This is a genomic window from Clostridia bacterium, assembly GCA_017394805.1.
Classification (GTDB): domain Bacteria; phylum Bacillota; class Clostridia; order Christensenellales; family CAG-1252; genus RUG14300.
The window spans coordinates 1-57,671 of record JAFPXC010000023.1; the positions used below are offsets into that span (position 1 = coordinate 1).

Sequence of the window (57,671 nt, forward strand, 5' to 3'; positions counted from 1 at the left end):
AATTGCCCACTGGGCGCGAAGCTGTCCAATTTGCACGGGATAACAATTTTGTTGTTCGAAACGGCTAATTCCAATTCGTTCTTTACGTGTTCGGATTCATTCGAGTTTTCCGAATACAGCAACAAAATGCAATCGACGTCTTTTATGGCCATTTCGATTCCTTCCGCATAATTCATTCCACCGATTAAATCACGATAGGCTATCCAACACGGGATTTTTAATTCGTTTTCGATATAATTCAGCATTAAATCCGCAAAAGCGCGGTCTTTGGTTGAATACGAAATAAATACTCTTGCTTTCATGGGGTAATTTCTCCTTGCTTTTGTTTATAAAAAAATAGTATCATATTGCAAATACATTTGTCAATATCGAAAAAAAGAATCTATGGACAATGATTCACATGCATGGTTTATCTTTGCGGTATATTTGTGTTGAAAATATTGTTGCTTATCTTGACAATACTTGCTTCGCTTTTTGCATCTCAGCGTCGTCCGTCAATGCGCCCAAGATTTCGTTGGGTTTTACCGCCAAGTCGGGGGAGAGGGGCTTCTCGTGAATGTTGTAGCGGCCGCCCTCCGCCGAGGGATCGACGATGTAGTAGTAGCCGTTGACCATCACCACGTAGTACTGGTCGAGTATGCCCGTTCGCTTGCCCGACACGTTTTCGTCGTAGATGGGTTCGGTCTTTTGGAAGACGCCCTTGCCGAAGGTGGATTGACCGATTACGGTGGTGTTGGCCTTGTTGTAGGCGCGGCAGGCGCCGATGAGGGCTTCGGCCGCAGAGGCCGTGTCGCCGTCGCACAGAATGACGAGGGGCAGGTTGGGGATATAGTTGTCCTCTTTGACGGTGACGCTCACCACCTTTTTGCTCTTTTTGTACTGCAATTCGAGTATTTCGGTGGTGCCGTCGTTGCCGAGGGGCACGAAGTAGGAGGCGATGATGGCGAGGTCGTCCGTGCTGCCGCCGCCGTTGCCCCTCAGGTCGAGGATGAGTTTGGTTTGGGCGGTCTCTTGGAATGCGGTCATGCACGCCTTGAAGTCGTCCGCGGCCGATTTGACCGTGCCGTCCGGCAACTGCGCCTTGGTAAAGTTTTTGAGGGAGATATAGCCCACGTTCGTGCCGTCGCCGAAGACGTCCGCCGTGAATTGTGCCTTGGGCACGTAGCCTTTTTGCTTGGTGTAGGCGTAGTCGCCTACCTGTACGCCCGCGCGCACGATGCGCAGAGTGAGCACGGTGCCTTCTTCGCCCGTGGTGTACTTGGACATCGCGCTTTTCGATAGGCCGCGCACGCGATTGAAGACGGGGTTGCCGTCCTCGTCCGTAATGGTGCTGTTGGCGATGGCGTATATCTCGTCACCGCGCTGCAAGTGGAAGCCGTCCGAGAAGGTGGCGTCCGCGGGGAAGCCCTTTACGACGTCTTTGATGAGGTGTTCGTTGTATTGGGTGGTCGTCATGACGATGCCGATACTGCTGTCCGAGGTCTGCGCGTACAAAGTGTCCGTCAGATAGGTGTAGTTGTCGAGGCTGTCCAAAACGGCCTCGGCGGCCACGAAGTCGAGGTCGTCTACGTCCAATTCGCCGATGTAGTTGGCTTCGATAAGCCCCAAAGCCGTCTGCAACATATCCATTTTGTCGATGGTGCGTTCTTCTTGACGGCAACCGACGGCGCCTGCCGCTACGATTAAGACCAATATAATGCACAGTATTCCCAACGAGACTTTTTTCATACTTCTTCTCCTTCGTCGCCGTCGACGCGCCACTCGCTCGAGGCGTCATATACGGGCGCTCGGCCTTCCAATACGGCCGAGGTTTTTTGCCCTACGTCGAGCCGTCCTTCGACGACCACGTTGCGGTCCGCGCTTTCCAAAACGCTGTACCATTTGCCCTCCGTCCACAGCACGTTGCGCACCGCGTATTCGTCGCCGTCCGTGAGGCGATACATGGAGGGCGATATGCCCGCGAGGACGCGTTTGCCCTCGTAGGTGGGGGGGTAATTCGCTACCACGACGCCTCCTTCCGTGTGCACGGCACCGTCTTTGGCCACGCCTTCGACCGCACGCCAAAAAGGGTTGGTTTGGGTGGCGACGTACACCGAGGGTTTGGTGCGCTTGAGCGTGGCGGGCAGGTCGTGAGCCAACAGGTAGCCGTTGGACAATACGGCGACTTTTTCGCCCAGACTCATCACCTCGTCTATGCTGTCCGTCGCGTAGAGCACTACGCCGCGATAGTCGCGCAAGAAGCGGGATAGCGTCCAAAAGATCGCCCGTCTGTCGTCTTGCCTGAGACGCGCCAAGGGATTGTCGATAAGCAACACTTTGCGCGGGAACAAGGCGGCGCGGGCCAACGCCAAGCGAACTTTGACGGCCTCGTCGGCGCGGTAGGTCGGGTTGTCGAGAAAGGTCTTCTCTAATCCCCATTGCTTGAGAAGGGGCGCTAGAATGCCCGCCCACTCGGGTTTGGGCACCTTGCGAATGCGCAAGGGGTAGGTCAGGTTGTACCATAGACTGCGCCGATTGAACAGCGCGAGATCGTCGAAGACCATGCCCACGTCGCCGCCTTTGCCTGCGTCGAGGGGGTGGCCGTCCAATAGGATCTCGCCGTCGTATCGATTGATGCCCGCGATACATTTGAGAAGAGCCGTCTTGCCGCCGCCCGCTTCGCCGTACAAAACGCCGACGCCTTCGCCAAAGGTGAGGGAGACGTCGTGCAGGCACTCCGCGTGCCCGAAAAAGGATAGATGCAGGTGGTTGACGGTCAATTCCATATAGATATCATATAACTATCCTTTGGAAAAGTCAAGCATACCCCGAGGCTGGGGGCGTATATTATAGTATGAAACCGTTTTGGGAGGATATTTGTCGCGCCGCTCGCGCTACGGGCGTGCTGGTGGCTACCTTGGTGGGTGCAGGCTACGCCACGGGGCGGGAGATGAGCCAATATTTCGGCGAGGCGTCGTGGGCGACGTTGATTTTGGCCGCCGTGTTGATCGCGCTGTTCTCGATGGCGTTTCTCTACGTGGGTGCCAAAGGCGGGGAGAGGCGGGGCAAGTTGTTCAAAGTCTACGAAGTGGGGCTTTCGGTGCTGGCCGTGGTGAGTTGCGGCGTGATGGTGGCGGCGGGCAAGGCCCTGCTGTCGAGCGCTTGGACGGCGCTCGTCATTGCCTTGGTGGGCGTGTTGATTTGCTTGACGGACAAGGTTTTCCACGCGGCCAACGTGGCGGCGGTGCCCATTTTGCTGTTGTTGGTGGCCGTCGTGGCCTTTCGCGCGCCCTCGGTGGCCGTGGGTACGGCGTTTTTGCCCCTGTCCGCCGCCAACTATGCGGGAATGAATCTGCTCTTTGAGGGGGAACTCTTGCGCAGGGAAGGGGAGGGTATGCGCCCCCGCGCCATTCTCATGGCGGGCGTGGGCATCGCCGTGTGTATGGGGCTGTTGCTTTGCGCGATGCACGGGGTGGTGGGCGCGTCGCCCTCCGAATTGCCTTTCGCGGACGCGGCGGACGCGATGGGACTGTCGGCTTTGGCCACGGGCGTGATCTTGCTGTCCGTGCTGACGTCCATCGCGGGCGGTATGCGGGTGGCGCTGACCGTGTGGTGCGAGCGGATGCCGCAGTCGGTGGCGGCGCTGTTGGCCTTACTGGTTGCCCTGTTGGTGGCGGTGATCCCTTTCGCCACCTTGGTGCGCTACGTCTATCCCGTCCTGGGGTGGCTGGGCGTGGCGGTGGTGGTCGTCTATACCGCGATCGCCGTGTACGCGTTGACGAAAGGTCGCGTGCGCGGGGGTAAAAGGCCCGTTTGGCGACGAAGCGCGGGGTGCTTTGGGCAAAAACTCGGAAAAAAGGGGGAATATTAGCGAAAAAACCCTATTGACATAGGCGGCATAATAAGATATAATATAGGAAGCAAAACGCAAGTTTTTGGAGGTAAATTATGAAATTAAGAAAGATTTTCAAAAATAAATTGGCGTTCTCGTTGGTCGAATTGGTCGTCGTTATCGCCATTATGGCCATTTTGGCCGGTGCCGTCGCGGGTGCCGTCGTCGGCGTGCGTGACAACGCCAACAAGAACCAAGTGCAGACCGCGGCATCCGAGGTGTCCAAGCAGTTGCAGTTGGCTATCGCCGGTGAAGGCGACGCGGGATGGTTGTCCAACACGATGGACGCCGCCAACGTCGTGAAAAATCTCAAGAAAGTGTTGTCCGGTTTCGGCGTGGATAACGCCAACATCTATACCGGTACGTTGAAAACGCCCGAGGGCGACGCGCCTTATCTGCAAGTCCCCGCCAAACCCTCCGCGGGTTGGTTGAAGACCACTTCCTCGTTCCTCATCTACACCGGCAAGAAAAAGGTCACCGTTACCTTGAACGGTGAGACCGGCTTGTGCACTGTCGGTTCCATCACCGCTTACTCCTGATAACCGAGATATAGAGCACTAAATCGTTTGAAAGACAAAAGGGCAGTTTGGTACTGCCCTTTTTCGTGCGCATTTTTGCGGCGTTCCGTGTGGTGAAAGTATCTCGAATGGGGAAAGTATAGCACCACTTATCGTTGCTCGTAGGGGGCATTGGGGAAGTGTCTGCGTGGCGAATGCGTAGGCGGGGGAATCAAAAAGTGCCTTGCAAAATGCGTAGGCGGGGCATTGGGGAAGTGCTTTGCAAAGTGCGTAGGTGGGACGTTGAAAAAGTGCCTGCGTGGCGAAGCGCGTAGGCTGTGTGGGCGTTGGAAAAGCACCCGTGGCGCGATGGCGGAGGGTGCGGCGTTCGTCGGGCGCGGGTAGATGGGTCAGGGGGCGATCATAGAAAGAAGCGCTTTCATTTTGTCGCGTTGCTCGGGGGTGAGCATGGGCGCCATTTGGTCGTAAAAAGCCCGTAACGTATCCGCGTTCAGGGTGCCGTCGGCCTTGGCGCGGGCGGCTTCTTGCATCAAAAGAGACGTGAGGTCTCCCTCGTTCATTTTGGCTAAGTCCTCGACGGATTTGGCCGCGTCGGCGGGTGCGCCTTGGGGCGCGGCGTTGTTTCGTTTGTCCTCGCGTTGTTCTCGAAAAGATTTCATATCAAAAATGGTTGTATTGCACTGAATCGTCGGGCTTTGCGCCTTGCGTAGGCTCGGCGTTGGCCGTGCCCAAAGCGCGCATAAGGGCGGCCATGGCGGCGTACCGCGGGTCGTATTGCGCCAAAAGCGCCAATAGGGCGGTGGGCGTCGGCCCATCCCTACGGATACTCTCCACCGTTTTGATGACGCGCAAGGTCTTGTCCAAGTCCTGCGTGTTTTGCCCCGCCATTTTGAGGGCCGCCGCTAAGGCTTCCGAATTGACTTCCATACTTGTATATATGCGGAAAGGTTGCTGGGTGTGCGGGGACGGCAAAGGCGTAGGTGAAGTTTTCGCTACGCGAAAGTGAAGTTCGCTTTGCGAGTGAAGTTCAAGGCATAGCCTTGAGTGAAGTTTGCGCGGGGCGCAAGTTGTGGTAGGGAATAGATAGGGGCAATGAAGAAGACGTTAGTGCCTCTAACAGGGGGATCCCTTGCGCCATCGCTGCGCTCCGGGCAATAGACCGCCTGCCTCGGGATGACGTGTGTGAACGTGAATTGCAACTTCGTTGCGTTGCGGAAAGGTTGCTGGGTGTGCGGGGACGGCAAAGGCGTAGGTGAAGTTTTCGCTACGCGAAAGTGAAGTTCGCTTTGCGAGTGAAGTTCGAGGCACAGCCTTGAGTGAAGTTTGCGCGGGGCGCAAGTTGTGGCAGATAGAGCCTGTCGGCGAGAGGGCAAATTGTTTTGGGCGTGCAAATCGCTTGACTTGGCTTGGACATTAGCGGTATAATGTAAGGGCATTAGGGGTGACGGTAGTCTGAGATAATACCCTTTGAACTTGTGGAGTTAATACTCGCGTAAGGAATATGCAAAGGCTGCCGTATTTGTATGCGGCGGTTTTTTGTTGCCCTTGCCAAAAGGAGACAAATATGGATTTCAGTTTGAATTGGAGCAACCTTAAAACAATTTGTATGTGGTTCGGCATCATCTTCGGCGCGTTGAGCCTCGCTTTGGGCATCGCCGTGTTCGTCAAGCGGCGGGAGAAGTTTCGCGCGTTCCTTAGGACATGGTTCGGCTTCGTCGTCGTGTTCGCCGTCGTGACGGGCGTGTATGCGTTGGTGCTGACCTGCCGCGAGATGGTCGCCGAGGGCAACTTTATCCCGCAACTCTTCTATCCCATCGCGGCCACCTTGTTGTGGACAATCGCGGGGCTATTGGCGCTGCTAATCGTTTGGTTGGTCAAGCGCAGCGCCGCCCGCGTGGTCGGGTTCGTGTGGGCCGCGGGTATATTGGCGGGCCTCGTGGCCGCCATCGTCGTGTTGAGCCGCTACTACGTAGAGGTCATCGACCCGTCGGGGTATTACGCCAACGTCAGCACGGTGGCCTTGGCCATCGGCGCGGTCGTTTTGGTGGTCGCCCTCGTCACGTTCGCCGTCTTCTGCGGGCGCAAGACGGACAAGGAAGAGGAGACGCACTCCATCGTCTTCGCGGGCGTGTCGGTGGCGCTGTCGTTCGCGTTGAGTTACGTCACCTTTTTCAAAATGCCGCAGGGCGGTTCTATCACCCTGACGAGTATTTTGCCGTTGCTCGTGTACAGTTATCGCTTCGGTACGCGCAAGGGTATCGTGGCGGGCTTGGTGTACGGCTTGTTGCAGGCCGTGCAAGACCCGTGGATCATTCACCCCGCGCAGTTTTTGCTGGATTACCCCTTGGCCTTTGCCATGCTCGGCCTGTGCGGATGGCTGAAAGACTTGCGTAACGTCAAGGTCAACGACTTCGCGTCCTTCCTCGTGGGCGGCGTTACGTGCGTGCTACTACGCTACGTTTCCCACGTCATTAGCGGTATCTTCGCCTTTTCGTCCTACGCGATGGAAGGGTACGGCGCGGTGGCCTGGGGCTTCTTGTACAACACGTTCTGCCTGGTGGACGGCGCTATCGCCATAGCGGCGGGCGCGCTGTTGTTCGCCAACAAGGGCGTGCGCAGATTGGTGTTCGAGGGTACGCCGCGCAAAGTCCCCGCGCCCAAGGCGGAGGAAAAGGCGGAAGGAGCCACCGCCGCTTACGTTCCCAAGGAGGAAACCGTCGCCCAAGAAGAGGTAGCCCAAGAGACCGCCAAAGAAGAGGAGAGCGCCGAGAAAGAAGAGGGCGCACCCATTGCGGACGGCGAATGATAGCGCAATCGGTTGACTATGGTCGGCGGTTGTGATACAATGGGACTACCAACCAAAAGGAGAACATTATGAGCGCTGTTTTTTTCGATACGGATTGTGAACTGTGGTACACCCAAGCGGACGAATTGGGCGTCCACGTCATCGGTATGCCCTATACCATCGACGACGAGGAGACCTTTTACGACTTCGGTCGCAATACCGATTTTAAGGCGTTTTACGATAAGATGCGCGCGGGCAGTATGCCCGTCACGTCGGCTTTGAATCCCCAACAATACGTGGAGATATTCGAGCCTTTCTTCGCCAAAGGCGAAGAGATTTTCTATATCAGTTTTTCCCATCGGCTTTCGGGCACTTTTGAGCACTTGGAGGCCGCCCTCAAGGAGTTGAACGCCAAATATCCCGGCGTGAAGTTTACGCGCTTCGATACGTTGAGCATCTCGGTGGGCGCGGGCTATCAGGTGTATTTCGGCGTGAAGTACCTCAAAGCGGGGCACACGGTGGAGGAGACCGTCGAGTTCCTCTCGGAATTCACCAAACACGTCTGCACCGAATTTATGGTGGACGACCTGCATCATCTGCACCGCGGCGGTCGTTTGTCCGCCGCTTCGGCCGTGCTCGGTACCATTATGGGTATCAAACCCATTCTGCACGTCACGGACGAGGGTACCTTGGAAGTGTTCGCCAAGGCCAAAGGAGAGAAGAAAGCGTTGGCAACACTCATGGACACCTTGCGCGAAGCGGGCGATCGCTTGGACGAATATCCCATCTGCATAGTGGACGCCGATAACCCCGCGTTTGCCGCTAAGTTGGAAGAAAGCGTCCGCGCGGAGTATCCCAAGACCGAGATTTGGCACTATCCCGTCGGCCCCGTCATCGGCACCCATTGCGGGCCGGGCACCGTGGGCATTATCTTCTACGCCAAGCATCGCTGAAACGAATATACCGTGCAATGCGCCCCCTCTTTGAGGGAGTGTTTTGTTGAGAAATGACTAAAAAATGGATAAGTTTCAATTAAGAAATTTGACAAAAACTTGTCTATGCGCGCGCGTTGTGCTAAAATACATCATAAGCTGAGGATATAGGCCTATAAACGGGGCTTATATTCTTTATGCAACTTGCCCATCGCGGCTTCATCAAGAGGAGATAGACATGAGTGAAAAAGTAGAAAAAATCGCAATCATCGATTTGGGTTCCAATACGGCGAGACTGGTGCTGGTAAACGTGTACGAAGGCGGTTTTTTTGTGGTATTCGACGAGTTGAAAGAGACTGTCCGCTTGGGACAGGATATGGATATTGACGGTTTCTTGCGCCCCAGCCGTATCGAGCAGACCAAGAAAACCCTGTTGATGTTTCGTCGCTTCTGCGACAGTAACGGTATCGAGAAAATATTGGCGTACGCTACGGCGGCCGTCCGTCGCGCCAAGAATCAAAAGAGTTTTTTGGAAGAAGTCAGCGTAACTTGCGGTATCAAACTGAAGGTGCTGACCAGCGAAGAAGAAGGACTGTACACCTATACGGGCGTCATCAACAGTATGGATATACCCAAGGGTATCATCATGGATATGGGCGGCGGCAGCACGCAATTCGTCTACTACAACCGCCGCAATATTTTGGCGCAGACCACCTTGCCTTTCGGTACGGTGACCTTGACCGACCTCTTTAAGGGCAGCGGATTGAAACCCGAAGAAAAGGCCGAGAAGATAGAGGAGTTCGTCCGCGAGAGTCTGGAAGACGTGGAATGGCTGAACAACGTGGACCCCGAAGTGCGGTTTATCGGCGTGGGCGGCAGTTTCCGCAACCTCGGCAAGATCAGCCGCAAACTCAAACGCTACCCTCTCGAAAAGGCGCATAACTACGTTTTGGACGGCGAGGAGTTCGAGCGGGTGTACGACACCATAAAGGTGCTGCCCATCGACCGCACGATGAAGATAAAGGGCTTGTCCTCGGGGCGCGCCGATATCTTCCCGTCGGCCCTGAGCGTAATGAAAGCGGTGATGGATTGCGCCGGCTTCAAGTCCATTACGGTGTCGGGCTGCGGTCTGCGCGAAGGCGCTATGTTCCGCTACGCCGTGCCCTCGGTCAACGAGAAGCCCATCAACGACATTTTGGGCTATAGCCTGCAAACCCTCGTGGTCTATTTCAACGAAAATCAGGAGCACGCCAAACATGTGGCCGACCTGAGTATGCAGTTGTTCAAACAACTGAAGGTGCTACATAAATTGCCCCGCGCCTACTTCAAGGTGCTGCGCGTAGCCGCCATTCTGCACGATTCGGGCGCTACCATCAAGTATTACGACCACCCAAAACACAGCGCCTACGTCATACTGAACAGCAGTATCTACGGCATTTCGCAAAAGGAGATCGTGATGGCGGCCTTCGTCGCTTCGGCGCACAAGAAGGGCGAGCCCGACGAGGAGTTCAACCGCTATAAGTGTATGCTGACCGAGGAGGATATCGCCGCCGTGTACAAGATGGGCGTCATCCTCAAAATCGCCGAGAGTTTCGACCGCAGTATGAGCGGACTGGTGACGGGTATCAACTGCGACGTGCTGGGCGACAGCGTGATCATGCAGACCGAATCCACGGGCGATTGCTCGTTGGAGATCCAAGACGCTTTGTCCTGCCGTAACGAGTTCAAACGCGCCTACGGCAAAAACGTGGAGATACTATGAAGCGCAAGATCCGTTCGAGCCTCGTCATAGCCATCGCGTGCCTAATAGTGGGTGTGACCATCATCATCGTCAACTATGCGTTGGACAATACGGGCGGCAGGGGCTACAGCAGCAGTATGAGCACGCTGGGCGACTATCGCCGCTCCCTCGTGATGGTCATCTCGGCCATCTCGTTGTCCGCGGCGGCCGTCGTGATGATGGTGATGAGCCTCATTACCTTTATGAAGCGCAGACAGGCCGAGGACGAGGAATTGCTGCGCCGACTCGACGAAGAGGAACGAGCGGCCGCAAAAGAGGAATCGGACGACGCGTAACGAATGAAAGAGTAGAGCCTTCGCCGCCAAGCGAAGGCTTTTTTGTATACCGCGGGGCGCAAGCGCATACTGTATGGTATGGCTTGGCAAGAGGATTTACACGACTTTATCAAAGATTTATCCACGGGCGTACACGTGTGGGGTACGGACGCGGTGGTGGAAGGGCATAAGGGCCTGTTGACTTATACGCCTACCCTCGTCAAGGTGCGCCGCAAAAAAGGCTCGGTGACCATCGAGGGCGAGGGGCTGTCCGTGCGGGCGGTCAGCCGCGACGAAGTGTGGATAACGGGCGACGTAAAGGCGGTGCGGATAGATGCGTAAGCGCTTCGAGGTGTGTACGGTATGCCACGGCCGCGTGCTGAATTGTCTGTGTCGCAAAGGGGTGCGCGTTACCGGCGTCCGCGCCGAGGGCCGCAAACTGTCTTTTGTGGCGGCGGGGGAGAACGTGCGCCTTTGCGAAGACGCTTTGGGCGGCGCGTGTTTTGGGTACACCGCCCGCGAGGTGGGTGTGGGGGCGTGGGTGCGCTCGCTTTGGCGCCGTCCCGCCTTGTGGATAGCCGCCCTCGTGGTATGCGCCGCTTTGGGCGTGGCGCTAAACGTGGTGTGGAAAACCGAGGTCGACTGTACGCCCGAATTGGCGCCCAAGGTGTACGCGGCGCTCGCGGAGGCGGGCTATGCCTCGCCGCGCTTCCGCAACGAAGTGGATACGACGGACGTCAAAAACCGCCTGACCGCCATAGACGGCGTGGCCCTCGCGTCCGTGCGCGTCAAAGGGGTTTGGCTGGAAGTCGAAGTCAAAGAAGAATTGCCCAATGGGGAGACCGCCGTCCATACGGGCGCCATCGTGGCCGCGTGCGATTGCGTAGTGACGCGTATAGTCGTCGAGCGAGGTCGCGCTATGGTGGCGGCGGGGGATAGCGTGCGAAAAGGGGACGTGCTGATAGCGCCCGAATATCTGGTGGACGCCGACCGAGACGTCACCTTGCCCACCCAAGCCGTGGGCGAGGTCTACGGCTATACGTACCCCGCTTATACGTACCAATACGCCGAACGCACCTTTGAGAAAACGCGCACGGGCGAGGCGGTGCGCCATACCCGCATAACCGCCTTTGGGCATACCTTCGGCGAACGGGAAGCCGCGCCCTATCCGCAATACGAAGAGGAAGTCGAAAAATTCGTCCTCGGCGCTTGGTTTCCCATAGAGATCGAGCGCGTGACCTATTACGAAACGACCGAGCAGGCCGAATTTCGCCCGTTTGCCCTCGAAAAAGAGCGTATTATCGAAGAATGTTTTGCACAAATCCGCGCACATCTTAAAAAATCCGTGCAAATCTTGCGCGAATGGTGTATAATAGATAATATGGGCAGTATATATCGTGTACGCGCGTATGCGGAAGTCGAGCAACGCGTGGATATATACGGAGATGAAGGATGAAAGTTGTCAATTTACCGATGGATATAGCCACGGCCATGGCCGTCGTGGGCGCATACGACACCAACGCGCGTCTTTTTGCCAAGCAGCTCTCGGTGGACGTCGTCTCGAAGGGGGACGTGCTCTCGATAAGCGGCGAGGAGGCGGACGTGGACGTGGCCGTGCGCGCGTTGAACGCGCTGGCGCCTATGGCGCGCGAGGGGGAGGAAATCAAACCCCGCGACGTGATGGGCGTGATCGCGTTGGCCCGCGAAGGCGCGGAAGGGGACTGGTACGTCGCCCGCCGCACCATCGCCGTCACTTCGCGCGGCAAGACGGTCAAGTGCCGCACGGTGGGTCAGCACCGCTATATGCGCTTGGTGGACGGCAACGAATTGGTGATCTGCGTTGGCCCCGCCGGTACGGGCAAGACCTATCTCGCCGTGGCGCGCGCGGTGTCCGCCTACCGCAACAAAGAGGTGGAGCGCATCGTCCTGACGCGCCCCGCGGTGGAAGCGGGCGAGCGATTGGGCTTTTTGCCCGGCGATATGCAACAAAAGGTGGACCCCTATCTGCGCCCCCTCTACGACGCGTTGGCCGACCTGTTGGGGCAGGACAACTTTTTGCAATACGCCCAAAGGGGGATTATCGAGGTGGCGCCCTTGGCCTATATGCGAGGGCGCACGCTCAACAACTCGTATATCATCTTGGACGAGGCGCAGAATACCACCGTGGAGCAGATGAAAATGTTTCTCACCCGTATGGGTGAGGGTAGCCGCGTCATCGTGACGGGCGACGCGACGCAGATAGACCTGCCGCGCGGGCAAAAGAGCGGCCTTTTGGACGCGTTGGACGTCCTTAAAGACGTGGAGGGCGTGGGGATATGCCGCCTCAACTCGGGGGACGTGGTGCGCCACGACCTCGTGCAACGTATCGTGGACGCTTACGACAATTACCATAGGGAAGAAACTTCTACCAAAAAGGACGAAGAGGACTGAGTATGAGCAAACTGAACGAAAAAACCAAAACCGCATTGATATCCTACGCGTTGTCGGTAGGGTTCGCCATCGTGCTGGCGGTATGCGCTATGTGTATGACCTTTACGGACGGCAAGTTCCAGATCCCCGCCTTGGGCGTGGTGGTCATCGGTCTGGTGTACGTCGCCATTTTCGCGGTCGCCAACAGCATAGGCGCGTTGTACCGCCTGAATATGTACAAGAATATGGCGGTGATGTACATTTCCACGTTGCTTTCGGTGTTGTGCGTGCTGGTGTGTATGCGCTACCTGCAGGTGGTGTTCGTGCCCCTATTGGTGTGCAGTCTTTTGACCGTGCTGTTGGTCAACAAGCGCAGCGCGTTCGTCATCAACTTCTCCTGCTTCGCGGTCATTTTGACGATGTACGTCATCCGCTGGCTCTACGTGGACCATGCGTTCAATGTGGCGGGCGTGGTGTATCTTCTTCTTAAACTCATTTCTTCTTCGGCGGTCATCGCCTTTTATCGTCCCAACTATAACCGCATTTCCCTTATCGGCGAGGTGGTCGTGGCGGGCATTTTGACGTCCCTTTTGTGCGTGGCCGTGTCCGTCGTCTTCGACGATACCACCGATATCATTTCCAGCGTGATGTGCGGTTTGTGGTATTTGGTGTCGGACGTGGCGTCGCTACTATTGTGCCTCGTACTGTCCCCCGTGCTGGAGTGGGTGTTGAGGCTCGAAACCAACCTCAAATTGCTCGAATATATCAGTTTTGACCAGCCTCTTCTCAAAGAGTTGAGCGAGAAAGCGCCCGGTACCTTCCACCACAGCCTTGCCGTAGGCAATTTGGCCGAGCGGTGCGCCAACGCCATCGGCGAGAACGTCAACCTGGCCAAAGCGGCGGCCTATTTCCACGATATCGGCAAACTGCAAAGCCCCGAGTTTTTCAGCGAGAACCAAACGGACGGCTACAACCCCCACAACGATTTGACCTTTGAAAACAGCGTCAAGATCATCACGCGCCATACCGAAGTGGGCTACAAAATGCTCACCGAAAAGCACTTCCCCAAATTGCTGGCGGACGTCGCAAGAGAACACCACGGCGACAGCACGGTGGGTTACTTCTACGTGCAGGCGCTCAATATCACCGAAGGTACGGTGGACAGCAGTACCTATCGCTATCCCGGCCCTCGTCCGTCCAACCGCATTTCGGCCATCGTGATGATAGCGGATACGGTGGAGGCCGCCACCCGCGCCAAGAAACTGACCACGAGAGAGGAGTTGTATCCCCTGATCGACAAATTGATTAAGGACAAGCGTGAGTCGGGACAATTCGACAACTGCGACATTACCATGCGCGAATTGGCCCTCATCCGCGACACGTTGGTGGAGGCCTTGGTCGGCACCAACCACCAGCGCGTCAATTACCCCGACAAGAAAAAAGAACGCTAAGGGCAGCGGGACAAGCCGCTACTTGCGAAAAAATACACGTTGAAAAGAGGTTTTTATGATTAGTACCTATATGATTTCCGCCGCCGAAAAGGAGCAACTTACCCGCGCGTATTACGCGGTTTTGCGCAACTTGGAACTCGAGGATTGGTTCGAGATTGACTTCACCGTGGTAGGGCAAAGTACCATACGTTCCCTCAATCTCGAGCACCGCAACGTGGATAAGGTGACGGACGTGCTGAGTTTTCCCGCCGTGGATTTTACCTTTCCTATCTGTATGTGCGATTACCAAGCGGACATTAATCCCGAGACGGGCAAACTGTTCTTGGGCGATATCATGATTTGCCGCGCCAAGGTGCGCCGCCAAGCCAAGGAGTACGGGCACAGCGAATTGCGCGAGTTCGTCTATTTGGCCGTGCACGGTATGCTGCACCTCTTTGGGTTTGACCACGTTACGCCCGAGGGAGAGGAGGATATGAACGCGCACCAAAAGGCCATTATGAAGGAATTGGGGATAGAGCGATGAAGGTCGGTTTTTTTGCGATATTGGGCAAGCCCAACGCAGGCAAGTCCACCTTGACCAACGCGTTGGTGGGCGAAAAAGTCAGCATCGTATCCTGGCGGCCGCAGACTACGCGCAATAAGATCAACGGCATCGTCAACGGCACGTTGGGGGGAGAGGAGTATCAACTCGTGCTCACCGATACCCCCGGTATACAGCACGGAAAAGACCGCTTGAGCGTGTATATGCAGGCCAGCGTGTCCGCGGCGCAAAAAGGCTCGGACGGCGTGGTCTACGTCATTGACGGCGGGCGCAGGCTGGACGAGGAGGAGTTGGCCGAAGTCAAGCGGCTGGCCGCGACCACGCCCAAAATGGTGGTGGCCGTCAACAAAATGGACGAGGCACCAAGGGAGCAATTCGTGTCCGTGTTATCCTTGCTGAACGGGGTGGAGGGCGTGGAAATCGTGCCCATAAGCGCCGAGAAAGGGGAGAATCTGGACGTATTGACGGAGATCCTCGTCAAGGATTTGCCCGAAGGGCAACCTTTCTATCCCGACGACATTTCGACGGACAGCACCCTGCGCTTTATGGCGGGGGAGATCGTGCGAGAAAAAGTGCTCAAGTTTTTGCAGGACGAGATACCGCACGGCGTGGGCGTGGAGATCGTCAAGTACCTAAGCCGCGAGGACGGCGTGGAAGAGATACACGCGGATATTATCTGCGAGAAACCCAACCATAAGCCCATCATCATCGGCAAGAAAGGGGAGACTTTGAAGCGCATCGCCACCGCCGCAAGAAAGGAAATGGAAGACCTCGCCGGTTGCCCCGTCTTCCTCAAATTGTGGGTGAAAGTGCGCGAGAATTGGCGGCAAAGCCCCGATACGCTGTCTATCCTCGGGTATGATATTAAGGACCTGAAAGACGACGAGTAAGCGGACGGTGCGTGAAATGGGCGATTGAGCGCGCATTCGCTCGTTCGCAGGCACCACGTACAAGAAGTACGTTGGGTACCCGCATCGCTCGTTTGAATACACGCTCACTCATCCCATTTGACGCACCGTCGTCGTCACGCAGGAAGAGTTTTGCAAAAAGACGAAAAAGGCGATCGAGCGCGCATTCGCTCGTTCGCGGGCACCACGTACAAGAAGTACGTTGGGTACCCGCATCGCTCGTTTGAATACACGCTCACTCATCCCATTTGACGCACCGTCGTCGTCACGCAGGAAGAGTTTTGCAAAAAGACGAAAAAGGCGATTGAGCGCGCATTCGCTCGTTCGCGGGCACCACAGTTCGCCATAGGCGAACGTTAGGAAAAAAAGCACCGCTTCCCAAGAGGGAAACGGTGCTTTTTTGTTGATTTTTTGTTTGGACGTTTGGGCTTGGTAGCGTATATTTTTACTGAATTTTTCCGTCGTGGCAAAGCGGATTGGTGGGGAAATAATCCGTTTATTTGCCCAAAATAGCGTCCGCGACCATCAGGCCGTTGGCACCCGCTTGGGCTAAGCCTCTCGTCACGCCCGCGCCGTCGCCGATGGCGTACACGTGGGGTTTGATGGCGAAAGAGTCGTCGATGAACTGCGGCCGAATGCTGTAGAACTTGGCCTCGATGCCGTAGAGGAGCGTATCGTAGTTGGCGGTGCCCGGCGCAATCTTGTCCAACGCGTAGATGGTCTCGATGATGTTGTCTAACTGCCGCTTGGGCAGGCACAGGGATAGGTCGCCCGCCACAGCCGCCAAGGTGGGGCGCACGGTGGACTGCGCCAAACGATGCTCGTTGGTGCGTTGGCCGCGAATGAGGTCGCCGAAGCGCTGGACGATGACGCCGCCGCCCGCCGTCATATTGGCCAATTTGCAGATGTGCTTGGCGTACTCGATGGGCTTGTTGAAGGGCTGGGTGAAGCGCGACGTGGACAAAATGGAGAAGTTGCTGTTCGCGGTCTTCTTGGCGGGATCGGCGTTGGCGTGGCCGTTGACGGTGAGAATGCCATCGTTGTTTTCGATGACCACTTCGCCGCCCGAATTGAAGCAGAACGTCCTCGTGGTGTCCCCGTATCCCTTGGTGCGGTACACGATTTTTGGCTCGTAAATCTCCCGACTGATGCCTTCCCACACGATGCGGGGCAACTCGACGCGGACGCCGATGTCCACTTGGTTGTTGTCTACCGCCACGCCCAACTTGGTGCATTGGTGACCGAACCACTCGCTGCCGCTGCGGCCGATGGCGATGATGAGTTCGTCATAGCGGTAGGTCTTGCCGTTGGAGCAGACCACCGCGTGCCCGTCCGCCTCTATCTCGGTGACGGCCGTGGACAAAAGGAAGTCCACCTTGGTGGACAGATAGCGATACAGTGCGCTCATCACCTGGAAGTTGCCGTCCGTGCCTAAATGCTTGACCGTGGCCTGCAAGGCGTGCAGGTCGTACTCCAGACACTTCTTTTTGAACTCGTCCGAGGGGAAATACTGCTTGTCGGTGGCGCCGAATTCGTTGAGAATGTCGGACACTTGGCCGATGTAGCGCATGGTCTCCTCGGTGCCCGCGATGTCTTGCAACCAGCCGCCGTACTCGGTGGTGATGTTGAACTTGCCGTCCGAGAAAGCGCCCGCGCCGCCTACGCCCTCCATAATGGAGCATTGGGGGCATTTGAGACACTTGTCGGCCATGCCGTGCGTGAGAGGGCAGACGCGTTTGTCAAGCCCTTTGCCGCGCTCGATGACCAGCACTTTTTTGTCGTTGGAAAGGCGGTATGCCGCCATCAGGCCGCCGATGCCGGCGCCTACGATGATTACGTCGTATTTATCCATAATTTACCTCACACCGCATTATAGCATACTCGCGCCGAGATTGCAAGCGCAAAAACGCATTCGCCTTGTTTTGCGCGTATTCGTGTGGGTTTTTCTTCAAAAGTAAGGGAAACCGCAAAAGTTTTTTAGAAAATGTCGCTCAAACTATGGAAAAATGCGTAGATATGTTGTATAATAATACATAACTAAAATTGTGCGCACTCGCGCACCCAAGGAGACGCTATGAATATTTGGAAAGAAGTCAACCCCACGCGCGTTATGCCGCACGATTTTTTGGCGGTAATCGAGATACCCAAAGGTTGCAAAAACAAATATGAATTGGACAAAGAGACGGGATTTCTCATCCTCGACCGCGTGCTGTATACGTCCACGCACTATCCCGCCAACTACGGGTTTATCCCGCGTACCTACGCCGACGACAAGGACCCCTTGGACGTCTTGGTGATTTGTTCGGAAAACATAGTGCCCCTATCCCTCGTGCGTTGCTACCCCATCGGCGTGATGTCTATGACCGACGAGGGCGCGTTCGACTACAAAATCATCGCCATTCCCTACGGCGATCCCACCTATAATTATTGCCGCGACATCAGCGATTTGCCCCACCATATCACGGACGAGATCCGCCACTTCTTCACCGTCTACAAGACGTTGGAGCACAAGGTGACCTCGGTCATGGCGATCATGGGCAGGGAGCGCGCCTTGGAAATCATCCAAGAGTCCATCCAGATGTTCCGCGATAAATTCGGCGAATAATGCGGCTCGACCGATTCGCCAAACAACTGGAGGAAGGGGTGCAACCCGTCTACTTCCTCAAGGGCGACGAATATCAGGCGGGCAAGGCGCTCGCTATGCTGACGGCTTTGGCGGACGCCAACGAAGTCAACGTGTTTACCCCGTTGGAAAAGGTGGAGGACGCGCTGGCCGCTTTGGACAGTTTCCCGATGTTCGGGGGGCGCCGCGTGGTCGTTATGCAGGACGTCGCCTCGTTCAAAGAAGAGGAGCGGGACGCTCTGACGGACTATTGCGCGAATCCCACCGATACGTCCGTATTGGTGTTTTACCGCTGCGGTTGGGCGCCCAAAGCGGCGCAGACGGTGGAGTTCGACAAACTCAAAGGGGAGGACTTCGCCGATTCGATGGTAGCCTATTGCCGCGAGCAGGGCATAAAAGCGACGCCATCGGCCCTGTCGTTGCTTCTCGCGTATTGCGGCGAGGACGCCCGTGTGGTGGAGGCCGAATTGGTCAAATTGGCCGCCTATACGGGCGGTGCGACCATAGACGAGGACGCGGTGAAGGCCGTCGTGACGGCTACGCCCGAGTACAAAATCTTCGCATTCGGCGATTTTGTCGCGCGCGGGAATTACGTGGGTGCGCATAAGGTGCTGGACAGTTTGTCTTCGGGCAACGATACAGGTCTCTTCTTGGGCAACGTCATCAATCACTATCGCCGTGCGTTCTACGCCAAAGTGAGCGGGTTGTCCGTGCCCGAGTTGGCCAAACTGTTGGGTGACGCCAAGGCCTTCACCATCACCAAGGCCCTGGAATCCGTGCGTTGCTACAGCGCAAAAACCCTGCTGGCGCTGCTGAAAACGCTGTATCGATTGGAATATGACTTCAAAAGCGGCAGAATGGGCCCCGCGGAAGCGCTCGACCTCGCCGTGGCCGAAGCCATCGAAAGGAGGAATACTTGAACAAAGTCTTAGCCAAAATCCCCATCGGGGTATTTACCGTCGTGTTGATGGCAGTGAGCGCGTTGGCTTCCGTGTATACGGGAAGTTCTTCGGCGGCTATGCTTGTGAACTACGGGTTGTCTCCCGTGGCGGCTACGGTCATCTACGTACTGCTTATCGGCGTGGCCTACGGCTTTATCGCCCGACTGTTGATACGGGTGGTGTACGCCATCGGCGACCGCATCTTTTTCCGTATGATGCACGCGGTGCCCGACTATAATCTGCGCCGTTTGCCCGTGGCCTACAACGACTTCGTGCGCTTCGCCGCGTTTTGGCTGATCGTCGCCAAGTTGTTCGAGGCTCTCTTTGTGTGTTTGCTCAATTATCTCGTGCCCGTGGGCTTCTACTTGTGGGAGTTCTGCGCGTCGCTGACGACCTTTGCTTGCCTCGTGGCGGCGTATCTTACGATGGACCATTCGTTCGTGCCCCCGTGGCAGAGCGGCAAGTGTTTCGTCGCCTTGGCGATACCCACTATCGTGCTGTTCGCGATAAGCGTTATTTGGTGAGGTGCCTATGAAAAAGAGATTGATTGCGTTTCTTGTTATAGTAGCTCTTGCCGTTACGCTCCTCGTGGGAACGGTTGCGCCCACGGCTTCGGCCGACGCGGACGCGTATAAGTACGTGGACGCGTATAAGGCGTTCGAGGACTTCGCCGGTATGTCCAACCGTACCGTAGGTACGGAGTTTGAGTTGGCCGCCGCCAACTGGCTGGCGCAAAAGTTGATCGCCTTGGGGTATGTCAACGCGGAGGGTTCATCCCTTTCCGCCGATATGTGCGTGCCGTTTACGTTCAGTTACAAACAGTCGGTCAATTATTTCCAATCGAAAGAGGTGACCGAGCATAGTTATAACGTGGTGGCCTACAAGCGTTGCGGGCGGGCGAACGCGCCCTTGCTGGTGATCGCCGCGCCTTATAGCAACGAGTTGACCTATGCCTACGACGGCTCCGCCGCCAAGTTGGAAGACGCCGCCTACAGCGCTTCTTCGGCGGGTGTATTGTTGTCCGTCGCCGCCAAATTGTACGCGGCGAAGGACTTGTCCTACGACGTGGCCTTTGCCTTTATGGGCGCAGAGTATTTCTATTCGGCGGGCACTAAGGCGTTTCTCCGTACCAATACGCAACCGCTCATAGGCGCGATATACCTCAGCCAAGTGGGCGTGGGCGACCACCTCAACGCCTATTACGACGAAGTGTCTACGCCGCACGGGGATTTCGTGGACGGCGAGGCCGCCAAGTGGAGCGACTACGATATTCAAGGCAAGCCATTCGACCCCGGCTATACCGCGCAGATATACGGCGGGGATCTGCCCTATGCGCACGTGGGACTGTCGGGCGGTAACTACATCTTTATGCAGGAGAACGTGCCCGCGGTGCACCTCTTCGGCTACAACTGGGCCGGAGGCGCGGCGGGTAGCGAGTCCGCCACCCACGGTGATATCGTCTTCACCGAGGACGATACCTTCGATAACCTCGTCAAATTGTACGGGCGCGACGCCATCGCCAAGCGCCTTAACGACGCCGCCGACTTTGTGAAAATCCTCGTCCTGCGGGACGCGGACTTCGCCGCGGCGCTCTCGGCTTCGGCCAATCGGCCTTCCTATCATCCGCTCGTTTCGGACGGTATGTATTACGGTCTCAAATGGGGGCTGGTCGGGTTGGTGATTCTCGTGACCGTCGCCTTGGCGTTGATGCTTGTTCGCAAGTCCAAAGAGGCGGGTACGCCCGACTTTTCGGTGAATAGCGAGTTCGTCAACGGGCAAGCCGCCGACGCGTCCTCTGCGGACGACGTGTTCGGCGAATACGGCGCGCCCGTCGAGGGCGACAGCGCCGACGTCGACACGGGAGAGGGTGACGACGGGGATTCGGATAGCAATAATACGGGCAATCCGCCCGATACCAACGATATCTTTGGGGAGTTTTAGACTATGGAAACCTTTCAAAACTTTATCAGCAACTTCGGTCTGACCTTTATCGTGGACGCCATCGTCATTGCGGCGATTTTGGTGTTCTTTACGGTCATCATCGCCAAGAAGCGCAACTTCTTGGTGCTCGTGCTGTTCTACCTCTACGTGGGCGCTTTCGCGGCCATCGCGTTCTTCAATGCCAAGACGGGCGGACAGATGTTCTACGTCGCCACGGCGGTACTGCGCTACTTCACGATATTCTTGGCCGTGATGTTCTGCGTGGTCTACCAAGCCGATCTCAAGAATATCGTCAGCCGCTTGCATACCAAGAACGACGACGTGCGCTACGTCGCGCACGGCAACAGCGAGGACGACTTGTTGGTGGCCGTCACCGAGATCGTGAAAGCCACGCAGGAACTCAGCAAAAACGATACGGGCGCGTTGATCATCGTGTGCGCGGGCTCCGTACCCGTCAACGTGGTGGAGACGGGCACCCGCTTGAACTGCTTGGTGTCTTCGGCCGTGTTGGAGAGCATCTTCAACACCAAGTCGCCTTTGCACGACGGCGCCGTCATCATCAAGGACAACACTATTTTGGCGGCGGGCTGTTTCTTGCCCCTGACCCAACGCGACGACCTCAGCCACGACCTCGGCACGCGCCATCGCGCCGCCATCGGCATTTCGGAAGAAGCGCCCGTGCTGTCCATCGTCGTGAGCGAGGAGTCGGGCATCGTGAGTATCGTCAAGAACAAGGGCGAGATCAAGCGCTACATGACCAGCGAGCGTTTGTCCGAGGAGTTGGAGCACGCCTACGGCATTACCTTTATCGGCAACAAGCGTCAACCCACCCATCGCTAAGCGCACGCGGCGCGTGCGAACGCGCGGGTTTTGGCGCAATTATATCAAATAGGTTGAAATAGTTTGGGTTATTTATGAAATCGCGCTCTTCGGGGCGCGATTTTTCGTATAGAAGGGCGAAAGGGCGCAATACTACCGGTATGGTATGGTACGGATGGATAGCATACGCCTTCTTGTGGCTCGTAGTTATTGCGGTGTTTCCCATACGCGTCGAAGTATACGTCGGATTTTCGTTGTTTGACGCAAAAATGGGGGTGCGCGTCGGCGTATTCGGTGCCAAAATACTCCGCGTGTGGCTAAGCCTCGAGGACAAAGAAGTGCTGCTGAACGGCAGACCATACCATGCCAAACGCCCCCAAAGCGGCCGTTCCCGACGAATGCGCGCGGTGAAGAAGGCGCACCTTGCGGTAAGTCTTCTCGCTCGTGCGGACGCTCGTTTCGCCCTCGATTGTATGGTAGGGTTTGCAAACGAGGAAAGGAATTGGGCGCTGGCGGCTTTGGCGGACGCGCTCTCTTTGCCCAAGACGACTATCGCCGTCTATCTGTCCCGAGAGCAGGTCTGCAAGGGAATGTGCAAGGGCAGGATAATCTTCACGCTGTGGGATCTTCTTGCCGCCCTTGCTACATAGGTTTACATACCGCGAGGGGGTAGCAAATGGATGATTTGATGACGCAAACTTTGACTTCGCTCAAAGATATGGTGGACTCGGACACGGTGATCGGCCGCGCCATTACGGCGCCCGACCGTACCGTGGTCGTGCCCGTATCGCGGGTGAGCGTGGGTATATTGTCGGGTACGGGCGACTACGCGCAGGACAAAAAGCAATCGCCCCTCAAGGCGGGCGGCGGCGGTGCGGGCGGCAGCGTCAACCCCGTCGGGTTTTTGGTGATGGACACGGTGGGCGTGCGCTTCGTGCCCATCGACAGGGAGGAACCTTCCAACAAATGGCTCAATCTGCTATCTTCGGCTATCGACGTATTCAAAAAGGACTGATCGGCTTGGTGGCTCTTTGCGTAGCGGTCGCGTTTGGCGTGGCGCCGAGTGTGGCTTCCGCCGAGCCTGCCGCGCCCTCGGTCGCTTTGTCTGTCGCCCCCGCGTCTATCGTCCTGGAGGCTTCGACGGGTAGGGTGCTTTCGGCCTCGAACGCCTATTTGTCCATGGCGCCCGCGAGTACGACCAAGATATTGACGGCTATCACGGTGCTGAAACACGTGGACGTGAATCGCACGGTAGAGGTGTCCGCGCAAGCGGCGGGCGTGGAAGGCTCGTCCATCTACCTGAAAGCGGGCGAAAAATGGACGGTGCTGGACTTGCTGTACGGGTTGATGCTACGGTCGGGCAACGACGCCGCCGTGCAGTTGGCGTTGACGACGGCCGGCTCGGTAGAGGCGTTCGCCACCTTGATGAACGACGTCGCCTACCGTGCGGGCGCGTTCCATTCGCATTTCGCCAATCCGCACGGACTGCACGACGCACGCCACTATACCACCGCCTACGACCTTGCGGCAATCACGGCCTACGCCATGCGCGATCCCCTGTTTCGCCGTATCGTCGCCACCAAAACGCATACCTTTACGCAAGGGGGCGAACGGCGCACCTTCGTCAACAAAAACAAAATGCTGTCTGGCTACGAGGGCGCGGTGGGCGTGAAGACGGGTTACACCAAAGCCGCGGGGCGTTGTCTGGTGTCGGCGGCCGAGCGGGACGGAATGCGCCTCGTCGCGGTGGTACTGCACGAGTACGATATGTGGTATCGGTCGGCGGATCTGCTGGACGCGGCGTTCGCAAAGTATCGCATGGCGGCGTTGTGGCAAGCGGGCGAGGCAAGGACGGTGAAGTATCTCGGCAATCCCACGCCCGTGACCGTGCGCGAAACCGCGCGGTATCCTCTGTCGGCGGAAGAGGCGGCGTCGCTACGATGGTCCTTTGTGATGGAAGGTAAAAAGGCGAAAGGGGACTGCTTGGGCGAAGCGTTCGCCTACCTCGGAGACCGCCTTATCTACCGCGGCAAGGTGTATTCCGCGCTGGCGTAGCCCCGTTTATGCAAAAAACACGCCTTTGGGCGTGTGAATACATAAATATTCGGTATTGACAGTAGGGTATAGGAATGTTATAATATAAATATAAAATATTTTTAATAAAGGAGATTGATTATGGGCGAGTATAGCAAGTACATATCGGAAAAACGTCGTTCGGTCCCCACTCCCAAGGATTTGGTGGACGAGAACGGTAAAGTCGTGTTCGGCACGTTCGACAAGGAGTTCGAGACCATGGAACTTTTGCGGGCCAAGAAGCCGACCAAGGCCCCCGATTGCATGCGCAAATTCAAATTGACCTTGTGGGAAGCCACCGAGGTACACCTCAAGAACGGCGTGTTGTTGGCCGTGGTGTGCGATATGGGTATCTTCGGCAAACAACTCAATATGTTCTACGACAAGCGTTCGCATAAGGTGTACTGCTGGGACACCCAAATCAAGAGCAAAGACACCAAGATCGCGCCCAACCTCTTGAACGGCTCCATCGCCGAGGCGGCGTCGGACGTGGGCTTCGTGAAATACGTCAACAATTTCCAAGACGGCAGAGCGGACCTCTCGGGCAAACACACGGGTAAGTGTCTCATCAATACGGACGACGATAAGGTTTGCTCCAAGACCATCAAGGAGAACTACGGCGAGGCCTCTATCGAGTACGATTTCAAACTGACCCGTATCTCCAAACCCTGCGTGGTGAGCATCCCCTTCCCCTATAGCGACAACCGTACGCTGTACAGCCAAAAAGACTTCTTCAAGGCCGAGGGCAAACTGATCATCAACGGCGAGGAAATGCTCACGGACGAGGAGTCCACGGCCATCATCGACGACCACCGCGGCTACTATCCGCGCAAGGCGCACTACGATTGGGTGACCACGATGGGCGTGTGCGACGTGGACGGCGAGAAGAAATGGCTGGCCTTCAACCTCACGCACAACCAAAGCACGGACGAGCCCGCCTACAACGAGAACCTCATCTTCTTCGAGGGCAAGACTTCGCTGTTGCCGCCCGTCAAGTTTACCCGTTCGGTGGAGAGCGCGGACTTCACCAACTACTCCGAGTGGACGGTCAAGGACGAATACGATATGGTCAACCTCAAGTTCAAAGTGTACGGCATCAACCCCATGGTGATGCACGCGGGCGTGGTGAATATCGACTACTACGTCGCTTGGGGCGAGTTGGAGGGCTATCTCCGCGACGAGGACGGAAAGAAGTATATCCTCGACGGCATGATGGGCATGGGCGAGGACAAGACCTTGTTACTGTAACCCGCCGAAGGGAAAACGAGATAGTAACGCAAAGAAACCGCAAAGCGGCAATGGGGCGTCGAAAACAAATTCGGCGCCCTTTTTCTTTGCATTGACAATCCGCTGTCGTCGGGGTATAATGGTTCTATGAATATTATCGAGTACGTTTCTCAATCTACGGATAGTTTCGCCGCTCGTCCGTTCGGCGAGGTGGACAGCCTGGTGCTTTCGCAGGCCGCGTATCTGCGCGTGGGTGAGTACGAGGGCGTGCGTTTGTGCGACTTGCACGACCTCGTAAAAGACCGTATGGCATCGATTGCCCCTGCACGTACGCAGGAAAACGAGGCGTTGCTCGCCGCGTTCGGTCGTTCGGTCCGCTACGAAGAGGTGCGTTTGGTCGCCCAAAACACCGTGTTCGACGTGGGCTCCAGCTGCCAATTCAGCGCGACCTTGTTCGCCATCGGCGATTTGTACTACTTCGCTTGCCGCGGCACGGACGGTACTCTCGTGGGGTGGAAAGAGGATTTGGACCTCATGTACAAAGAGGATATAGCCGCGCAAACGCACGCGTTGCGGTGGCTCAACCGTATGACGGGCAAGCGGCTCATCGTGGGCGGGCATTCCAAAGGGGGCAATTTGGCCGTGTACGCCGCCGCCTTTTGCGACCGCGCGGTGCAGGATAATATCGTGGCCGTGTACGACCACGACGGGCCGGGGTTTATGCCCACGGTGCTCACGCGCGACGGGTATCGGCGTATTTTGCCGCGCGTACATAAGACCGTGCCCGAAATGTGCGTCTTCGGCCATATGATGGTGGACGACGTGGCCTATACCATCATCAAATCGGACGGCAATAATATCTATCAGCATCTGTCTTTCACTTGGCAATGCACGCCCGAGGGCTACTTCGTGCTGGGCGAGGGGCTGACGGTCGGCTCGCAGATCGTGCGCGATATATGCGACAGCATCGTGCCCTCTATGACCATAGAGGAGCGCGAGACCTTCGTTACCATCGTCTACGAGGCGTTGCGCCACGCGGACGTGGACAAGGTGGGGGATATCGCTTCCGTCAAAGCCGTCGTCAAAGCCTTGCAGTACAATCGCAGTCTGCCCAAGCCGCTACGCGAGAAAATGGGGCATTGCGTACATCTGTTCCTTTCGGCGGCGTGGGGCAGCAGCGTGGCCGTTACCGAAGAATACGTCACGACCACCGTCAACGAGTGGCGCGTGCGCCGTCAGGAGAAAAAAGCGGGGAAGAGCGCGTCGCGCGAGGTCAAACCCCAAGACCGAGCGACCGAGGTCGAACCCGATTGTGCGCCCGACGAAATAACCGCGTTGCCACTGGTTTCGGCGGACTTGGCAAACCCCGACGATACGGAGAACTGAATATGAGTTTTTTCAAAAAAATCATCGCCCCCATCGTGCGCATTTCGGCCAACCTCGCGCAAGGCAACGGTCTTTCGCAAGACAGCAATTACGTGGAGGAAGGCTTCGCCCGCGTCGTGGACGCGTCCGCTTTGTTGCGCCGCGCCGCCGCAGAGGGGGTTGTATTGCTACGCAACGAGGGCGTTTTGCCCCTCGCGCCCAAGACGAAAGTGGCGATTTTCGGCCGCCATCAGGTGGATTGGTTCTACGTGGGCTATGGTTCGGGCGGGGACGTTAACGCGCCCTACGAGATAAACCTCTTGGACGCCGCCGAGGGTAGAATATCCTTGGACGTGCGTCTTGCCGAGCGCTATCGCAAGTGGTGCGCCTCGCGTGTGCACCGAGCGGACGAAGGCTGGTGGGGCGCTTGGCCTTATTCGCACCCCGAGATGGATATGGCGGAAAAGGACGTCGCGGCGTATGCCCAAGATAACGACGCGGCCGTGTACGTGTTGGGACGTGCGGCGGGCGAGGACAGGGAGAATACGCTCACCGAGGGCTCCTATTATCTCACCGCCAAAGAGCGGCGCCTGTTGTCCTTCGTCACCAAGCATTTCCGCAAGACCATCGTCGTCCTCGACACGGGCAACGTGGTGGATATGGCGTGGGTGGAGGAGTTTCAACCCTCCGCCGTATTGATGGCCTATTTCGGCGGGCAGGAGAGTTGCACGGCCTTGGTGGACGTGCTGACGGGCGCGGTGAATCCCTCGGGTAAATTGCCCGACACCATCGCGCGCCGCTACACCGACTATCCCTCGTCCGCGTGCTTCGGCGGCAAGGACTACAACGAGTACCGCGAGGATATTTACGTCGGGTATCGTTATTTTGAGACCTTTGCGCCCGATAAAGTGCTGTATCCCTTCGGCTTCGGGTTGTCCTATACGCGTTTCGAGTGGGAAGTGCTGGCGGCCGAGGCTTCGCAAGAGGGCGCCAAAGTCGCGGTGCGCGTCACCAACGCGGGCGAGTGCGCCGGCAAAGAGGTGATGCAACTCTACTTGGAAGCCCCGCAGGGGCGTATGGGCAAGAGTCGCCGCTCGTTGGTGGCGTTTGGCAAGACGCCGCTATTGGCGGCGGGTGAAAGCGCGACCTTGGAACTGGCGTGTTCGGGGTACTTGATGGCCTCTTTCGACGACGTGGGCAATACGCCTTTTGCCAATGCGTACGTCTTGGAAGGGGGCGTCTATCGGCTGTTCGTCGGCAATAGCGTGCGCTCCCTCGATTTGGCCGCGCGGTTCGAATTGTCCCATACCGTATGCCTCAAATCCGTGCAACCGGTGTGCGCGGTGGAGCATCCGTTCGACCGTCTGATCCCTCGCCAAAGGGGGAACGAATTGATACCCGCCTACGGGCAAGTGCCCAAGGGTGAGGTGGATATGAAAGCGCGGATAAAAGAGGATATGCCCGAAGAGGTCGAAAAGGGCGCGTCCTATTTGTGGACGGACGTGTTGGACGGCAAAGTCACAGTGGAAGATTTCGTCCACGGATTGGACCTCGCCGATTTGGAAGCGTTGACGCGCGGGCACGGCTTTATGCACAGCCCTTTGGGCGTGTCGGGCAACGGGGGCGTCATGGGCGGCGTCACGGAGGAGTTGCGCCTGTTGGGCTTCCCGCCCCTCGTTACGTCGGACGGCCCCAGCGGGCTACGGGTGCGGCGCTATTGCAATTTGCTGCCATGCGGCACGGCGCTGGCCGCGTCTTGGAACGAGGCGCTTGCCCGCGAGGTCTATCGCACGGTCGGTGAGGAGATGCGCGCCTACGGGGTGCATATCCTGCTGGGCGGCGGTATGAATATCCATCGCAATCCGCTTTGCGGGCGGAATTTCGAGTATATGAGCGAGGACCCCGTGCTGTCGGGCGTTATCGCGGCCGCTACGGTGGAGGGCGTGCAGGAGATGGGCGTCGCCGCGTGTATCAAGCATTTTTGCTGTAACAATCAGGAGTACAACCGCAACCGCAACGACAGCCGCTTGTCGCAACGGGCGTTGCGTGAGATATACCTCAAGGGCTTCGAGATCTGCGTGGAGTTGGCCGATCCGTGGACGGTGATGACCTCTTATAACCTCGTCAACGGCGTGTGGGCGCACTATCATTACGATTTGGCGACCACGATTTTGCGCAAGGAGTGGGGATATCGCGGGTTGATCATGACCGATTGGTGGATGCAACACGACCATAGTCACGAGTTTCCCGCCCTCTGTGACAACGCGTATCGCGTGCGTGCGGGTGTGGGCGTGTTTATGCCCGGCAGTTTTAACCGCATGGAGCGCGAGTATCGCGCGGACGGCAGCCTTTTGTCTACGTTGGGGCAGCCCGACGGCATTCGCCGCGCCGAGATAGAGCGCGCCGCTTTGCCGACGGCTTTGCTGGCCTATCGGCTGCGCGACGTGCTGAATGCGACGAAAAGCGAGTAAACGCCGAAAAAACGAGTAGGCGATAGGGGGGTCGAATGGGCCACCCTTTTTTGCGGGCGGTCGCGGGGTGGAACGGTTATCACGAAGGACCGCTATTGCATATAATGCTATATGCAACTGCAAGGATTGTTTACGGCACTCATTACCCCCTTTCGGGAGGGCGCGGTGGATCACGACGCCCTTTCGCGCCTCGTCGTCCGCGCCTCGGTGTACTCGGCGGCGTTCGTGGCGTTGGGGACTACCGCCGAGCCGTGCGCGCTGACGGAAGAAGAATGCGACGCCGTCTTGCGTACCGTCATGCGGTCTACGGCCAAACCCATCGTAGTGGGCGTGTCGGGCAATGATACTCGCACGGTCGTTAGGCGTGCCGAGCATTATCGGGAGATGGGCGCGAGTGCGCTTTTGTGCGTTACGCCCTATTATAACCGCTGTTCGGACGAGGGGCTCTTGGCGCACTATCGGGCGATTTGCGAGGCCGTGGACGTGCCGATCGTCCTCTACAATGTGCCCAAGCGGACGGGCGTGGACATATCGCCCGAAATGCTGGCGCGGCTACTATTGCTACCCCACGTGGTAGGGGTAAAAGAGGCCAACGCGGACGCTTGGGAGATATTGCACTATGCGTTGGTGTGCCGCGAATTGTCGCGGGCATTGGTCTGCGGCGAGGACGCGACGCTGCCCCTTTTCCGCGCCGTGGGGGCGGAATGCGCGATCTCGGCGGCCGCCAACGCCATCCCCGACGTGATGGAGCAGGGCCTCGTCGTGCCCCTCTCGGATATGCCGCGCTGGACGTCGCGCTATTTGCCTTTGGTCGAGCGCCTGTTTGGCGAAGTCAATCCCATTGCGGTCAAGCAAGCCTGTTTTCATCTGGGGCTGTGCGCCAACGAGTTGCGCTTGCCCCTCGCGCCTTCCGCCGACCGCGCGTTGCCGATTCTGCTCGAAAAAGCGGGCTTTTGTATAGTAAATCACTAAGAGCGGACTAAAAATCGCGTTTGCCTATTGACCTTCGGCGCGTCATAAGTTATACTATGATTAGCACAGTATATCGTGCGCATTTTTTCGCGCACGCGGAGGGATAGATGGCAAAGAAACACTTGCCCGAAAACGAAGATTTGTTCAGTATAGACACACCCGACGTGGACGGCGCCGACGGCGGCTGGGACGATTGGGACGACGTAGACGTGGTCGCACCCGCCCAAGAGGAAGTCGACGATGTGGACGTGGACGTGCCGACCGAGGAAGCCGAAGCGCCCGAAGTAAGCGCACAATCCGACGAAACGCCCGTCCAAGCGTACGACGTGGCCGAAGCGGAGAACGCGGATTTCGGTGACGAGGAATGGGACGACGAAGCGCCCGCCCAAGAGGTGGACGCGGATATTGCCGCGCCCGAAGAGGAAATCGCGGACGAAGTGGACGTTGACGTGGACGCGCCTGCTCAGGCGGAAGTTGCGGAAGAGACGGCCGCCGTCGAAGAGGCCGCCGCACCTGCCGAAGCCGTGCCCGAATACGAAGTGGAAGAGGCCGTGGACGAAGATTTCGGTGACGACGATTGGGGCGAGGACGAAGCGGTCGAAGCGATCGAAGAAGCACCCGAAGGGAAAGAAGAGGGCGAGAAAGCCATCGAGGACGAGCCGCAAGCCGATCTCGACGAGGAAGAACCCGCCGAGGAAAACGCCCAAGCGGAAGAGAAAGACGACGAGCCTGCGGGCGAGTTGCAGGTCTCCGACGAGGAATTGGCGGAGTTTTTGCCGCCCGAACAGCCCATGGAGGAAGCGTCCGCTCCCGTAGAGGAAGAAACGCCCCCCACGCCCGAGGAAGAAGAAGCCGCCCTCGACGAAGCGCTCGAAAAACCCGAGGAAGTCAAATCCGAAGAGGAAATAAGGCGCGAACAAGAGGAGTTGGAAGCCTACCGCGCCGCGATGGGCGAGAGTAACGCCGAGATGGCGGACGTGAGCGAGTACCGCACCTTCCGAAAGAAGACCAAGACCGAGAGCAAGTCTTCCGTGCCCAAGAAAAGCGACTTCGACTTGTTTGCCAACCGCTATAAAGTAAAGACCATGAACGCGATGGTCGCCGCTTCCGACCCCATCGTGTATTTCTACAACGCGTGCTTGCGCTCCGACGGCTCCATAATGGCGTTCAACGTGTACCAAGTGCTGCAAGACCGTTTCCTCGGCAAGATGGTGCCCCAACTCTTTACCGCCGTCGCCGAAAACAGCGCCAAAATCGAAGACCTCAACGAGGCCAATCTCATAGAGCAGATAAAGGTCTGCGCCGAGTTCCCCCAATACGACTTTATCGTCAGCATTTCGTCCCGTTTCTTCACCAAGCCCGTGTTGCTGGACAGATTGCTGAAACTCATTCCCGACGGGGGCGTGCCCAACCTCGTGTTTGCGTTCGACTGTACCTCGCTGGAAAGTATCGCCATCGCCGCCAAGACCGGTTTGGGCGCCGTGCACCAAAAGGGCGTGAAGATTTTGCTGGACAGCACCGAGAAGGTGACCATGACCGTGCTGAGCGAATTCGACTACGACTTTATCCGCATCGACTCCCGCTATTATGAAATCGGCAATCCGCGCGCCGAGGCCTATCTACGCCTGTTGCTGTCCCTTACCAAGGAGCAGGGCGTGTCCTCTATCGCCACGTTCTGCGACAGCGAGGACTTGTCCGAATATATGTTCTTTATGGGCGTAGACGCCATTCAGGGCAACGCGATCTCGCGTCCCATGCGCACCGTGCCCAACGCGGTGAAAGGTATAACGCTACTGCCCTCCATGCTCGACGCATAGCGAGGGCGCGGAATTGCGCGATTGAGCGGGCTGTCCGCTCACTCGTCGACGTCACGTACAAAAGTACGTTAGGCGTCGCCTCGCTCGTTTGTACACCCACTCATTCATCACAATTCCGCGCCATCTCCGGGATGGAATAGCGCGGTTTTTGTTTGTGTACGAAGCGCGGGCTGTCCGCTCGTGGAATAGAAATGGAACGTAACCGAAAACCCCCGCGTTTTGCGGGGGTTTTCGATACCAAACGATGAAAATAGACGATAAAGAAGGGCGATAATCGAGGGGAGAAAACGTGGGGGTTAGTCGAGCCCGCAGGCGGTCATAACGCCCAAGGTGGCGTAGCCTACGACGAGGCCGATGCCTATCATAATGGCGGTGACTACGAGATTGTGCTTGACCTCTTTGACGTTCTTGTAGAGAATCATCAAGCCCAAGCCCGCGTTGACGCACAAGCCGCCCACGCAAGCGCCGAAACTCAAGCCGCCCACCAAATAGAGTTCCGCCAAGATGACCGAGCCGGCACAGTTGGGGATAAGCCCCACCACCACGGCCAAAGCGGGCGCCGCGTAGCGGCTACTTTGCAAGAAAGCGGCCACGGCCTCTTCGCCCACGAAATGGAGAATGGTGCCCCATACCATGTTGACGACGAACACGTACGCGAATATTTTGAGGGAGTGGACGAGGGGGTGCAGAAGGTATTGGTGCCACTTGCTCTCCTTATCTTCCTCTTCCTCTATGTGGTGATGACAGCACCCCACGTGTACGACCTCTTCGCATTCGCATTCTTCCTCGTGGTGATGCACGGCCTCTTGCGAACGACGGTAAATGAGGTCGATAAGGTAGCCGAACGCCACCGCCGACACGAACTTGATGCCCAAAAGGGGCAATACCATCAATATTTTGTCGGGCGTGTCCGTCGCGCCCAAAAAGATGGGCAGGGCTTCGTCGCTGGTGGCTACGAAGATGGCGATGAGGGTGCCTAAGGTGATGTGTTTTTTGTGATAGAGATCCGCGCCGACTACGCTGAAACCGCATTGTGGAATGAGGCCGATGCCCGCGCCGATAAGGGGCGCGAAACGCCCCGCGTGCTCCATCTTGTGCGAAAACTTCGGCTCGAGAAAAGCCAAGAGGAGATATACTCCGAACACGATCGCCAACACGATGGCGCTGTCTTTCAATGCGTCCAAAAACACTTCCAGCATAAATTCACCTAAATTGTATTGTAGGGATTGTCATGCCTTTTGTCAACGAAATTGGGGCATTCGCGAATTTTTTTGTTAAAATACTTACCATATCCTATAGAGTGTGATATAATAATACGCGAAACGATAAATTCTTTCTTTATAAGGAGATGATATAATGATTAAAGTAGACGTAATTTCCGGGTTTTTGGGCGCCGGTAAGACGACGCTTATCAAAAAGATGTACGCGCACGCTTTCAAAAACGAGCAAGTAGTGCTCATCGAAAACGAATTCGGCAAAGTCGGCGTGGACGCCGCGTTTTTGCAGGAAGCGGGCATCGAAATCAAAGAAATCAATTCGGGCTGTATTTGCTGTACGCTGGTGGGCGACTTCAATCGTTCCTTGGAGGAAATCATCGAGCGCTTCCATCCGGACCGCGTCATTATCGAGCCGTCGGGCGTGGGCAAACTCAGCGATATCATCGAGTCTATTCACCGCTTCGGCGACGCGCTGACCTTGAATATCGTCGCCACCGTCGTGGACGCCAAGAAGTGCAAAAAACAAATGCGCAACTTCGGCGAATTCTATGTAGACCAAGTGAAACAGGCCAATACCGTGGTCATCAGCAAGGGCGACGTCGCGGGCGCGGAAGTCGTGCAAGAGGCGTACGACCTCGTCCGTTCGCTCAATCCCCGCGCCAATATCGTGACCACCGCCGTCACCGAGATGGAGGGCGACCGCTTGCTCGCGGTGCTGGAAGAGGACGCGTCCTTGATGGACGAATTGCTGGAAGAGGTGGTGGCCGCCGCAAAAGCGCATAAGCATCATCATCACCATCATCACGAGGACGAAGACGGCGAGGAATGCGAGTGTCACCATCATCACCACGATGAAGAGGAAGAGGAGGACGAGGAGCACCATCATCATCACGAGGACGAAGACGACGATGACGACGAAGAGTGCGAATGCCATCACCATCATCACGATGAAGACGAAGATGAAGAGGGTGAAGAGCATCATCACCATCACCACGACGACGATGACGACGAAGAGTGCGAATGCCATCATCATCACGATGATGATGACGATGACGACGAAGGCGAGGAGCACCATCATCACCATCACGGTCACGACGCCGACGAAGTGTTCGAGAGTTGGGGCGTGGAAACGGCCAAGTCCTACGCGAAGCCCGAATTGGAGGCCGCTCTGGAGGCGTTGTGCACGGACCGCTGCGGCAATATCTTACGTAGCAAGGGCATCGTGAAAGCGTCCGACCGCGAGGAGTGGTACTACTTCGATTTGGTGGCGGGTGATTACGAAATCCGTTTGGGCGCGCCCGACTACACGGGTCGTTTGTGCGTGATAGGCGCGGGACTCGATCGCGACGAAATCAAGGCGGTCTTTGCGCTATGAGTATTCCCCGTCAAGTACCCGTCATAGTGGTCAACGGCTTCTTGGAGAGCGGCAAGACCTTTTTCTTGAACGACGCGTGGCGCGAGGAGTTGTTTATCGACGCCTCGGCGCGGCAGGTGGTCGTGTCCTGCGAGGACGGCAATACCGAGTACGATCCGCGCCTCATGCGTATTAACCACGTCAGCGTGGTGCCGGTGGAAGAAGCGTCTCAACTGACCCCCGCTTTCTATCAGGATATCATCAAGCAGTATCGCCCCGACCTCATCTATATCGAGGCCAACGCCATGTGGGACATAGCGGCCTATCGCTTGCCCGAATGCTGTACGCTGGCGCAGCAGATCACGGTGGTTAACGCCGAATCTTTCCAAATGTATTTCAACAATATGCGGCAAAAGGTCGTGGATATGCTGAAAGACTCCGAAGTGGTGATCATGTATAATTGCGACGACGAAAAGGCCACCACCGTGTTGAAGCGCAACCTGCAACTCATCAATCCCAAGATGGGCTATCTGCTCTTTGACAGCGAAGGCAATTCGGTCAGTTTGGCCGACGACCTGCCCTACAAGGTGGACGGCGACTACGTCAACGTGGCCGATCTCGACTTCGGCATATTCTTTGTGGATTCCATCGAGAATCCCGAACGCTACGACGGCAAGACGGTGGAGATAACCGTGCACGCCGTACTGGATAAAACCATTCCCGACGGCTTCTTCGTGGGCGGCCGTCGCGTGATGACGTGCTGTGCCAACGACGTGGCTTTTTACTTCGTGCTGTGTCACAACGCCACGTCCGTCAAAGTGAACGACGGCGATTGGATACGCATGGCGGGCAGAGTGGGTTTCCACGAAATGGAGGGTGAACGACAAATCCTGATGGAGGTGCAGTCAATCACCAAATTGCCGCCCCGTGCGGACGACGAGACCATCGGCTTGGGCTGATGACTACGAAGTGAGTGTAATCGTATGCAAATAGAATCCATATCCCCTTCCGAAGTATATCAAGCGCTGGACACCTCGCCCGAAGGCCTTAGCCAAAGCGAAGTGAACGCGCGGTTGGAGCGAGACGGCTACAACCGCCTGGCGGGCGGCAAACGCGTCACGCCTTTGACGCGGTTTTTCAAGCAGTTTGCCAACGTGATGATCATCGTTTTGTTGGCGGCCGCCGCCGTGTCCGCCACCATTTCCATCGTGCAGAAAGAGTATGCGGATCTGTTCGAGGCGGGCATCATTCTCTTCATCGTCATAGCCAACGCCGTGGTGGGCGCCGTGCAGGAAGGGCGGGCGGAGAGCGCCTTGGACGCTTTGAAAAATCTCAATAAGCCCTATTGCAAAGTCATACGCGAGGGCGAAATACGGCGCATTAGACAGGAAGAAGTCGTTGTCGGCGACCTGGTGCTGCTCGAAGCGGGCGACATCGTGCCCGCCGATATGCGCCTTGTGGAGAGCGCTTCGCTCAAAATAGAGGAGTCCGCCTTGACGGGCGAGTCCGTGGCCGTCGAAAAGGACGCTACGGCTACGGTGGCCTCCGACGCGCCTATAGGCGATAGGCACAATATGGCCTTTTCTACGGGCGTGGTGCAGTACGGCAGAGGCAAAGGCGTGGTGACGGCGACGGGTATGCATACCGAGGTCGGCCATATCGCAGGAATGTTGCAGGAAGAGCAGAGCGAAACGCCCTTGCAACGCCAGTTGGCCAAGACCGCCAAGACGTTGAGTATCATCGTGCTGGCCGTGGCCGCGCTGATTTTCGTAGTGTCTGCCGTTCGTCCCCTCGCGTCGGGACAAAAGGCGGGGCTCGACGACTATATGCTGGCCTTTATGACCGCCGTGGCCATCGCCGTGGCCGCCATCCCCGAGGGCTTGCCCGCCGTGGTGACCATCGTGCTGGCCGTGGGATTGCAGAAGATGAGCAAGAAAAACGCCATCATTCGCCGATTGCCCGCCGTGGAGACGTTGGGCAGTTGCCAAGTGATCTGCACGGACAAAACGGGCACTTTGACCTTGAACAAAATGACCGTGCAGGCCTTTTATACGCCCGACCACGGCGTCGTCGCCGACCTGCCGCAAGGGGACGCCGAGCGCCTGTTGGTGCGCAGTATGAGCCTGTGCAACGATACCACCGTATCCGACGAAGGCGACCTGTTGGGCGACCCCACCGAGACGGCCCTGGTGGCCTATGCCACCCGCTACGGTTTGGAGTACGCCGCCGAACGGCGGGACTTCCCGCGTACGGACGAGATACCCTTCGACAGCGTGCGTAAGTTGATGACCACGGTGCACGACACGCCCCAAGGCAGTATGTGCTTTGTCAAGGGCGCGCCCGATATGCTGCTCAAACGCTGTACCCGCGTGCTCGTGGGCGGTAAAGTAATCGCATTGGACGACGAGGAACGCGCACGCTTTTTGGAGGCCAACGCTTCCCTCAACCGAGAGGCGCTGCGTACCTTGGGCGTCGCCTACAAGACGGGCGATCTGCAAGCGGACAGAAACGAGGATAACCTCGTGCTGTTGGGCTTGGTGGGTATGATCGATCCCCCGCGCGAGGAAGTGAAAGGCGCCGTCAAAGAGTGTATCGAGGCGGGTATGCGCCCCGTGATGATCACGGGAGACCACGCGGATACCGCCGTGGCCATCGCCCGCCGTATAGGGTTGTGGCAAGAGGGCGACCGCGCCGTGACGGGCGTGGAAATAGACGCGATGAGCGACGAGGAACTGGCCGCCCATATACGCGAAATATCGGTATTCGCCCGCGTAAGTCCCGAGAATAAAGTGCGCATCGTCAAGGCGTTCCAGACCATGGGCAACGTGGTGGCCATGACGGGCGACGGCGTAAACGACGCGCCCTCTATCAAAGCGGCGGATATCGGCGTGGGCATGGGCATCACGGGTACGGACGTATCCAAGGGCGCGGCGGATATGGTGCTGGCCGACGACAACTACGTCACCATCGTCACGGCCGTGGAAGAAGGGCGCAAGATATACGACAATATCAAAAAGTCGGTGCAGTTTTTGCTGTCGGCCAATATGGCCGAGGTGATGTGCCTGTTGGTCGTTACGCTCGTCGTCAGTAGCGTTTTGGGGCGTAACGTGGAGTTCTTGACGCCCGTGATGATACTGTGGGTCAACCTCGTCACCGACTCCTTGCCCGCCTTGGCTTTGGGCAGAGAAGAGGCGGAAGAGGGCATTATGAAGAGGCCCCCCCGCAAGGGCGGCAACAGCCTGTTTTCGGGCAAGATGGGCAGAGATATCTTCATACAGGCCTTTATGCAGGCCGCCGTGTGTTTGGCCGTCTATTGCGTGGCCGAGTTCGCTTTGCCGCGCGGTATCGCCGACCATACGGTCACTATGACTATGACCTTCGTGACCATTTGCTTCGTGCAACTGTTCCATGCCTTCAACCTGCGGCAGACGACGGACAGCCTGTTCCGTCACAATCCCTTCTCCAACAAAATGCTCGACTTGGGCTTGTTGGTGGGCGCGGCGTTGGTGTCCGTCGTAGTGCTCGTTCCGCCCCTTCATGTGGTGTTCCAGACCACCTCTTTGACGGCGGGCGAGTGGGGTATCAGTTTGGCCTTTGCTTTCGCCATTATTCCTATGGTTGAAATACAAAAACTCATTGAGCGCGTCGTCGCCAAAAGGAGAGCGGCATGAGTAGAAAAAAGATGAAGAATTTGCAGTTCGCCGTCATCGGTTTGGGCATTTTCGGTACTGAACTGGTCAAGACGTTGGCCAATAAAGGGTGCGAAGTGCTGGCCATTGACGCGGACGCCAACCGCATAGCCGAAGTCAGCGATTACGCCACCCATTGCGTCAACGCGGACGCTACGGACGAGCGCGTTTTGGAGCAGATCGGTCTGTCTTCTTTCGATAACGTCATTATCGGCATAGGCCGCAATATTCAGGCCTCCATTATGTGCACCCTGCTGTGCAAGGAAATGGGCGCCAAGAATATCACGGCCAAGGCCATCAACGACAACCACGCCGCCATCCTCACCAAGTTGGGCGTGGACAGAGTCATCGTGCCCGAGGCGGATTCGGCCGCCAAAACCGCCACGATGATCGCCTATCCCCAGATGAGCGATATGATAGAACTGACGGACGACCTGGCCATCGTGGAAATAGATATGCCCGCGTCCTGGAACGACAAGTCCATAGCGGAGTTGCGCATTCGGGAAAAGTACGGCGTGACCGTCATTTTTATCCTGCACGACGAGGGCAACGTGACGCCGTTGGGCACTACGGTCTGCCACGCGGGCAGTACGGTCGTGTTGGGCGGCCCGATGGATAAGTTGGAGACCTTGATGTCGAGGCTCGGGAGCAAATGATCAAGACGGTCTTGTTGGATATCGACGATACCATACTTGACTTCACCTTGGGCGAGCGGATGGCGATACGCCTGTCTTTTGAGCACTTCCGCCTGCCGTACGATCCCATCTACGCGTCCGTCTATCACGACGTCAACGAGGGGTGGTGGCGCCGCTACGAGGCGGGCAAGGCGACCGTTCAACAGGTCGTGGTCGAACGATTCGTGGACTTGTTCGGCAAAATCGGCAAGCCTATGCCCCTCAACTTCGCCTCGGTGTACGAGGAGAATCTGCGCGCGCAGCACGCGTATATTCGCGGCGCAAAAGGCTTCGTCGAGCGCTTGTCCCGCGCGTATGACGTGTACGCCGTATCCAACGGACGTACCGCGGTGCAGGAGAGAAGGCTAAGAGAAAGCGGACTCGTGGGGTTACTCAAAGACGTGTTCGTATCCGAGAATTTGGGGTATCATAAGCCCCAAAAGGCCTTTTTTGACGAGATCGCCAAGCGCATAGAGGGCTATACGCCCCAAACTACCGTTTTGGTAGGCAACAGCCTGACGAGCGATATCGCGGGGGGCAAAGAAGCGGGTGTGCATACCGTGTGGTACAACCGCGAACACCGCGCGCTCGAGGCGGGTTTCGCGCCCGATTTTACGTCGGACGATTACCACGAAATAGAGGCGTTTATACGCGGCGTTCGATAGGCGACCGTCGCGGCAATACGAGGGGGCATACCCCGATAAGGAGGAATTATGCTGTCGCAAATCAAGCACTACAACACCTTTTACGGCGTGGTATTGGCGTGTGCGATGCTGTCTAACGACGACTCGGACGCCTACCGCCGAGACGCTTCCGCCATCGTGGATTTCTATTGCCGCGCGCGGGGCGTGGACGAGGAGACCATCGCCGAGTGGAAGGCGTGTATCTTCGACGTGCTGGGCAAAGTGAGCGTCCTGGACGAGCGCTCGTTCGGCTACAACGACCGCGCCATCCGTAGGGAATACGAGGACGCGGATTTGCTGTACGACGTCAAGAGCGACGTCATCAGCGAGATTTCGTCGCAATACCGTCAGTCGGGCGCGCCTAACGCCATGTTCGTCAATCCCGCCTGGTTCGACTATTCGCATATCGTCGTATATCATCCCGCCGTCCGCTATCGGCAAATGCAATCAGCGGCTTCGTCGGGCTGGCGCGTGGCCGCAAGAGAAGTGGGATTGATGCGCGCTTTGGGCATCGGTTGCGAGCGTGATTATGCCGCCGCCAAACGCAAGTTTTTGCAATGCACCTATTGGTGCGATACGCCTTCGTGCATATTGCTGGCCTATTTGTGCCGTATGGAAGGCGACGAAGAGGGCGCTCGGCTGTACGGCGATCTCGCCACCTTGCTCAAGACCTATCTCAAAGAGGGGTTGACCGTAATACCCGCGGACGCGATGGCCCAATACGCGCCGCGTGCCGTCGTGATGTACGGTCAAATCGCCAGCATCTATCGAGATATTTGCTGTGACGGCAATCGCTATTCGATCGACTATTCCTTCGTGGAAGTGATGATGAGCGAGGATATCTCGGACAAACAAAAGATGGCCTATATCAACAACTACGGTCAAAAGACCTACAAGGAAGCCATCAATCCTTCGTTCGAAATCGTCAAGCCCATCGGCTTCAAGGGAGGCAATCATGGCGAATAACCGCATTAACGACAGCATTACCCAAGCGTACGTCGACAAATATATGGAGTGCGGCCGCAAGGTGTCCTATACCGAGTTGACCGACATGGACGGCGTGCGTACCTATTTTTATGACGAATTGCCCCAAACGGAGGCCGAGGGCTACCCCGTGGCCAGCGAGTTTTGGCTGGACGGGAAGTCGTACGATATGCAGGCGTTCGGCGCATTGTCCGAGGAAGATAAGCGGCGCTGCCGTCTGCGCTACTACTATATGCCTTTTTACCACGAGATCTATATTGGCACTACGGGTAGCGGCAAGACCACGGGTTGCGTGGAGCCGCAGTTGAGAGCCGTGTCTACCCAGCGCAATAAGCCCAACCTGTTCCTCACCGACCCCAAGGGCGAGTTGTTCGACCGCAACGCCGTCCACCTAAAGGAGCAGGGCTACCGCTTGTATATCCTCAATTTCAAGGAATTGGGGCGTTCGGACAGATGGAATCCCTTGTGGGAGATATACGACCTCAACCGCGAGGCCAACGAGTGTATGGGCAACGTGAAAGAGTGCGCTACCGCTTCGTTGCCCGCCGCGTGCAGGTTGGCGTGCCCCAAAGAGGGGTACGGGGCGACTTGTTTCGTCTATAAGGACAAGGCGTATCCTACCCGAGAAGAGGCCGACGCTGTGGCCAACTTCGACAAAGAGATATTGACGGTGGATATCGACAGCCGTATCAATCAGCTGGTCAATATGTTCATCACCGTGCAGACGGTCAAGGACCCCACGTGGGAGTACGGGGCGCAAGAGGCGCTGAAGGGTATTTTGTGCGCTATGCTCGAGGACTCGGTCGGCGACCCCGCTTTTACGCGCGAGATGATGTCCATCAAGACCATACAGGACTACTATTTGTCTTTGCACGACGTGATCGTTTCGTCGGACGGGGAGAATAAACTCAAAAATCACCCCTTGATGCGCGGCAAGTCTCCGCGCGTGCTGTCCAATCTGCACAGTATGTTCGACAACGCCCCGCGCACGATGCGGTCGTATTGCGGCGTATTCGATAACTGTATGCGCGAGTGGTTTTCGGGGCATATCCTGGCGCTCACTACGGGCAATACGGTCGAATTGCTGTCCGAGGACGACAGCCCCTTCGCTATCTTCGTGGTGACGCGCGATTATGAGAAAAGCGATTTCCAGGTCGCGGGGCTCTTTATCGATTGGGTGTACCGCAAGATGCTGGAAGCCTACGAGGCGGGGCGCACCAAGCGAAGTTTGCACTTTATGCTGGACGAGTTCGGCAATATCCCGCCCATTCGTAATTTCGAGAATAAGATCGCCACGGCGCGCAGCCGCAATATATGGTTTCATCTGGCCGTGCAGTCCTACAAGCAGATGGACGCCGTGTACGGCAAAGACCAATCCTGTATCATTCGGGATAACTGCAATTCGCAGGTGTTTTTGGGCTCGCAAAACTACGAAACGAAGGAGATTTTCTCCAAAGAATGCGGTATGCATTGCATACCAGACCTCGTGGGAATGTTCAACAACACGCATAGTATCAAGTGCGTGCCGTTGGTGCCTATGACGGACTTGGAGAGCCTGTCGGCGGGCGATACCATCATCAAACGGCTCAAATCTCCCGTGATATTCGGCAAGTATATTCGGTCGTACGTGGCGGGCGAGCAGGGCGCGTACGCGCATTTTACGGACGCCGTGGGGTTGGAGACCTTGACGCCTTCGCACTATTCGTCGTTCCTCGGCCCGCAGTACACCTATCCGCGCACCAAGCCGAACGCACAACTGCAACCCACGATTTCACGCACGTTCCGCTTTTAGCGGACGCGGGGTATAGAAAGGGCTGTTTCTCACTGGGAAACAGCCCTTTTTCGTCGCTATAATCAACGTATCTCGTTCTTTCGGGGCGTCCAAAACCCGACGAACGGTCGGATTTTTCCCGCGCGTGCGAACGGATTTCTCGCCCGTAAGGGATTATTTGCCGAAACACAGGTTGATAAAGGTGAGGGTGTCCATGTACACCTCGTCGCGGTTGGTCTCGCGCAATAGGTCGTGCCGCGCGTGGCGATAGACGCGCATAACGCACTTCTTTTTGCCCGCTTTTTGCAGGTGGGCGTGCAGTTTTTTGAGCCCCAAACCGTATTCGCACACGGGATCGCCGTCACCGCCCAACAAGAGAATGGGTAGGTCGGCGGGAATGGCGCGCATCCGCTTGGCGAAACTCGTCTTGGTGGCGCCGCGGTAAAAACTCTGCTCGAAGCCGAGGCTGAAAGAGAATTGCGCGCCGCAGTAGGCGTCGTTGACGTAGTTTTTGACCTCGTTTTTGTCGCGGCTGATCCAAGCGTAGCGGTTTTTCTCGGACAGGAAGGGTTTTTCGTACCGTTTGTAGCGGTATTTGTTGATGATGGTGGCGGGGTTGCGGCTGTCGATGAAGCCGATGAGCGTACTGCTGACTACGTTGCCGACGAAGGCCTTGGCGCCGTCGAACGCGTTGGGCGATAGCAGCACCGCGCCCATCACACTGTCCCCGTATTGCTCGGTGAAGGCCAAAGTGATGACCGCGCCGTAGCCCATACCCACCATGACGAGGGGTAGGCGGTAGCTGGACAAAGCGAAACTCACCAGTTGATGCAAGTCGTCCACCGTGTCGAAAAAACTGTCGCCCACCACTTCGCCGCGCTTGTCGTAGCCGCCCGCCGTCCTGCCGTGACCGCGGAGATCGGGCGCCAATACGAGGTAGCCGTTGGCGTTGAGGAAGTCGGCGTAGTCCGCAAGGCGTTTGCCGTAGTCGCCAGCGTCGTGCACCAAAACCACCACGCCGCGAGGCGCGTCCGCGTCTTCCCACGCCGTGCAGAAGATTTTGGTGCCTTTGTTTTCGTAGAAGAACTCTTGCATAGTCCTATTATATCAATAAAACCATATTTTTCAACTATTAATATGGATAAAAAGAGATTATTTCGCGCGTAAAGGCGAGGAATTGGGCGGGCGAGGTACTATTTTGGGCGAATTTCGCAAAGAATAGCAGTATGAATACCATCGTTTTGACGGGCGGCGGCACGGGCGGACACGTCATTCCCGCTTTGGCTTTGGTGCCCTATTTGCGCAAATATTTCTCGAATATCTACTTCGCGGGCGAGGCGGGCGGCGTGGAAGAGACCTTGGCCGCCAAGTGCGGCTTGCCCTTTTTGGGCGCGGAGACCATCAAGTTCGACCGCCGAAGGCTTCTCAGAAACCTCGCCGTGCCGCGCGTGCTGCACCGCTCGGCCGAAGTGATGGCGGCGAAACTGGGGGAGATAGGCTGTGGAATCGTGTTCTCGAAGGGCGGGTACTGCGCTTTGCCGACCGTGTTGGCGGCACACCGATTGGGGCTACCCATCGTCTGTCACGAGAGCGACCGCACCCTGGGGTTGGCCAATAGATTGACCTTGCACTATACCGACCACCTCGTCACCTCGTTCGCGGATACGCCCAAGGGAACGTGTATCGGGAACCCCATACGCGACGAGATATTGCGGGGGGATGAAAGGCGCGTGGCGCTTCCTATGCCCCAAGCGCCCGCGTTGCTGGTGGTGGGCGGCAGTATGGGCGCGGCCTTTCTCAACCGAACGGCGGCCGAATTGGCAGAAAGAATGACGGGGTGGAACGTCGTCAACGTGTACGGCAAAACGCCCGTCCCATGTGCGTGCGCCAATTACGTGGGCATACCCTTTACCGATCGCATAGCCGACTACTACGCCCGCTGTGACGTCGTGCTGTGCCGCGCGGGGGCCAACACGATGTTTGAGTTGGCGGCCCTCGGCAAGCCCACCGTCGCCGTGCCCTTGCCCAAAGGTACTTCGCGGGGCGACCAAGTGGCCAACGCGGCCTATTTCGCCGCCCGTTACGCGCATATAACCGCCATACCGCAAGAGAAAGCGACGATGGAAACCCTCGTCAGGGCGATAGAGGACAAAGCGGGTATTAGGGGTAGGAAGCGGGAAACTTCGTGGGGCGGAGGCCTGCCGACGGACGGTAGCGGACGGTCGGGGGCAAAGCCCGCTTACGCCTCGCCCAACGCCGCCATCGCCCGATACGTCTACGACGTATTTCTCGGTAGCATTTGACAAAACTCCGCAAAAATTGTGCAAAAAAAGGTTGCTAATCCTTGACAAAAAACGGGAAAGGGACTATAATGTTAGCAGTCAAGGAGGTAGAGTGCTAATTCCCTTCCTCGACCGATAAAAATATAGGAGGCAGTATTATGAATATCAAACCTTTATTTGACAAAATTTTGGTAAAACCCATCGAAGCCGAGACGGTGTCGGCCGGTGGTATCTATCTTAGCGGCGCCGCCAAAGAAAAACCCGCCTATGCTATCGTGCAAGCGGTGGGCGAGGGCGGCCTGGTCGACGGCAAAGAGGTCAAAATGGTCCTCAAAGTCGGCGATAAAGTCGTGTACGGCAAGTACGCCGGCAACGAAATCAAATTGGAAGGCGTCGAGTACGTGATTTTGCGCCAAAGCGACGTTTTGGCGGTTATCGAGGACTAATAGGGGAGCAGAAGGCTCCAAGGAGGTAGTAGTATGTCGAAAATGATTAAATACGGCGAGGAAGCACGCCGCGCATTGGAAACGGGCGTCAACGCATTGGCGGACACCGTAAAAATTACGCTGGGGCCCAAAGGCCGCAACGTCGTGTTGGAAAAGAAATTCGGGGCGCCCCTCATCACCAACGACGGCGTCACCATCGCCAAAGAGATAGAACTCGAAGATCCCTTCGAGAACTTGGGCGCGCAACTCATCCGCGAGGTCTCCGTCAAGACCAACGAAGTAGCGGGCGACGGTACCACCACGGCCGCCGTGTTGGCCGAGGCGATGATCCACGAGGGTATGAAGAATATCACCGCGGGAGCGAATCCCGTGTTGATCAAGAAGGGTATGGCCGCTATGACCGAGGCCGCCGTCAAGGAATTGGCCGCCATCAGCAAACCCATCTCGGACAAGAAGAGCATCAGCCAAGTCGCCGCTATTTCGGCGGGTGACGAGACCGTGGGCGAACTTATCTCCGAGGCCATGGAGAAGGTGGGTAAGGACGGCATCATCAATATCAACGACGGGCAGTCCATGAAGACCGAGTTGCACGTGGTGGACGGTATGAGTTTCGACCGCGGCTACGCCAGCCCCTACTTCGTCACCAACGGCGAGAAGATGTCCGTGGAAATGGAAGACGCGTATCTTCTTATCACGGATAAGAAGGTCAGCAATATTCAGGACATTTTGCCCTTGTTGGAGACCGTGAGCCGCAACGGCTTGCGTTTGGTCATCATCGCCGACGACGTGGAAGGCGAGGCGTTGAGCAACCTCGTGCTCAACAAGTTGAAGGGCGTGCTGAACGTGGTGGCCGTCAAAGCCCCCGGCTACGGCGACAAGCGTAAGGCGATGCTCGAAGATATCGCCATCATCACGGGCGGGCAGGTCATTTCGGCCGATTTCGGCTTGGAACTCACCGACGTGACCGTCAATATGCTGGGTCGTGCCAAGACCGTCAAGGTGGATAAGGACAACACCACCATCGTAGACGGTGCGGGCGACAAAGAGGCCATCAAAGGCAGAGTCGCCGCCTTGCGTGCACAGGCCGAGAACGAAACCAGCAATTATGAGAAAGAGAAATTGCAGGAGCGCATCGCCAAATTGGCGGGCGGCGTGGCCGATATCCGCGTGGGCGCCGCCACCGAGGTGGAAGCCAAAGAGAAGAAACTGCGCATCGAGGACGCTTTGAACGCCACCCGTGCCGCCGTGGAGGAAGGCATCGTGGCGGGCGGCGGTACCGCTTTGCTGTCCATCACTCCCGCCTTGAAGGCCGTGGCCGAAGGTATGCAGGGTGATGAGAAGACGGGCGCGTTGATTGTGCTACGCGCCTTGGAAGAACCCATCCGTCAAATCGTCGCCAACGCGGGAATGGAAGCCTCGGTCGTGGTGAACGAAGTGTTGAAGGGCATCGCCGCCAACGCCAACTACGGCTTCGACGCCTATCGCAACGAGTACCGCGATATGATCGAGGCGGGCATTATCGATCCTACCAAAGTGACGCGTTCGGCCCTGCAAAACGCCGCTTCGGTCGCGGGCACTTTGCTGACCACCGAAAGTTTGGTCGTCAGTAAACCCGAGCCGCCCGTGGCGCCCGCACAACCCCCGATGGACTATTGAGCGGGGCGTGAAATGCGCGTATAGCATTTCCGGCAATACGTAGTATTACAAAAATGCAACCCATGCGGGTTGCATTTTTTTGTTTGCGCGACTGGTTAGTCGAACGGTATCGAGCGCCGCTCGTTGAACGTTGGAGAAGAAAAGAACGAAAAGAAAAGAACGAAAAGAAAAGTCGAAAGAAGAATCGAAAGAAGAGTCGAAAGAATAAAAGGAAAGAAACGCAAAGAAAAGAAGAACAGAAGAGAGAACAAGAAGAGAAAAGAATAAAAGAGGAAAGAATAAAAGAGGAAAGAATAAAAGAGGAAAGAATAAAAGAGGAAAGAATAAAAGAGGAAAGAATAAAAGAGGAAAGAATAAAAAAGAGGGTTGCACGGGGCAACCCTCTTTGTGTGTTGAAAAAGGTGATTAGAAGGTCTTTTCGATGTATTTGACCAACTCGTTGAAGATGACGTCCAAGCCGTGCGCACCTGCGTCGGGGAAACCGATGCTGCGCTCGCCCACGGTACCGGCGCGGCCCAAGGTGGCTTTGTGCGTCTTGGTGGCCTCGGCGCCCTCGTGAGCGGCCTTGGCGCCTTTGCGCATACCTTCCAAGAGTTTGTCCCCCGCTTCGGCGGCGGCGGTCAAAGCGTCCGCGCAGGGTTTCAAAGCGTCGACCAAGGTCTTGTCGCCGACCACGGCGCCCTTGCCGAAACTCTTCTTGCCCGTCTCGTACACACCGCGGTTGGCTTCTTGGAACAAGAAGGCCAAATCCTTGAGGTCGATCTCTTGCTTGCCTGCCATGGCTTTGCCCGCGTACTTGAACGCGCTGCCCCAGATGGGACCGCTGGCGCCGCCGCAGTACTCTTTGATGATTTCGCTGCAGCTCGCGAGGAATTGACCGATGTCGCCTTTCTTGCGGGTGGCCCAATCGGCTTTGAGTTGTTTGAAGCCCTTGGCGATGCTCATACCGAAGTCGCCGTCACCCATTTGGTCCGCCTCGCAGAAGGGGACTTCGTTCTCGATGACGATGTCGGCGAATTTGTCTACGATTTGCACGAAAGCGGCGGTGTTGATGGTCTCGCCCACTTTGGGCTCGCCCGCTACTTCGTACACGGCGTTCTCTTCCTCTTCGACCTTGGCGGCGCCCGCTTTCTTGACGGGAGCGGCTTTGGCCTCGACGGGAGTGATATTGAGGGCTTTGGCGATGGCCTTCATGGCTTCCACAGCGGCCTCGGCTTGCGCGTCCATAGCGGCGCCCCAAGTCAAAGCGGGAGTGTTGACGGGATAGTCGACCAAGGCTTTGAGCTCGGCGTCTACCTTGAGCACGGTAATGGAGGCACCGGCCATGTCGATAGAGGTCATGTAGTTGCCCACGATGGTGCGATGAATGGCGATGCCGTCGGCCTCCAAGCACTTGGTGACCGAGTTGTTGAGAATGTACAACTCTTGCAGGGGGCTACCGCCGAAACCGTTGATGAGCAATACCACTTCGTCGCCTTTCTTGACGCCGAGGTCTTCCTCGAGGTCGGAGACGATGCGGCGGGATAAATCGTCCGCGAAGGTGCCCTTGCTGTAGTCGATCTTCTCACGGAAGCGGCCGGGCTCGCCGTGGATGCCCACGCCGAATTCCATCTCGTCGTCACCGATCTCGAAGGTGGGGTGACCGGCGGCGGGAACGGTGCAACTGGTGAAGGCGAAGCCGAAGCTACGCACGTTGGCGATGACCTTGTTGGCTACGGCTTTGACTTCGGCGAGGCTCTTGCCTTGCTCGGCGGCGGCGCCGGCGCACTTGTGCACCAACACGGTGCCCGCCACGCCGCGACGGCCTACGGTGTAGAGGCTGTCCTTGACGGCGATGTCGTCATTGACGTACACGGCGTCCACGTTGACGCCGTCCTCTTGCGCGTCGTACATGGCGTTGTTGAAGTTCATGCAGTCGCCCGAATAGTTCTTGATGATGAGCAATACGCCCTTGTCGGTGGCCACTTGCTTGATGGCGTTGTACACTTGCACTTGCGAGGGACTGGCGAATACGTCGCCGCAGACCGCGCAGTCCAACATACCTTTGCCGACGAAGCCCGCGTGGGCAGGCTCGTGACCCGAGCCACCGCCCGAAATCAGGCTGACTTTGTCGGGGTTGACGTCCACTTTCTTGACGATCTTAAATTTTTCCACAAACTCGAGTTCGGGATGTGCCTTGGCGAGGCCGTGACACATATCGTACACAAAAGTTTCGGGGGTGTTCATTATTTTTTTCATGCGACAAATCTCCTTATTTTGATATTGTGTAGGCGCACCCCGCGGGATGCGCCTACCTTTTTTACGCTTCGTTTGTAGTTATCAGTCCAAACCTTTGTAGTCGCGGCCGATCTTGTCGGCGGTCTTGATGGCGGCGATGACCATGTCGGGCGTGACTTTGAAGGGCATATTGTGAATGGACTCATCGGGGATGCAGGTCTTCTCGGCCACGGCCTTGAGTTCCTCGTCCGAAAGGGCGCTACGCAATACTTTGCCGGTCTTGTCGGTCATGAGGTCTTCCAAGCACATAGGCAGGCCCACGGTGTCGCAGAAGTCCAAGACCTCGAACAACTCTTCCTCGGGGGAGTTCTCGAGCACCAACTGGCACAGAGTACCGAAGGCGACGATCTCGCCGTGCATCTTGCAGGCGTGAATGTCGTGCACCACGGTCAAGCCGTCGTGAATGGCGTGAGCCGCTGCCAAGCCGCCCGACTCGAAGCCCAAGCCCGAAAGGAGAATGTTGGTCTCGACGATCTTCTCGAAGGCCTCGGTGACGGCGTGCTCTTTGCAGGCCATCATGGCCTTGTAGCCGTCGGAGATGAGGTTCTTGTAGCACAGCTCGCCGATGGCGGCGGCGGTGTGGGTGCCGTAGCCCAACAGAGTGCCTTTGGCACGGTTGGCGCCGCAGGGCAGACCCGCGTTGACGTTGGACACGCTCTTGAAGTTGGCGCGCGCCTCGAAGTAGGTGCTGAGGGCGTCGCCCATACCGCTGACCAAGAAGCGCACGGGAGCGTTGGCGATGACGTTGAGGTCAATCAGCACCACGCTGGGGCTTTGACGGAAATAAGCATAATCGTCGAACTCGTGGTCGTCGGTGTACAACACGGCGCTGTGAGAGGTGGGTGCGTCGGTCGCGGCGATGGTGGGGCAGATGATGAGGGGATTGCCGGCAGCCACGCACTTGGAAGTATCGATGGCTTTGCCGCCGCCCAAACCGATGGTGCAGGCGCACTTATTGGCCTTGGCGAACTCTTGCAATTTCTTGACGACGTTGCGGGAGCACTCGCCTTGGAAGATGTCGCCGCAGGGAACCAACTCGACGCCGTATTGCTTCTCGGTCTCGGCCAATTTGTCTTTTACCAAACCTAAGGCAAAGGGATCGGCAATCAACAACGCTTTCTTGCCGAAAGTCTTGACGAAGTAACCCAAATTGAGCAGTTCGTTTTCGCCTTGGACGTACTTGGTGGGACAGATAAATGCTTTTCTCATAGATAAATCTCCTTTATAAAGTTTTTCTGATATTTTGCCGCCTATTGCGACATTTTAATTATACCATAGGTTTTTGCCTTGTCAATAGGCATTTTTGCGTTTTCTACCCCTTTTGCCTATATAAATCCGCATTTTGGGGCGAAATATTTGTCAAAAACGCGGTTTTTTTGCGATTTGGGACGCCGAAATGCAAAAACGTGCTATGGTATACGTCCAAGGAGAAACTATGAAAGCGTCCCGCGTTTTGTTGATTGTGGTCCTATTCGTCACCTCGCTTACCTTCGGCGTGCTGTACGTCTACCGTTACGTTTACCAGAAGGATCTTTTGCCCAATACGGCCTCGGTCAGCCGTACCACGGCGGACGCCGCCGCGGCTACCGACGTAACGCCCCAACCCGTCGTGCCCGCCGTCACCTACAGCGTTTTGCCGCGGCTCTCTTATACCTACGACGGGGTTACGGTAGGCGTGACGGGGACGAAGGGACGGGAGGACCTCGTGGATTACTACGCCTTTGGCGGTCACGTCTTTGCCATTCTCTCCACCGATACGGATGGGGAGGATTATCGCGCGGAGGGGCGTTCGCTGGCCGTCGCCCGCTTCGACACCCAATGCACCCTGGTCGATACCGTTACCCTGCCCAAATCCGTGGGCTACGCCTACCTTGCCGCCTGTATGTACGACTACGGCCTGTTGATAGCGGCGGTCTCGGCGAGTGACGTGCGCGTGTGGAGCGTCAGCGTCAACCTCGCGGTGCGCACGACCGCCTATCCCTACGTATGCCAAGCGGGCGCGATGATTTACGCCGAAGGGGGCGCGGTGCTCGCGTTGTCGGGGGATAAACTGCACCTGCTTTCGGTGGACGCGGATTTGGCGACGAGGTGGTATCACGCCGTTCCCGTCGGGAGCGAACGCGTGGTGACCGCTTACGCGGTGGGGAACGTCTACGTCGTTTTGACCACCGACGCTTCGGCGGGGAGCGCCTACACCTTCGACAAGTCGGGCTACCGCACCCGCTCGGTGTTGCCCGCCATAACCGCCGTGACGCCGTACGCGTCGGGCTACGCCGTCGCTTCCCAAAAGGAAGGCGCGCTGTGCTTTTTTGACGCGCATTTCACGCGTACGGGCGCGCTACCTATATCCGCTCGCGGGAATACCTACCTCGCGGCCTACGACAAGGGCATACTGCTGACGGTGGGCACGGCGGGCTATCTCTTGTGCAATCACGGGGACGTGCAGTACACATTTGCGCTGCCCGAGGGGGTGAACGCGCCGCCTGTGTATTGGGGCGACCGCTTTTATTTTGCAGCCGCCGAGGGGGCGACCGCCGCCGTCTACGCCTACAAGCCGTACACCGAGTCGCCCGTCGCCGTGGCGTCCTACGTGGGCGCGGCTTCGCCCCGTATATGGCCCATGGACGGCTATCTCTATTGCCTTTGCGCGTCCGATTTCGACTACGGCTATTACGCGGGCAGTATCGGGGGCAGGGACGTTTATTTGCTCAAAAGTCCGCTCGCGTGGTAGGCACCCTGCGCAGGGCGGCCGCATATACTGTGGCGGGAGTACGCTCTCCGTTCGTTCGATATATCCTCTATGCGGCTGTGCCGCGTAATAAAAAACCCGTGACGCCATAACGTCACGGGTCTCTCTCATAGAGAGAACTATTTGAGCGAAGCGATACGCTCGTCCAACTTGGCCATCTTGTCCAAATTGAGGGCAAGCGCGGCTTTTTCTTTTTCCACCACGGCTTGGGGCGCTCTCGCAACGAAGCCCGCGTTGGCGAGCATACCTTGCGAGCGGTCGATCTCCTTTTGCAACTTGGCTTTTTCGGCCTCTAAACGCGCGATCTCCTTGTCGGTGTCCACGAGGTCGCCCAAGGGGATATACAACTCGGCGATGGTCGTCACTTTGCTCGATACCTTTTGGGGTACGTCCTTTTTGTCGATGAAGGTGATGGACTCCACGCCCGCCAACTTTTCCACGTACCTGCGGCACTTGTCGATGGTCTTTGCCTCTTCGGTGACTACCATAAGGTGCACCTTCTTGGAAGGTGCAACGCCCACTTCCGCACGCACGTTGCGAATGGCGGACACGATCTCCATCACGCCTTCCATCTGCTTGGCGGCCTCGCGATAGGCGTATTTGCGGTCGGCTTTGGGCCACGGCTCGCGCATGATGGTCTCGGCGGCGCCGGGCAGATTGCGGTAGAGGTACTCGGTGACGAAGGGAATGTAGGGGTGCAGGAGTTTGAGCGTCTCGGACAAGACGTACACCAGCACGCTGACCGCGTCGCGCTTGGCCTCGGCGTCCTCGCCGTACAACACGGGCTTGACCAACTCGAGGTACCAATCGCAGAAGTCGCCCCAAACGTAGTCGTACAGTTTGCCCGCCGCGATGCCTATCTCGTATTTGTCGAGATTGCGGCTGACCTCGCCGATGACCTTGTTGAGTTTGCCGAGAATCCACTTGTCGGCCATGGTCTTCTTGACCTCGTCGATTGGCTTGACCTCTACGCCCTCGGCGTTCATCATGACGAAACGGCTGGCGTTCCATACCTTATTGATGAAGTTGCGGCAGCTCTCGATGCGGTCCTTGGAGAAGCGCGTGTCCGAGCCGGGCGCGATGCCGTTGGCAAGGGAGAAGCGAAGGCCGTCCGCGCCGTAGTTGTCGATGACTTCCAGAGGGTCGATGCCGTTGCCGAGGCTCTTGCTCATCTTTCGCCCCTGCTCGTCGCGCACGATGCCGTGAATGAGCACGTCCTTGAAGGGCACTTCGCCCATATTCTCCAACCCCGAGAAGATCATACGCGCCACCCAGAAGAAGATGATATCGTAGGCGGTGACCAATACGCTGTTGGGGTAGAAATAGTCCAAAGAGGGCGTCTTTTCGGGCCAGCCCAACGTAGAGAAGGGCCACAAGGCCGAACTGAACCAAGTGTCCAAAACGTCTTCGTCCTGGCGGAACGAGGTGCAACCGCACTTGCATTGTTTGGGCGCTTCCTCGGCCACGTAGGTGGCGCCGCAGTCCGCGCAATAGTAGGCGGGAATGCGATGCCCCCACCACAGTTGACGGGAGATGCACCAATCCTTGATGTTGCACATCCAATTAAAGTAGATTTTGCTGAAACGGTCGGGTACGAAACGCGTCTCTTTTTTGCGCACGGCCTCGATGGCGGGAGCGGCCAAAGGCTCCATACGCACGAACCATTGACGGCTGATGATGGTCTCGCCCGTCGAGTGACAGCGATAGCAGGTACCCACGTTGTGGGTATAAGGCTCTTTTTCGACCAGATAGCCGCCCGCACGGAGATCTTCCTCTATGCGTTTGCGCGCTTCGAAGCGGTCCAAGCCGGCGTAGGCCTCGACCACGTCGTTCATCGTGCCGTCGTCGTTCATCACGCGAATGACGGGTAGGTTGTGGCGCTTGCCGACCTCGTAGTCGTTGGGATCGTGCGCGGGCGTGATCTTGACGGCGCCCGATCCGAAGTCCATCTCCACGTATTCGTCGGCAACGATGGGAATGCGTTTGTTGACGAGGGGCAGAATAAGCTCCTTGCCCACGAGATCTTTGTAGCGGGGATCGTCGGGGTGTACCGCCACCGCCGTGTCGCCCAACATGGTCTCGGGACGGGTGGTCGCCACCACGACGCCGCCTTCGCCGTCCGCCAAGGGATAGCGAATGTGCCAAAGGTAGGAGGCTTGCTCCTGATATTCCACCTCGGCGTCCGACAGAGCCGTCTTGCACGAGGGACACCAATTGATGATGCGGTCGCCTTGGTAGATGAGCCCCTTGTCGTAGAGGTTGATAAACACCTTGCGCACGGCCTTGGACAGGTTGTCGTCCATCGTGAAGGCCTCGCGATCCCAATCGCACGAGGAGCCCAGCCGCTTCATTTGGGTGACGATGCGGTTGCCGTATTGCTCTTTCCAAGCCCAGGCGCGTTTGAGGAACCCCTCGCGCCCCACTTCCTCTTTGGACAGCCCCTCTTTGCGCATGGCTTCCACTATCTTCACCTCGGTGGCGATAGAGGCGTGGTCGGTGCCGGGGAGCCACAGCGTTTCGAAGCCTTGCATACGCTTGTAGCGTATGAGAATATCCTGCAAGGTGTGATTGAGGGCGTGCCCCATGTGCAGTTGCCCCGTAATGTTGGGGGGCGGCAACACGATGGTAAAGGGCTTTTTGTCGGGGTTGGGTTCGGCGTGAAAATACTTGTTTTTCAGCCAAAACTCGTAGATGTCTTTTTCGAATTCTTGCGGTTGATACGTCTTTGGAATGTCCATATTAGTCCTCGTCTGTGGTGTTCGGTTTTGCCTCGGTCGATCCTTCGGCCTCGGTCGTTTCGGTCTCTTCGGCGGTTTCGTCGGTGTGCGCGGCTTGCTCTTTCAACTCTTCGCGGCTTTCGGTTTTTTCGCTGGCGTTGTTGAAGTAGTCCATGCGCATATTCTCGGCGTTCTTGATATTCTTCACGCCGCCCAACTGCGTGAGAATGACTTTGGTGTAACTGCCCGCGGCGATATAGCCCAAGACCGTGCCTACGCACAAGAAGGCGAACGCCGTCCAGAAGAGGGATTTGCCCAAAGCCATGGCGGTCTCGACGTTGTTGGCGTCGAACCAACTTGCGATCATACCGTACTCTTTGATGCCGCTGAAGGTGGGCGTGTAGGCCGCGCCCAACGTGCTGAGGATAATGGCGATGGCCACCACCAACGCGGCGGATTTGCCCCAATAGTTGGCCTTGCCGACGATATTCTTGTTGACGAGCATACCGGCGCAGACGATTTGGTACAACTCACGGATGCCGATGAGGACGGGGAAGAGCCAAAATACGTTGCCGTTGACCGTGAGACAAATGACGGCCATCAGTTGCAGTAGCTTGTCCGCCAATGGATCCAAGGCCGCGCCGACGGCAGATTCCATATGGAATCTGCGGGCGATCTTGCCGTCGAATACGTCCGTGAGGGAGGCGAAGGCGAAGATGGCCAGCGAGATATACATATAGGAATATGCGTTGATGCCGCGAGCCGCCGCTTCCAATCCTCTCGGCGTCAAAAAGAACGCCAAGGCAAAGGCGGGCACGCAGAGCAGACGAATATAGCACAATATGTTGGGAATATTCAACAATTCTTTCTTTGTGAACGTCAACTTCATACGATAATTCTCCTTGTTTTGTATTCGGATTATTCCTATTCTACAACAAGCGGGCGAATAAAGCAATTAAATACGGATATTTTTTAGTTTTCGCGTGGTCGCGTGGAAAAAGATTGTTTATGGTAATAAGTTAGAATTATTTTCCGTCGGTTTTTTCGTTTGCGGTAGGCGCGCCCCGACGGGCTTTCCTCGCATTTTGCGTTCAAACGCTTCTCGAAAAACGATTGTCGTAATCGGAGCGTGCGCTTCGTCGGGCGGAAAGCCGCGCACTTTTGGGGGAGGGTGAATAGACTATAGTATGACGAACAAGGAGGTATTATGAGAAAATTTATCGTCATTCTGGCAATTATTTGCTTGCTGGCCACGGCGGCTTTGTCGGCGGTGGCTTGTACGAAGAAAGCGGACAACGTGATAAGGTTGTCCGAAGTTACGCATTCGGTGTTTTACGCGCCTCTCTACGTGGCTATCAACTTGGGGTATATCGCGGACGAGGGGTTGGAATTGGAACTATCCAACGGCGGCGGCGCGGATAAGGTGATGACCGCCGTGTTGTCCGGACAGGTGGATATGGGCTTCTGCGGCCCCGAGGCCGTCATCTACGTCTACAACGAGGGGCGGGCGGATTGTCCGCAGGTGGTTGGGCAACTGACGCGCATGGACGGCAGTTTCATCATCGGCAGAACGGAAGAGGATTTCGATTGGGCGACGTCTTTTAAGGGCAAGGAGATCATCGGCGGCCGAAAGGGCGGCGTGCCCGCTATGGCCTTGGAGTATTGCCTCAAAAAGAACGGCTACACCATCGGCACGGACGTCACCTTGAATTACGACGTGCAGTTCGACCTTATCACGGCGGCCTTCGAGGGCGGCGTGGGTGACTACTGCACCATGTTCGAGCCTGCGGCGTCCACCTTCCGCCAGCAGGGGAAAGGCTACGCGTTAGCCTCGGTCGGCAAGGAGTGCGGGGAGATACCCTACACGGCGTTCTGCGCCACCAAGAAGTACCTGAAAGACAACGGGGACAAGGTAAAGGCGTTCTTGCGCGCCGTCAAAAAGGGCGTGGATTACGTGGCGACCAAGTCGGTGGACGAGGTGGCGGCGGCGGTGGCGCCGTCTTTTGCGGGCGTGGACGTGGCGCTCATCAAAGAGGCCGTCCGCAACTACCGCGATATAGGCGCTTACGTCACGGATATGCACCTCAACGCGGCGGCGTTCGAGCGGTTGCAGGACGTCATCGTCGAGGCGGGCGTCATGACCAAGCGGGCCACCTACAAAGACGTGGTCGATATGGGCTACCTGTCCTGATGGGTAGCCTCGCTTTGGTGGGCATATCCCACACCTATCATTCTAAGTACGGCGAGACGTCGGCCATAGAAAACATTAACCTAAAGGTTAATGACGGCGAGTTTTTCGGCATCGTGGGGCCGTCGGGCTCGGGCAAAACCACCCTTCTCAGCATTATGGCGGGGGTGCTGACGCCCTCCGCCGGCTCGGTGCTGTTGGACGGCCGCCCGCCCGCCAAAGGGCAGATTGGCTATATGCTCCAACGCGATCAACTGTTCGAGTGGCGCACCATCCTGCGGAACGTGACGTTGGGGTTGGAGATAGCCAAAAACAAGACGGACGAAGCGAAGACCTACGCCGAATATTTGCTCGAAAAGTACGGGTTGTGGGAGTTTCGCGATCGCTTCCCGCACGAGTTGTCGGGCGGTATGCGCCAGCGGGCGGCGCTCATTCGCACGATGGTGCTACGCCCCTCGGTCATCCTGTTGGACGAACCTTTTTCGGCGTTGGATTACCAGACGAGATTGTCGGTCGGCGAGGACGTGCACGCCATCATCAAGAACGAGGGGTTGACCGCCGTGTTGGTGACGCACGATATATCCGAGGCCATCGCGCTGTGCGACCGTGTGGCCGTGCTGACCAAGCGCCCCGCGACCGTCAAAACCGTGCTGGACGTTCCCCTGACCGCCGAGAATACGCTGGACCGACGGGAGGAAGCGGGGTATGCCTTGTTATTCAAAAGAATTTGGAAGGAGTTGGAGGTACGTGAAGAAGAACTACGCAAAGAAGAAAACGTGCTCGACCGAGCATCGTCGGTTTCTGCGTCGCCGAAACCGCAATAGAATTATCGTAAGAGTGACGCAAGTGGCCCTCTTGGGGCTGTTCGTCGGGCTGTGGCAACTGTTGGCGGACGTGGGAGCGATCGACGTGTTCATCACGTCTTCGCCCCAAAGGGTGTGCCAGACCTTCGCAAAACTCGCCGAAGGCGACTTGTGGCGGCACGTCTGGACGACGTTGTACGAGACCACGCTGAGTTTCGCGCTGTCCTTCGCCATCGGTACGACGGTCGCGGTGCTACTGTGGTTCAGCGAGACCGTGCGGCGGGTGATAGAGCCCTATCTCGTCGTGCTGAACGCCTTGCCCAAGATCGCCCTCGGTCCCATCATCATTATTTGGGTGGGGGCGGGCGTCAAAGCCATCGTCGCCATGGCCATACTTATCTCGGTGGTCATCACCACCATCAATACCCTGACGGGGTTCGTGTCCGTCTCGGAGGAGAAAAT

The 57,671-nt window shown here is 57.0% G+C and carries 52 protein-coding genes and 1 riboswitch (1 of these 53 running past the window's edge); of the genes, 40 read left to right on the forward strand and 12 right to left on the reverse strand.

Annotation, left to right across the window (positions count from 1 at the left end; genetic code table 11):
• The 3 genes from II896_05760 to II896_05770 all read right to left on the reverse strand — a co-directional run.
• On the reverse strand, positions 1-302 hold a 302-nt coding region (locus II896_05760; protein ID MBQ4444137.1), incomplete at its 3' end, for a toll/interleukin-1 receptor domain-containing protein.
• A gap of 145 nt (positions 303-447) precedes the next feature.
• The gene (locus II896_05765) at positions 448-1,728 is read right to left on the reverse strand and encodes a hypothetical protein (protein ID MBQ4444138.1); all 1,281 of its coding nucleotides are present in this window, start codon (positions 1,726-1,728) and stop codon (positions 448-450) included.
• Positions 1,725-2,765 (reverse strand): ATP-binding cassette domain-containing protein, encoded by a 1,041-nt coding sequence (locus II896_05770; protein ID MBQ4444139.1) that lies wholly within the window; start codon positions 2,763-2,765, stop codon positions 1,725-1,727. Before II896_05770 ends, II896_05765 begins: the two co-directional genes overlap by 4 nt.
• Before the next feature lie 68 nt (positions 2,766-2,833).
• Here II896_05770 and II896_05775 point away from each other — a divergent pair, with 68 nt between their 5' ends.
• Both II896_05775 and II896_05780 read left to right on the forward strand, forming a co-directional pair.
• Positions 2,834-3,850, forward strand: a complete 1,017-nt coding sequence (locus tag II896_05775) for a hypothetical protein (protein ID MBQ4444140.1) — start codon at positions 2,834-2,836, stop codon at positions 3,848-3,850.
• A gap of 77 nt (positions 3,851-3,927) precedes the next feature.
• The gene (locus II896_05780; protein MBQ4444141.1) at positions 3,928-4,410 is read left to right on the forward strand and encodes a type II secretion system protein; all 483 of its coding nucleotides are present in this window, start codon (positions 3,928-3,930) and stop codon (positions 4,408-4,410) included.
• A gap of 368 nt (positions 4,411-4,778) precedes the next feature.
• Here II896_05780 and II896_05785 read toward each other — a convergent pair whose 3' ends face one another.
• Positions 4,779-5,048, reverse strand: a complete 270-nt coding sequence (locus II896_05785) for a hypothetical protein (GenBank protein ID MBQ4444142.1) — start codon at positions 5,046-5,048, stop codon at positions 4,779-4,781.
• 1 nt (position 5,049) lies between these two features.
• A complete protein-coding gene (locus tag II896_05790) occupies positions 5,050-5,316 on the reverse strand; it encodes a hypothetical protein (protein ID MBQ4444143.1) in 267 nt (88 codons plus the stop codon).
• 500 nt (positions 5,317-5,816) lie between these two features.
• A riboswitch (TPP riboswitch) is annotated at positions 5,817-5,906 on the forward strand.
• 47 nt (positions 5,907-5,953) lie between these two features.
• Here II896_05790 and thiT point away from each other — a divergent pair.
• The 10 genes from thiT (at position 5,954) to era (ending at position 15,452) form a co-directional block, all read left to right on the forward strand.
• Positions 5,954-7,195: an energy-coupled thiamine transporter ThiT gene (gene thiT, locus II896_05795; GenBank protein ID MBQ4444144.1), complete on the forward strand. Its 1,242-nt coding sequence runs from the start codon at positions 5,954-5,956 to the stop codon at positions 7,193-7,195.
• Positions 7,196-7,263: 68 nt separating this feature from the next.
• Positions 7,264-8,127 carry a DegV family protein gene (locus tag II896_05800; protein ID MBQ4444145.1) on the forward strand — a complete coding sequence of 288 codons (864 nt, stop codon included), beginning with the start codon at positions 7,264-7,266 and terminating at the stop codon, positions 8,125-8,127.
• A gap of 217 nt (positions 8,128-8,344) precedes the next feature.
• Positions 8,345-9,868, forward strand: coding sequence for a Ppx/GppA family phosphatase (locus II896_05805; GenBank protein MBQ4444146.1), 1,524 nt, complete (start codon positions 8,345-8,347; stop codon positions 9,866-9,868).
• Positions 9,865-10,182, forward strand: coding sequence for a hypothetical protein (locus II896_05810; protein ID MBQ4444147.1), 318 nt, complete (start codon positions 9,865-9,867; stop codon positions 10,180-10,182). The genes II896_05805 and II896_05810 overlap by 4 nt, the downstream gene beginning before the upstream one ends.
• A gap of 78 nt (positions 10,183-10,260) precedes the next feature.
• Positions 10,261-10,503 carry a YabP/YqfC family sporulation protein gene (locus tag II896_05815; protein ID MBQ4444148.1) on the forward strand — a complete coding sequence of 81 codons (243 nt, stop codon included), beginning with the start codon at positions 10,261-10,263 and terminating at the stop codon, positions 10,501-10,503.
• Positions 10,496-11,617, forward strand: a complete 1,122-nt coding sequence (locus tag II896_05820) for a sporulation protein YqfD (protein ID MBQ4444149.1) — start codon at positions 10,496-10,498, stop codon at positions 11,615-11,617. The genes II896_05815 and II896_05820 overlap by 8 nt, the downstream gene beginning before the upstream one ends.
• Complete coding sequence (locus II896_05825) at positions 11,614-12,591, forward strand: PhoH family protein (GenBank protein MBQ4444150.1); 978 nt, start codon at positions 11,614-11,616, stop codon at positions 12,589-12,591. The genes II896_05820 and II896_05825 overlap by 4 nt, the downstream gene beginning before the upstream one ends.
• 2 nt (positions 12,592-12,593) lie before the next feature.
• Positions 12,594-14,021 (forward strand): HD domain-containing protein, encoded by a 1,428-nt coding sequence (locus II896_05830; protein ID MBQ4444151.1) that lies wholly within the window; start codon positions 12,594-12,596, stop codon positions 14,019-14,021.
• A gap of 55 nt (positions 14,022-14,076) precedes the next feature.
• The gene (gene ybeY, locus II896_05835) at positions 14,077-14,544 is read left to right on the forward strand and encodes an rRNA maturation RNase YbeY (protein MBQ4444152.1); all 468 of its coding nucleotides are present in this window, start codon (positions 14,077-14,079) and stop codon (positions 14,542-14,544) included.
• Complete coding sequence (era, locus tag II896_05840) at positions 14,541-15,452, forward strand: GTPase Era (protein MBQ4444153.1); 912 nt, start codon at positions 14,541-14,543, stop codon at positions 15,450-15,452. The genes ybeY and era overlap by 4 nt, the downstream gene beginning before the upstream one ends.
• 514 nt (positions 15,453-15,966) lie before the next feature.
• Here the strand turns inward: era and II896_05845 are convergent.
• Positions 15,967-17,322: an NAD(P)-binding protein gene (locus tag II896_05845; GenBank protein ID MBQ4444154.1), complete on the reverse strand. Its 1,356-nt coding sequence runs from the start codon at positions 17,320-17,322 to the stop codon at positions 15,967-15,969.
• 222 nt (positions 17,323-17,544) lie between these two features.
• Between II896_05845 and II896_05850 the strand changes: the two genes are divergently transcribed.
• The 13 genes from II896_05850 to II896_05910 all read left to right on the forward strand — a co-directional run bounded on the left by II896_05850 (position 17,545) and on the right by II896_05910 (position 31,719).
• The gene (locus tag II896_05850; protein ID MBQ4444155.1) at positions 17,545-18,075 is read left to right on the forward strand and encodes an inorganic diphosphatase; all 531 of its coding nucleotides are present in this window, start codon (positions 17,545-17,547) and stop codon (positions 18,073-18,075) included.
• Positions 18,075-19,013, forward strand: coding sequence for a DNA polymerase III subunit delta (holA, locus tag II896_05855; GenBank protein MBQ4444156.1), 939 nt, complete (start codon positions 18,075-18,077; stop codon positions 19,011-19,013). The genes II896_05850 and holA overlap by 1 nt, the downstream gene beginning before the upstream one ends.
• On the forward strand, positions 19,010-19,558 hold the full coding sequence (locus II896_05860; protein ID MBQ4444157.1) for a hypothetical protein: 549 nt from the start codon (positions 19,010-19,012) through the stop codon (positions 19,556-19,558). Before holA ends, II896_05860 begins: the two co-directional genes overlap by 4 nt.
• Before the next feature lie 7 nt (positions 19,559-19,565).
• The gene (locus II896_05865) at positions 19,566-20,975 is read left to right on the forward strand and encodes a hypothetical protein (GenBank protein ID MBQ4444158.1); all 1,410 of its coding nucleotides are present in this window, start codon (positions 19,566-19,568) and stop codon (positions 20,973-20,975) included.
• A gap of 3 nt (positions 20,976-20,978) precedes the next feature.
• A complete protein-coding gene (locus II896_05870; GenBank protein ID MBQ4444159.1) occupies positions 20,979-21,815 on the forward strand; it encodes a DNA integrity scanning protein DisA nucleotide-binding domain protein in 837 nt (278 codons plus the stop codon).
• 140 nt (positions 21,816-21,955) lie between these two features.
• A complete protein-coding gene (locus II896_05875; GenBank protein ID MBQ4444160.1) occupies positions 21,956-22,444 on the forward strand; it encodes a hypothetical protein in 489 nt (162 codons plus the stop codon).
• A gap of 26 nt (positions 22,445-22,470) precedes the next feature.
• On the forward strand, positions 22,471-22,809 hold the full coding sequence (locus II896_05880) for a sporulation protein YtfJ (protein MBQ4444161.1): 339 nt from the start codon (positions 22,471-22,473) through the stop codon (positions 22,807-22,809).
• Positions 22,761-23,849, forward strand: a complete 1,089-nt coding sequence (locus II896_05885) for a D-alanyl-D-alanine carboxypeptidase (GenBank protein MBQ4444162.1) — start codon at positions 22,761-22,763, stop codon at positions 23,847-23,849. Before II896_05880 ends, II896_05885 begins: the two co-directional genes overlap by 49 nt.
• A gap of 120 nt (positions 23,850-23,969) precedes the next feature.
• Entirely contained in the window at positions 23,970-25,115 is a 1,146-nt protein-coding gene (locus tag II896_05890) for a DUF2804 domain-containing protein (GenBank protein ID MBQ4444163.1), read from the forward strand.
• Between the two features lie 126 nt (positions 25,116-25,241).
• Positions 25,242-26,480 carry a DUF2974 domain-containing protein gene (locus II896_05895; protein ID MBQ4444164.1) on the forward strand — a complete coding sequence of 413 codons (1,239 nt, stop codon included), beginning with the start codon at positions 25,242-25,244 and terminating at the stop codon, positions 26,478-26,480.
• Positions 26,481-26,482: 2 nt separating this feature from the next.
• Positions 26,483-28,930: a glycoside hydrolase family 3 protein gene (locus II896_05900; GenBank protein ID MBQ4444165.1), complete on the forward strand. Its 2,448-nt coding sequence runs from the start codon at positions 26,483-26,485 to the stop codon at positions 28,928-28,930.
• A 111-nt stretch (positions 28,931-29,041) separates the two neighbouring features.
• A complete protein-coding gene (gene dapA, locus II896_05905; GenBank protein ID MBQ4444166.1) occupies positions 29,042-29,902 on the forward strand; it encodes a 4-hydroxy-tetrahydrodipicolinate synthase in 861 nt (286 codons plus the stop codon).
• Positions 29,903-30,009: 107 nt separating this feature from the next.
• On the forward strand, positions 30,010-31,719 hold the full coding sequence (locus II896_05910; GenBank protein MBQ4444167.1) for an EAL domain-containing protein: 1,710 nt from the start codon (positions 30,010-30,012) through the stop codon (positions 31,717-31,719).
• A gap of 296 nt (positions 31,720-32,015) precedes the next feature.
• Here the strand turns inward: II896_05910 and II896_05915 are convergent, their stop codons facing one another.
• Positions 32,016-32,918, reverse strand: coding sequence for an arsenic efflux protein (locus II896_05915; protein MBQ4444168.1), 903 nt, complete (start codon positions 32,916-32,918; stop codon positions 32,016-32,018).
• 157 nt (positions 32,919-33,075) lie between these two features.
• Between II896_05915 and II896_05920 the strand changes: the two genes are divergently transcribed.
• The 7 genes from II896_05920 to II896_05950 are packed head-to-tail and all read left to right on the forward strand — an operon-like array spanning position 33,076 to position 42,112.
• Complete coding sequence (locus II896_05920) at positions 33,076-34,311, forward strand: GTP-binding protein (GenBank protein MBQ4444169.1); 1,236 nt, start codon at positions 33,076-33,078, stop codon at positions 34,309-34,311.
• On the forward strand, positions 34,308-35,249 hold the full coding sequence (locus II896_05925; protein MBQ4444170.1) for a hypothetical protein: 942 nt from the start codon (positions 34,308-34,310) through the stop codon (positions 35,247-35,249). The genes II896_05920 and II896_05925 overlap by 4 nt, the downstream gene beginning before the upstream one ends.
• A 24-nt stretch (positions 35,250-35,273) precedes the next feature.
• Positions 35,274-37,961 (forward strand): calcium-translocating P-type ATPase, PMCA-type, encoded by a 2,688-nt coding sequence (locus II896_05930; protein MBQ4444171.1) that lies wholly within the window; start codon positions 35,274-35,276, stop codon positions 37,959-37,961.
• Complete coding sequence (locus II896_05935; GenBank protein MBQ4444172.1) at positions 37,958-38,635, forward strand: TrkA family potassium uptake protein; 678 nt, start codon at positions 37,958-37,960, stop codon at positions 38,633-38,635. The genes II896_05930 and II896_05935 overlap by 4 nt, the downstream gene beginning before the upstream one ends.
• Complete coding sequence (locus II896_05940) at positions 38,632-39,318, forward strand: YjjG family noncanonical pyrimidine nucleotidase (GenBank protein ID MBQ4444173.1); 687 nt, start codon at positions 38,632-38,634, stop codon at positions 39,316-39,318. Before II896_05935 ends, II896_05940 begins: the two co-directional genes overlap by 4 nt.
• Before the next feature lie 48 nt (positions 39,319-39,366).
• Complete coding sequence (locus tag II896_05945) at positions 39,367-40,302, forward strand: hypothetical protein (protein MBQ4444174.1); 936 nt, start codon at positions 39,367-39,369, stop codon at positions 40,300-40,302.
• The gene (locus tag II896_05950) at positions 40,292-42,112 is read left to right on the forward strand and encodes a type IV secretory system conjugative DNA transfer family protein (GenBank protein MBQ4444175.1); all 1,821 of its coding nucleotides are present in this window, start codon (positions 40,292-40,294) and stop codon (positions 42,110-42,112) included. The genes II896_05945 and II896_05950 overlap by 11 nt, the downstream gene beginning before the upstream one ends.
• 153 nt (positions 42,113-42,265) lie before the next feature.
• Here II896_05950 and II896_05955 read toward each other — a convergent pair whose 3' ends face one another.
• A complete protein-coding gene (locus II896_05955) occupies positions 42,266-43,186 on the reverse strand; it encodes an alpha/beta hydrolase (protein MBQ4444176.1) in 921 nt (306 codons plus the stop codon).
• Between the two features lie 131 nt (positions 43,187-43,317).
• On the opposite strand from II896_05955, the gene II896_05960 reads away from it, so the two are divergent.
• The 4 genes from II896_05960 (at position 43,318) to II896_05975 (ending at position 46,906) form a co-directional block, all read left to right on the forward strand.
• Positions 43,318-44,394, forward strand: a complete 1,077-nt coding sequence (locus II896_05960) for a glycosyltransferase (protein ID MBQ4444177.1) — start codon at positions 43,318-43,320, stop codon at positions 44,392-44,394.
• Positions 44,395-44,531: 137 nt separating this feature from the next.
• Entirely contained in the window at positions 44,532-44,819 is a 288-nt protein-coding gene (locus II896_05965; protein ID MBQ4444178.1) for a co-chaperone GroES, read from the forward strand.
• A gap of 33 nt (positions 44,820-44,852) precedes the next feature.
• Positions 44,853-46,475 carry a chaperonin GroEL gene (gene groL / locus II896_05970; protein MBQ4444179.1) on the forward strand — a complete coding sequence of 541 codons (1,623 nt, stop codon included), beginning with the start codon at positions 44,853-44,855 and terminating at the stop codon, positions 46,473-46,475.
• Positions 46,476-46,528: 53 nt separating this feature from the next.
• Complete coding sequence (locus tag II896_05975) at positions 46,529-46,906, forward strand: hypothetical protein (GenBank protein MBQ4444180.1); 378 nt, start codon at positions 46,529-46,531, stop codon at positions 46,904-46,906.
• Here II896_05975 and dhaK read toward each other — a convergent pair.
• The gene (dhaK, locus tag II896_05980; GenBank protein ID MBQ4444181.1) at positions 46,881-48,713 is read right to left on the reverse strand and encodes a dihydroxyacetone kinase subunit DhaK; all 1,833 of its coding nucleotides are present in this window, start codon (positions 48,711-48,713) and stop codon (positions 46,881-46,883) included. The genes II896_05975 and dhaK overlap by 26 nt on opposite strands.
• Positions 48,714-48,794: 81 nt before the next feature.
• Positions 48,795-49,961 carry a glycerol dehydrogenase gene (locus tag II896_05985; protein ID MBQ4444182.1) on the reverse strand — a complete coding sequence of 389 codons (1,167 nt, stop codon included), beginning with the start codon at positions 49,959-49,961 and terminating at the stop codon, positions 48,795-48,797.
• 226 nt (positions 49,962-50,187) lie between these two features.
• Here II896_05985 and II896_05990 point away from each other — a divergent pair, with 226 nt between their 5' ends.
• Positions 50,188-51,483 (forward strand): hypothetical protein, encoded by a 1,296-nt coding sequence (locus II896_05990; protein ID MBQ4444183.1) that lies wholly within the window; start codon positions 50,188-50,190, stop codon positions 51,481-51,483.
• 137 nt (positions 51,484-51,620) lie between these two features.
• Here the strand turns inward: II896_05990 and II896_05995 are convergent, their stop codons facing one another.
• Positions 51,621-54,239, reverse strand: a complete 2,619-nt coding sequence (locus II896_05995; protein ID MBQ4444184.1) for a valine--tRNA ligase — start codon at positions 54,237-54,239, stop codon at positions 51,621-51,623.
• Between the two features lies 1 nt (position 54,240).
• Positions 54,241-55,107, reverse strand: a complete 867-nt coding sequence (locus II896_06000) for a CDP-alcohol phosphatidyltransferase family protein (protein MBQ4444185.1) — start codon at positions 55,105-55,107, stop codon at positions 54,241-54,243.
• 318 nt (positions 55,108-55,425) lie between these two features.
• On the opposite strand from II896_06000, the gene II896_06005 reads away from it, so the two are divergent.
• The 3 genes in view from II896_06005 to II896_06015 are tightly spaced (each overlapping or abutting the next) and all read left to right on the forward strand, a layout consistent with a single transcriptional unit that may run on beyond the window.
• Positions 55,426-56,409, forward strand: coding sequence for an ABC transporter substrate-binding protein (locus II896_06005; GenBank protein ID MBQ4444186.1), 984 nt, complete (start codon positions 55,426-55,428; stop codon positions 56,407-56,409).
• Positions 56,409-57,230, forward strand: a complete 822-nt coding sequence (locus tag II896_06010; protein ID MBQ4444187.1) for an ABC transporter ATP-binding protein — start codon at positions 56,409-56,411, stop codon at positions 57,228-57,230. Before II896_06005 ends, II896_06010 begins: the two co-directional genes overlap by 1 nt.
• Positions 57,112-57,671, forward strand: partial view of an ABC transporter permease gene (locus II896_06015; GenBank protein ID MBQ4444188.1) — the 5' portion only. 304 nt of this gene lie beyond the right edge of the window; the window shows 560 of its 864 coding nt (coding positions 1-560); it begins with the start codon at positions 57,112-57,114; its stop codon lies beyond the right edge, outside the window. Before II896_06010 ends, II896_06015 begins: the two co-directional genes overlap by 119 nt.

Coding starts and splice junctions, on each gene's coding strand:
- II896_05805 (MBQ4444146.1), top strand. CDS start 8,345: ATGAGTGAAAAAGTAGAAAAAATCGCAATCATCGATTTGGGTTCCAAT.
- II896_05830 (MBQ4444151.1), top strand. CDS start 12,594: ATGAGCAAACTGAACGAAAAAACCAAAACCGCATTGATATCCTACGCG.
- II896_06010 (MBQ4444187.1), top strand. CDS start 56,409: ATGGGTAGCCTCGCTTTGGTGGGCATATCCCACACCTATCATTCTAAG.
- II896_05940 (MBQ4444173.1), top strand. CDS start 38,632: ATGATCAAGACGGTCTTGTTGGATATCGACGATACCATACTTGACTTC.
- II896_05930 (MBQ4444171.1), top strand. CDS start 35,274: ATGCAAATAGAATCCATATCCCCTTCCGAAGTATATCAAGCGCTGGAC.
- II896_05900 (MBQ4444165.1), top strand. CDS start 26,483: ATGAGTTTTTTCAAAAAAATCATCGCCCCCATCGTGCGCATTTCGGCC.
- II896_05785 (MBQ4444142.1), bottom strand. CDS start 5,048: ATGAAATCTTTTCGAGAACAACGCGAGGACAAACGAAACAACGCCGCG.
- II896_05765 (MBQ4444138.1), bottom strand. CDS start 1,728: ATGAAAAAAGTCTCGTTGGGAATACTGTGCATTATATTGGTCTTAATC.
- II896_05815 (MBQ4444148.1), top strand. CDS start 10,261: ATGGCTTGGCAAGAGGATTTACACGACTTTATCAAAGATTTATCCACG.
- II896_05990 (MBQ4444183.1), top strand. CDS start 50,188: ATGAAAGCGTCCCGCGTTTTGTTGATTGTGGTCCTATTCGTCACCTCG.
- dhaK (MBQ4444181.1), bottom strand. CDS start 48,713: ATGAAAAAAATAATGAACACCCCCGAAACTTTTGTGTACGATATGTGT.
- II896_05850 (MBQ4444155.1), top strand. CDS start 17,545: ATGAATATTTGGAAAGAAGTCAACCCCACGCGCGTTATGCCGCACGAT.
- groL (MBQ4444179.1), top strand. CDS start 44,853: ATGTCGAAAATGATTAAATACGGCGAGGAAGCACGCCGCGCATTGGAA.
- II896_05965 (MBQ4444178.1), top strand. CDS start 44,532: ATGAATATCAAACCTTTATTTGACAAAATTTTGGTAAAACCCATCGAA.
- II896_05845 (MBQ4444154.1), bottom strand. CDS start 17,322: ATGGATAAATACGACGTAATCATCGTAGGCGCCGGCATCGGCGGCCTG.
- II896_05985 (MBQ4444182.1), bottom strand. CDS start 49,961: ATGAGAAAAGCATTTATCTGTCCCACCAAGTACGTCCAAGGCGAAAAC.
- II896_05780 (MBQ4444141.1), top strand. CDS start 3,928: ATGAAATTAAGAAAGATTTTCAAAAATAAATTGGCGTTCTCGTTGGTC.
- II896_05875 (MBQ4444160.1), top strand. CDS start 21,956: ATGGTATGGTACGGATGGATAGCATACGCCTTCTTGTGGCTCGTAGTT.
- dapA (MBQ4444166.1), top strand. CDS start 29,042: ATGCAACTGCAAGGATTGTTTACGGCACTCATTACCCCCTTTCGGGAG.
- II896_05770 (MBQ4444139.1), bottom strand. CDS start 2,765: ATGGAATTGACCGTCAACCACCTGCATCTATCCTTTTTCGGGCACGCG.
- II896_05935 (MBQ4444172.1), top strand. CDS start 37,958: ATGAGTAGAAAAAAGATGAAGAATTTGCAGTTCGCCGTCATCGGTTTG.
- holA (MBQ4444156.1), top strand. CDS start 18,075: ATGCGGCTCGACCGATTCGCCAAACAACTGGAGGAAGGGGTGCAACCC.
- II896_05920 (MBQ4444169.1), top strand. CDS start 33,076: ATGATTAAAGTAGACGTAATTTCCGGGTTTTTGGGCGCCGGTAAGACG.
- II896_05975 (MBQ4444180.1), top strand. CDS start 46,529: ATGCAACCCATGCGGGTTGCATTTTTTTGTTTGCGCGACTGGTTAGTC.
- II896_05960 (MBQ4444177.1), top strand. CDS start 43,318: ATGAATACCATCGTTTTGACGGGCGGCGGCACGGGCGGACACGTCATT.
- II896_05955 (MBQ4444176.1), bottom strand. CDS start 43,186: ATGCAAGAGTTCTTCTACGAAAACAAAGGCACCAAAATCTTCTGCACG.
- II896_05810 (MBQ4444147.1), top strand. CDS start 9,865: ATGAAGCGCAAGATCCGTTCGAGCCTCGTCATAGCCATCGCGTGCCTA.
- II896_05820 (MBQ4444149.1), top strand. CDS start 10,496: ATGCGTAAGCGCTTCGAGGTGTGTACGGTATGCCACGGCCGCGTGCTG.
- II896_05915 (MBQ4444168.1), bottom strand. CDS start 32,918: ATGCTGGAAGTGTTTTTGGACGCATTGAAAGACAGCGCCATCGTGTTG.
- II896_05775 (MBQ4444140.1), top strand. CDS start 2,834: ATGAAACCGTTTTGGGAGGATATTTGTCGCGCCGCTCGCGCTACGGGC.
- II896_05925 (MBQ4444170.1), top strand. CDS start 34,308: ATGAGTATTCCCCGTCAAGTACCCGTCATAGTGGTCAACGGCTTCTTG.
- II896_05825 (MBQ4444150.1), top strand. CDS start 11,614: ATGAAAGTTGTCAATTTACCGATGGATATAGCCACGGCCATGGCCGTC.
- II896_06005 (MBQ4444186.1), top strand. CDS start 55,426: ATGAGAAAATTTATCGTCATTCTGGCAATTATTTGCTTGCTGGCCACG.
- II896_05880 (MBQ4444161.1), top strand. CDS start 22,471: ATGGATGATTTGATGACGCAAACTTTGACTTCGCTCAAAGATATGGTG.
- II896_05890 (MBQ4444163.1), top strand. CDS start 23,970: ATGGGCGAGTATAGCAAGTACATATCGGAAAAACGTCGTTCGGTCCCC.
- thiT (MBQ4444144.1), top strand. CDS start 5,954: ATGGATTTCAGTTTGAATTGGAGCAACCTTAAAACAATTTGTATGTGG.
- II896_05995 (MBQ4444184.1), bottom strand. CDS start 54,239: ATGGACATTCCAAAGACGTATCAACCGCAAGAATTCGAAAAAGACATC.
- era (MBQ4444153.1), top strand. CDS start 14,541: ATGAAGGTCGGTTTTTTTGCGATATTGGGCAAGCCCAACGCAGGCAAG.
- II896_06000 (MBQ4444185.1), bottom strand. CDS start 55,107: ATGAAGTTGACGTTCACAAAGAAAGAATTGTTGAATATTCCCAACATA.
- II896_05790 (MBQ4444143.1), bottom strand. CDS start 5,316: ATGGAAGTCAATTCGGAAGCCTTAGCGGCGGCCCTCAAAATGGCGGGG.
- II896_05950 (MBQ4444175.1), top strand. CDS start 40,292: ATGGCGAATAACCGCATTAACGACAGCATTACCCAAGCGTACGTCGAC.
- II896_05865 (MBQ4444158.1), top strand. CDS start 19,566: ATGAAAAAGAGATTGATTGCGTTTCTTGTTATAGTAGCTCTTGCCGTT.
- II896_05800 (MBQ4444145.1), top strand. CDS start 7,264: ATGAGCGCTGTTTTTTTCGATACGGATTGTGAACTGTGGTACACCCAA.
- ybeY (MBQ4444152.1), top strand. CDS start 14,077: ATGATTAGTACCTATATGATTTCCGCCGCCGAAAAGGAGCAACTTACC.
- II896_05895 (MBQ4444164.1), top strand. CDS start 25,242: ATGAATATTATCGAGTACGTTTCTCAATCTACGGATAGTTTCGCCGCT.
- II896_05945 (MBQ4444174.1), top strand. CDS start 39,367: ATGCTGTCGCAAATCAAGCACTACAACACCTTTTACGGCGTGGTATTG.
- II896_05885 (MBQ4444162.1), top strand. CDS start 22,761: ATGGCTCAATCTGCTATCTTCGGCTATCGACGTATTCAAAAAGGACTG.
- II896_05870 (MBQ4444159.1), top strand. CDS start 20,979: ATGGAAACCTTTCAAAACTTTATCAGCAACTTCGGTCTGACCTTTATC.
- II896_05910 (MBQ4444167.1), top strand. CDS start 30,010: ATGGCAAAGAAACACTTGCCCGAAAACGAAGATTTGTTCAGTATAGAC.